42 protein-coding genes and 1 rRNA gene are annotated in these 49,047 nt (G+C 75.2%); 16 read left to right on the forward strand and 27 right to left on the reverse strand.

The features are described 5' to 3' along the window. The 4 genes from CLV72_RS30715 to CLV72_RS30730 form a co-directional block, all read left to right on the forward strand. A partial coding sequence (locus CLV72_RS30715) for an acyl-CoA carboxylase biotin carboxyl carrier protein subunit (protein WP_146159646.1) occupies positions 1-480 on the forward strand: 480 nt, incomplete at its 5' end. Positions 481-559: 79 nt separating this feature from the next. After that, positions 560-1,510, forward strand: coding sequence for a cyclase family protein (locus tag CLV72_RS30720; RefSeq protein WP_106253718.1), 951 nt, complete (start codon positions 560-562; stop codon positions 1,508-1,510). Positions 1,511-1,800: 290 nt separating this feature from the next. Next, positions 1,801-3,330: an acyl-CoA carboxylase subunit beta gene (locus tag CLV72_RS30725; protein ID WP_211303188.1), complete on the forward strand. Its 1,530-nt coding sequence runs from the start codon at positions 1,801-1,803 to the stop codon at positions 3,328-3,330. Positions 3,331-3,342: 12 nt separating this feature from the next. Continuing rightward, positions 3,343-3,561, forward strand: a complete 219-nt coding sequence (locus CLV72_RS30730; protein WP_106253720.1) for an acyl-CoA carboxylase epsilon subunit — start codon at positions 3,343-3,345, stop codon at positions 3,559-3,561. A 221-nt stretch (positions 3,562-3,782) separates the two neighbouring features. Here CLV72_RS30730 and CLV72_RS30735 read toward each other — a convergent pair whose 3' ends face one another. After that, a complete protein-coding gene (locus CLV72_RS30735; protein WP_106253721.1) occupies positions 3,783-5,357 on the reverse strand; it encodes an MFS transporter in 1,575 nt (524 codons plus the stop codon). Positions 5,358-5,804: 447 nt separating this feature from the next. Between CLV72_RS30735 and CLV72_RS30740 the strand changes: the two genes are divergently transcribed. The 4 genes from CLV72_RS30740 to CLV72_RS30755 all read left to right on the forward strand — a co-directional run bounded on the left by CLV72_RS30740 (position 5,805) and on the right by CLV72_RS30755 (position 9,783). After that, positions 5,805-7,436, forward strand: a complete 1,632-nt coding sequence (locus CLV72_RS30740) for an FAD-dependent monooxygenase (RefSeq protein WP_106253722.1) — start codon at positions 5,805-5,807, stop codon at positions 7,434-7,436. A gap of 29 nt (positions 7,437-7,465) precedes the next feature. After that, on the forward strand, positions 7,466-8,494 hold the full coding sequence (locus tag CLV72_RS30745) for an aldo/keto reductase (protein ID WP_106253723.1): 1,029 nt from the start codon (positions 7,466-7,468) through the stop codon (positions 8,492-8,494). A 123-nt stretch (positions 8,495-8,617) separates the two neighbouring features. After that, positions 8,618-9,253: a hypothetical protein gene (locus tag CLV72_RS30750; protein WP_106253724.1), complete on the forward strand. Its 636-nt coding sequence runs from the start codon at positions 8,618-8,620 to the stop codon at positions 9,251-9,253. A 32-nt stretch (positions 9,254-9,285) separates the two neighbouring features. Further along, on the forward strand, positions 9,286-9,783 hold the full coding sequence (locus CLV72_RS30755) for a GNAT family N-acetyltransferase (protein ID WP_106253751.1): 498 nt from the start codon (positions 9,286-9,288) through the stop codon (positions 9,781-9,783). A 13-nt stretch (positions 9,784-9,796) separates the two neighbouring features. On the opposite strand, the gene CLV72_RS30760 is transcribed toward CLV72_RS30755, so the two are convergent. The 5 genes from CLV72_RS30760 to uvrC all read right to left on the reverse strand — a co-directional run bounded on the left by CLV72_RS30760 (position 9,797) and on the right by uvrC (position 15,436). Next, positions 9,797-10,255 carry a hypothetical protein gene (locus tag CLV72_RS30760; RefSeq protein WP_106253725.1) on the reverse strand — a complete coding sequence of 153 codons (459 nt, stop codon included), beginning with the start codon at positions 10,253-10,255 and terminating at the stop codon, positions 9,797-9,799. An 82-nt stretch (positions 10,256-10,337) separates the two neighbouring features. After that, on the reverse strand, positions 10,338-11,318 hold the full coding sequence (gene whiA, locus CLV72_RS30765) for a DNA-binding protein WhiA (protein WP_106253726.1): 981 nt from the start codon (positions 11,316-11,318) through the stop codon (positions 10,338-10,340). 61 nt (positions 11,319-11,379) lie between these two features. Then, on the reverse strand, positions 11,380-12,324 hold the full coding sequence (locus CLV72_RS30770; RefSeq protein ID WP_106253752.1) for a gluconeogenesis factor YvcK family protein: 945 nt from the start codon (positions 12,322-12,324) through the stop codon (positions 11,380-11,382). A 110-nt stretch (positions 12,325-12,434) separates the two neighbouring features. Continuing rightward, positions 12,435-13,283, reverse strand: coding sequence for an RNase adapter RapZ (gene rapZ / locus CLV72_RS30775; protein ID WP_106253753.1), 849 nt, complete (start codon positions 13,281-13,283; stop codon positions 12,435-12,437). Between the two features lie 41 nt (positions 13,284-13,324). Then, the gene (gene uvrC / locus CLV72_RS30780; protein ID WP_106253727.1) at positions 13,325-15,436 is read right to left on the reverse strand and encodes an excinuclease ABC subunit UvrC; all 2,112 of its coding nucleotides are present in this window, start codon (positions 15,434-15,436) and stop codon (positions 13,325-13,327) included. Between the two features lie 166 nt (positions 15,437-15,602). Here uvrC and CLV72_RS30785 point away from each other — a divergent pair, with 166 nt between their 5' ends. Then, positions 15,603-16,700, forward strand: a complete 1,098-nt coding sequence (locus CLV72_RS30785; RefSeq protein WP_106253728.1) for a mechanosensitive ion channel family protein — start codon at positions 15,603-15,605, stop codon at positions 16,698-16,700. A 49-nt stretch (positions 16,701-16,749) separates the two neighbouring features. Here CLV72_RS30785 and CLV72_RS30790 read toward each other — a convergent pair whose 3' ends face one another. From CLV72_RS30790 to uvrA, 4 genes are all read right to left on the reverse strand, one after another. Next, positions 16,750-17,679 (reverse strand): RDD family protein, encoded by a 930-nt coding sequence (locus tag CLV72_RS30790; protein ID WP_106253729.1) that lies wholly within the window; start codon positions 17,677-17,679, stop codon positions 16,750-16,752. A 115-nt stretch (positions 17,680-17,794) separates the two neighbouring features. Next, positions 17,795-18,265: a Rieske (2Fe-2S) protein gene (locus CLV72_RS30795; RefSeq protein ID WP_106253754.1), complete on the reverse strand. Its 471-nt coding sequence runs from the start codon at positions 18,263-18,265 to the stop codon at positions 17,795-17,797. 166 nt (positions 18,266-18,431) lie between these two features. Beyond that, entirely contained in the window at positions 18,432-19,436 is a 1,005-nt protein-coding gene (locus tag CLV72_RS30800; protein WP_106253730.1) for an RDD family protein, read from the reverse strand. A gap of 167 nt (positions 19,437-19,603) precedes the next feature. Then, positions 19,604-22,441 carry an excinuclease ABC subunit UvrA gene (gene uvrA, locus CLV72_RS30805; protein WP_106253731.1) on the reverse strand — a complete coding sequence of 946 codons (2,838 nt, stop codon included), beginning with the start codon at positions 22,439-22,441 and terminating at the stop codon, positions 19,604-19,606. Positions 22,442-22,837: 396 nt separating this feature from the next. On the opposite strand from uvrA, the gene CLV72_RS30810 reads away from it, so the two are divergent. Genes CLV72_RS30810 through CLV72_RS30820 form a run of 3 tightly spaced genes read left to right on the forward strand, consistent with a single transcriptional unit; the run spans position 22,838 to position 24,603 of the window. Next, complete coding sequence (locus CLV72_RS30810) at positions 22,838-23,686, forward strand: MHYT domain-containing protein (protein ID WP_170141184.1); 849 nt, start codon at positions 22,838-22,840, stop codon at positions 23,684-23,686. A 55-nt stretch (positions 23,687-23,741) separates the two neighbouring features. Continuing rightward, positions 23,742-24,071, forward strand: a complete 330-nt coding sequence (locus CLV72_RS30815) for an ArsR/SmtB family transcription factor (RefSeq protein WP_106253733.1) — start codon at positions 23,742-23,744, stop codon at positions 24,069-24,071. Then, positions 24,061-24,603, forward strand: a complete 543-nt coding sequence (locus CLV72_RS30820) for an SRPBCC family protein (RefSeq protein ID WP_106253734.1) — start codon at positions 24,061-24,063, stop codon at positions 24,601-24,603. Before CLV72_RS30815 ends, CLV72_RS30820 begins: the two co-directional genes overlap by 11 nt. Before the next feature lie 92 nt (positions 24,604-24,695). Here the strand turns inward: CLV72_RS30820 and CLV72_RS30825 are convergent, their stop codons facing one another. From CLV72_RS30825 to CLV72_RS30875, 11 genes are all read right to left on the reverse strand, one after another. Continuing rightward, the gene (locus CLV72_RS30825; RefSeq protein WP_106253735.1) at positions 24,696-25,751 is read right to left on the reverse strand and encodes a TerC family protein; all 1,056 of its coding nucleotides are present in this window, start codon (positions 25,749-25,751) and stop codon (positions 24,696-24,698) included. A gap of 348 nt (positions 25,752-26,099) precedes the next feature. Next, positions 26,100-27,200 carry a glycosyltransferase family 4 protein gene (locus tag CLV72_RS30830; RefSeq protein WP_106253736.1) on the reverse strand — a complete coding sequence of 367 codons (1,101 nt, stop codon included), beginning with the start codon at positions 27,198-27,200 and terminating at the stop codon, positions 26,100-26,102. A gap of 10 nt (positions 27,201-27,210) precedes the next feature. Then, positions 27,211-28,836 carry a murein biosynthesis integral membrane protein MurJ gene (murJ, locus tag CLV72_RS33525; protein WP_245930540.1) on the reverse strand — a complete coding sequence of 542 codons (1,626 nt, stop codon included), beginning with the start codon at positions 28,834-28,836 and terminating at the stop codon, positions 27,211-27,213. Continuing rightward, a complete protein-coding gene (locus CLV72_RS30840) occupies positions 28,833-29,801 on the reverse strand; it encodes a hypothetical protein (protein ID WP_106253737.1) in 969 nt (322 codons plus the stop codon). Before CLV72_RS30840 ends, murJ begins: the two co-directional genes overlap by 4 nt. Next, entirely contained in the window at positions 29,798-30,793 is a 996-nt protein-coding gene (locus CLV72_RS30845; protein ID WP_170141186.1) for a copper transporter, read from the reverse strand. Before CLV72_RS30845 ends, CLV72_RS30840 begins: the two co-directional genes overlap by 4 nt. Then, complete coding sequence (gene steA, locus CLV72_RS30850) at positions 30,790-31,986, reverse strand: putative cytokinetic ring protein SteA (RefSeq protein WP_106253756.1); 1,197 nt, start codon at positions 31,984-31,986, stop codon at positions 30,790-30,792. Before steA ends, CLV72_RS30845 begins: the two co-directional genes overlap by 4 nt. A gap of 311 nt (positions 31,987-32,297) precedes the next feature. After that, positions 32,298-34,043, reverse strand: a complete 1,746-nt coding sequence (gene recN / locus CLV72_RS30855) for a DNA repair protein RecN (RefSeq protein ID WP_106253739.1) — start codon at positions 34,041-34,043, stop codon at positions 32,298-32,300. A 5-nt stretch (positions 34,044-34,048) separates the two neighbouring features. Beyond that, a complete protein-coding gene (locus tag CLV72_RS30860; protein WP_245930541.1) occupies positions 34,049-35,014 on the reverse strand; it encodes an NAD kinase in 966 nt (321 codons plus the stop codon). A gap of 127 nt (positions 35,015-35,141) precedes the next feature. Further along, complete coding sequence (locus CLV72_RS30865) at positions 35,142-35,954, reverse strand: TlyA family RNA methyltransferase (RefSeq protein ID WP_106253741.1); 813 nt, start codon at positions 35,952-35,954, stop codon at positions 35,142-35,144. Between the two features lie 5 nt (positions 35,955-35,959). Continuing rightward, positions 35,960-36,211: a hypothetical protein gene (locus tag CLV72_RS30870; protein ID WP_106253742.1), complete on the reverse strand. Its 252-nt coding sequence runs from the start codon at positions 36,209-36,211 to the stop codon at positions 35,960-35,962. Next, positions 36,208-36,783 carry a hypothetical protein gene (locus CLV72_RS30875; RefSeq protein ID WP_106253743.1) on the reverse strand — a complete coding sequence of 192 codons (576 nt, stop codon included), beginning with the start codon at positions 36,781-36,783 and terminating at the stop codon, positions 36,208-36,210. Before CLV72_RS30875 ends, CLV72_RS30870 begins: the two co-directional genes overlap by 4 nt. A 522-nt stretch (positions 36,784-37,305) precedes the next feature. On the opposite strand from CLV72_RS30875, the gene CLV72_RS30880 reads away from it, so the two are divergent. Beyond that, positions 37,306-37,659, forward strand: coding sequence for an SCP2 sterol-binding domain-containing protein (locus CLV72_RS30880; protein ID WP_106253744.1), 354 nt, complete (start codon positions 37,306-37,308; stop codon positions 37,657-37,659). 78 nt (positions 37,660-37,737) lie between these two features. Here the strand turns inward: CLV72_RS30880 and CLV72_RS30885 are convergent, their stop codons facing one another. Next, positions 37,738-39,921 (reverse strand): WD40 repeat domain-containing serine/threonine protein kinase, encoded by a 2,184-nt coding sequence (locus CLV72_RS30885; protein ID WP_281262454.1) that lies wholly within the window; start codon positions 39,919-39,921, stop codon positions 37,738-37,740. 191 nt (positions 39,922-40,112) lie between these two features. Further along, positions 40,113-41,150: an HAD-IIA family hydrolase gene (locus tag CLV72_RS30890; protein ID WP_211303187.1), complete on the reverse strand. Its 1,038-nt coding sequence runs from the start codon at positions 41,148-41,150 to the stop codon at positions 40,113-40,115. Between the two features lie 69 nt (positions 41,151-41,219). On the opposite strand from CLV72_RS30890, the gene CLV72_RS30895 reads away from it, so the two are divergent. After that, entirely contained in the window at positions 41,220-42,617 is a 1,398-nt protein-coding gene (locus tag CLV72_RS30895; protein ID WP_245930542.1) for a DUF1015 domain-containing protein, read from the forward strand. Positions 42,618-42,620: 3 nt separating this feature from the next. Here CLV72_RS30895 and CLV72_RS30900 read toward each other — a convergent pair whose 3' ends face one another. Further along, on the reverse strand, positions 42,621-43,121 hold the full coding sequence (locus CLV72_RS30900) for a single-stranded DNA-binding protein (protein ID WP_106253746.1): 501 nt from the start codon (positions 43,119-43,121) through the stop codon (positions 42,621-42,623). A 139-nt stretch (positions 43,122-43,260) separates the two neighbouring features. Here CLV72_RS30900 and CLV72_RS30905 point away from each other — a divergent pair, with 139 nt between their 5' ends. Beyond that, positions 43,261-44,244 carry an MBL fold metallo-hydrolase gene (locus tag CLV72_RS30905; RefSeq protein WP_245930543.1) on the forward strand — a complete coding sequence of 328 codons (984 nt, stop codon included), beginning with the start codon at positions 43,261-43,263 and terminating at the stop codon, positions 44,242-44,244. Positions 44,245-44,332: 88 nt separating this feature from the next. Further along, on the forward strand, positions 44,333-45,337 hold the full coding sequence (locus tag CLV72_RS30910; RefSeq protein WP_106253747.1) for an NAD-dependent epimerase/dehydratase family protein: 1,005 nt from the start codon (positions 44,333-44,335) through the stop codon (positions 45,335-45,337). 95 nt (positions 45,338-45,432) lie between these two features. Here the strand turns inward: CLV72_RS30910 and CLV72_RS30915 are convergent, their stop codons facing one another. From CLV72_RS30915 to rrf, 3 genes are all read right to left on the reverse strand, one after another. Next, positions 45,433-45,771: a nuclear transport factor 2 family protein gene (locus tag CLV72_RS30915; protein ID WP_106253748.1), complete on the reverse strand. Its 339-nt coding sequence runs from the start codon at positions 45,769-45,771 to the stop codon at positions 45,433-45,435. 1,041 nt (positions 45,772-46,812) lie between these two features. After that, the gene (locus tag CLV72_RS31960) at positions 46,813-47,631 is read right to left on the reverse strand and encodes a hypothetical protein (RefSeq protein WP_146159647.1); all 819 of its coding nucleotides are present in this window, start codon (positions 47,629-47,631) and stop codon (positions 46,813-46,815) included. 1,322 nt (positions 47,632-48,953) lie between these two features. After that, a 5S ribosomal RNA gene (rrf, locus tag CLV72_RS34050) occupies positions 48,954-49,047 on the reverse strand; the annotation flags it as partial.

Here is a 49,047-nt window from a genome sequence, read left to right on the forward strand (position 1 = left end):
ATCGTCAACCACCCCGCCTTCGCCCCCACCGACCACACCCCCTTCACCATCCACACCCGCTGGATCGAAACCGAATTCCACAACACCATCACCCCCCAAGCCGCGCCGGACGCCGCCCCGGCGGCGGGCGCCCCGACCCGCCGGGCGGTGACGGTCGAGGTCGACGGCCGGCGGGTCGAGGTGGTGCTGCCCGAGGGCTTCGCCGCCGATCCCGCGGCGCCCAGGCGCCCGGCGCGCCGGGCCGCCGCCGCGGCGGCCGCGGACGGCGACGCCCTGGTCAGCCCGATGCAGGGCACCGTCGTCAAGGTCGTCGCCGCGGACGGCGGCCGGGTGGCCGCCGGCGACACCGTCGTGGTCATCGAGGCGATGAAGATGGAGCAGCCGCTGACCGCGCACAAGGCCGGCACCGTCACCGGCCTGTCCCTGAACCCCGGCGACGCGGTCGGCGGCGGCGCCGTCGTCTGCACCATCGCCGGCTGAGGCACCCGCCTCGGCGACCGGTCCCCCCGGTCGGCCCGCACCGACGAAGCAGCAGTACCGACAGAGGAGTTATCCCGCGATGTGCAACCCGGCCCTGATGCAGCGGATCGACTACGGCGACGCCGGTGCCGCTCCGCCCGGCCAGAACCACCCGTACGTGCGGCGCACCGGCGAGAACGGCAGCGTCCAGGTCGCGGGCGAGCCCGCCGAGGCGCCCTCGGCGGCGTCGCGGGTGATGACCCGCCGCAACCTGATGCGGTTCACCGGGGTGGCGAGCGCCGCCGCGGCGCTGTCCATGCTGCCCGTCGGGGTGGCCGCCGCCTCCGACGTGCGGGGCCGGCTCGGCAGCCGGGTCGTTGACCTCACCCACACCCTCAGCTCGGACTTCCCGATCTTCTACCCGCTGTCGCCCCCTCCGGTCTACGAGCAGCACCGCTTCCTGGAGACCGACGGCTTCAACGCCAACACGATGACGCTGGACGAGCACAGCGGCACCCACATCGACGCGCCGGCCCACTTCGGCGGCGAGAACTACGTCGACGAGATCCCGGTGGAGAGCCTGGTCGCGCCGCTGTGCGTGGTCAGCATCGGCGACCGGGCCGAGCACGACCACACCGCCACCCTCGAAGTGGACGACATCCGCCGCTACGAGCGCCGGTACGGCCGCATCCCCCGCGGCGCGTTCGTCGCGATGGAGTCCGGTTGGAGCCGCCGCGTCCCGATCCCCGGCGCCTACCTCAACCAGGGCGAGGACGGCGTGTTCCGCTACCCGGGCATCGGCCCCGAGGCGGCCGCCTTCCTGGTGGAGGAGCGCTCCATCGTGGGCGCGGGCGTGGACAGCACCAGCATCGACCACGGCGGCTCGGAGGTGCCCGAGAGCCACCAGATCATGCTGCCCAACGGCCTGTACGGGATCGAGAACCTGAACAACCTGGCCGCGGCGCCGCGCCACGGCGGAACCGTGGTGGTCGGCGCCGCCAAGCACCGCGGCGGCTTCGGCGGTCCGGCGCGGGTGCTCGTCTTCCACTGATCCCGGTCCCGCGCGCCCGGCGGGCGCGCCCGTACCGTCCGGGGCGCCGGTCGCGCTGCGCCCCGGGCGGTACGGGCCGCCGCCGGGCGCGTGCGCCGCCGAGGCGCGAACGCGTCCCCGCCGGGACGGCCCCGCGCGTGCGGGCGGCCCGGCGGGGACGCAGCCGTTCACGGCCCGAGGCCCGAAGGAGGCCGACCATGACAGTGACCCCCGGTACGTACACGGACCCGCTCGCGATCGACGCGCCGCCGCCCGCCGTGCGGCGGGTGCCGTCGCTGGCGGAGCGGACGATGGAGCTGCGCGCGCTCAAGGAGGCCGTGGCCGAGGGCGCGGACCCGCTCGCCACCGAGCGGCACCGCGCCAAGGGCAAGCTGACCGCCCGCGAGCGCGTCGGGCTGCTGCTGGACGAGGGCTCCTTCACCGAGGTGGAGCCGCTGCGGCGGCACAGCGCCACCGGCTTCGGCCTGGAGCGGCGCCGCCCGCACACCGACGGTGTCGTCACCGGCTGGGGCACCGTGCACGGCCGCACCGTGTACGTCTACGCGCACGACTTCCGGGTCTTCGGCGGCGCGCTCGGCGAGGCGCACGCCGCCAAGATCCACAAGATCATGGACATGGCGGTGGCGGCCGGCGCCCCGCTGGTCAGCCTGAACGACGGCGCGGGCGCCCGGATCCAGGAGGGTGTGGCCGCGCTGGCCGGCTACGGCGGCATCTTCACCCGCAATGTGCGCGCCTCCGGGGTGATCCCGCAGATCAGCGTGATGCTCGGCCCGTGCGCCGGCGGCGCCGCCTACTCCCCCGCGCTCACCGACTTCGTCTTCATGGTCGACGGCATCGCGCAGATGTTCGTCACCGGGCCCGACGTGGTGCACGCGGTCACCGGCGAGCGGGTCGGCCAGGACGAGCTGGGCGGCGCCCGGGTGCACTCCGGCGTCAGCGGGGTGGCCGGCTTCTTCGCCGCCGACGAGCGCTCCTGCCTGGAGGACGTGCGCCACCTGCTGTCCTTCCTGCCGGCCAACAACCAGGAGGCGCCGCCCGAGGAGCCGACGGCCGACCCGGCCGACCGGCGCGCCGAGCGGCTGCTCGACCTGGTGCCCGCCGATCCGTCCCGCCCCTACGACGTGCGGGCCGTGATCGAGGAGATCGTGGACGACGGCGGCTACTTCGAGGTCGGCGCGGGCTGGGCCGGCAACCTGGTCTGCGCGCTCGCCCGGATCGACGGGCAGGCGGTCGGGATCCTGGCCAACCAGCCGATGGTGTCGGCGGGCGTGCTCGACATCCACGCCTCGCAGAAGGGCGCCCGCTTCGTCAGCACCTGCGACGCCTTCAACATCCCGCTGGTCACCCTGGTGGACGTGCCCGGCTTCCTGCCCGGCACCGGACAGGAGCACGGCGGGATCATCCGGCACGGCGCCAAGCTGCTGTACGCCTACTGCGCGGCCACCGTGCCGCGGGTGCAGGTCATCCTGCGCAAGGCCTACGGCGGCGCCTACATCGTGATGGACTCGCGCTCCATCGGGGCGGACCTGTCCTTCGCCTGGCCGGGCAACGAGATCGCGGTGATGGGCGCGGAGGGCGCCGCCAACGTCGTCTTCCGCAAGGAGATCGCGGCCGCCGCCGACCCGGCCGCGCGCCGCGCCGAACTGGTCGAGCAGTACCGGGCGGAGCTGATGCACCCCTACTACGCCGCCGAGCGCGGCCTGGTGGACGACGTGATCGACCCGGCCGAGACCCGCGCCGTGCTGGCCCGCTCGCTGGCGGCGCTGCGGCGCAAGCACGTGCCCGCGCCGTACCGCAAGCACGGCAACCCCCCGATGTGAGGCGGTGAACACATGCACGCGGCCCGGCAGGACACGGTGATCCGGGTGGTCAGGGGCCGCCTGGACGAGGCCGAGGCGGTCGCGCTCGCGCTGGTGCTGGCCCGACCGGCCGCCCCGGCGCCGCGGCGCGCGGCTGGGCTCGCGGCCGCGCCGCCCGCCTGGACGCGCCCGGACCGGTACCGCTCCCCCGCCTCGTGGCCGGGGCCCGGCGGCCCGGTGGGCCGCCGCTGAAGACGGGCGCGTCCCTTCGCGGGAGGGGACGTGCCTCCCCCGCCTCCCGCACCGCGACCCCGCCCGGTCCCCGTCCCCGGGCGGGGTCGCTCGTGTCCGTGCACACCGTGCGCCGCACGGGTCGGACGGCGCCTCCGTCGCCCTCCCCGCGCACAGACGGACGGCCCCCGGGGACGTGGAAGCACGTCCCCGGGGGCCGCCGTACGCCCCGGCCTTCGGGGTCAGTCCACGAGGGCGGGCTCGTCCCTGCCCCGCTCGGGCGCGGGACCGGCCTGCTCGGCCTGCTCGGCGGGCGGGGTTCCGCGCGAGAGCACGCCGACCGCCACCGCGCCCAGCAGCGACATGGCCGCCACCGCCCAGAGCGCGACGTGCATCGCGTCGGTGTAGGCGGCGGCCGCCAGCTCCGCGGCGCCCGCGGCCCCGGCGGCCGCCTCGACGGCCCCGGCCATGTCGCCCTGGAGCAGGTCGGCCGTCATGGCCGGGGCGGCGGCGGCGAACTCGCCGGCGGCCAGCCGCTGCTGGGTGACGGTGGCCAGGATCGCGCCGAGGACCGCGATCGAGACGGCCTCACCGGTCAGCCGCATGGTGTTGAACATGCCGGCCGCCATGCCCGCGCGGGCCGGCTCCACCGAGGAGACCGCGGCGCCGTCCAGGATGGCCAGCGAGACGCCGAAGCCGATGCCGATGGTCAGCAGCGGCCCGGCCAGCACGGCGACGCCCGCGCCCGGCCGGATCACGGTGAGCCAGGCGCAGCCGGCCGCGACCAGCACCATGATCACGACCAGCAGCACGCTCTGCGGCACCCGGCGCGCGATCATCCCGACCACGGTCGGCACCACCAGGGTGGGCCCGGTGAGCAGCACCAGCAGCAGGCCCGCGTCCTGCGCGGAGATCCCGTCGACCGACATGAAGTACGGCGGCAGCACGATCAGCAGCGCGACGAAGCCGAAGGCCAGCAGCACCGGCATCGCGCAGATCGCCACGAAGCGGGCCTGGCCGAAGAGCGAGATGTCGAACATCGGCCGCTCGGCCCGCCGCTCGACCAGCACGAACACCGCCATCAGCACCACGAACGCGGCCAGGGCGCCGATGACCAGCGGATGCGTCCAGCCCAGCTGGCCGCCCTGCACCAGGGCGAGCACGAACAGGAACAGGCCGCCGGTGAAGGTGATCGCGCCGGGCCAGTCCACCCCGGCGGCATGGGCGTCGCGCGACTCGGCCAGCAGCGGGCTCAGCGCCAGGACCGGGACCAGGACCAGCACCGCGACCAGGAAGAAGCCGCGCCAGCCGCCCAGCGAGGTGACCAGCACGCCCGCCACCAGCGGCCCGAAGGCCAGGCCGACGCCGATGGCGGTGCCGAACAGCGCGAAGGCCCGGGTGCGGGCGGCGCCGTCGAAGGTCTGCGCCAGGATCGCGCTGCCCCCCGTGGTGGCGGCCGCCGCGCCGATGCCGGCCAGCACCCGGCCGCCGACCAGCACGGCGATGTGGGTGGCGAGCGTCGCCACCAGCATGGCCGCGCAGAACAGCACCACGCCGCCGATGAACATCCGGCGCCGGCCGGTGAGGTCGGCCAGGGAGCCGGTGACCGCCATGAAGCTGGCGAAGGTGAGGAAGAAGGCGTTGACCACCCACTGGGAGGCGGCGAGCCCGGCGTCCAGGTCGACGCTGATGTCGGGGAGCGCGACGGAGGCTCCCGTGGCGGTGACCGGGACCAGGACGATCGCGGCGCACACCACCAGCAGGGTGAGTGTGGGGCGGGTGCGGCGCGAAGACGACTCCGCAGCGCTGGTCGTCATGTTCGGACCTTTCTTTCAGCACGGGCCGTTCAGGGAATCGTTTTCCGTGCTCGCCGCCCGAGGCGCGCGGAATGCCACGTGCGTGGCGGCCGGCGCGTTTTCCCGGTCCGGCGATCGGCGATGGGACACAGCGAGTGGCGCACGGCGGGAAAAGCGGGGCGTATGCGCCGCGCCCCGCTTTTCCCGTCATTCGTCCCGGCGTTCACCCCGGGAATGGGGGACGCGGACGGAAAACGATGCTATTCGGGCGCGGGGCGGGACGGTATTGCACCAGTCGGCCCCGCCACTACCCCTTTAGCTGTAGTGGCGTCCGTCTTCGGATGAGTAGGCGGCCGCCGCGGGCCCGCACGCGGTTAGCGTCATGGCGCGGCGGTGCCCGCTGCGGCGCCGCGGCCCTGTCCGCATCCGCTGACGACCCGCCGGACGCCGGCGGCTGAGAGGTGTGCCATGGCCGACTCGGTACTGATCGTGGGAGCGGGCCCCGTGGGCATGCTGCTCGCCTGCGAACTCCTCCAGCAGGGCGTGCCCGTGCGCATCGTGGACGGCGCTCGCGGGCACTCGGCGCACTCGCGGGCCACCATCATGTGGCCGCGCCTGCTGGAACTGCTGCACCGCACCGGGCTGACCGAGCGCATCGTGGCCGCGGGCCACCGGGTCGAGGGGGTGTCGTACTTCTCCGGCGGCCGCCCGCTGGGCACCGCCTGGCTGAGCCGGATGACCGACACCCCGTACCCCTTCGCGGTGGGCATCGCGCAGAGCGCCACCGAGGACATCATGGAGCAGCGGCTCACCGAACTCGGCGGCAAGATCGAGCGGGGCACCCGGCTCACCGCGCTGCGCGGCGTGGAGGGCGGCCGGCAGCTCGCGGTGCTGGAGAGCCCCGACGGCTCCGCCGAAGAGGTCTCCACCCCCTGGCTGGTCGGCGCGGACGGCGCGCACAGCACCGTCCGCAAACTGCTCGACATCCCCTTCGAGGGCGAGCAGCTGGACGTCAGCTTCGCCATCACCGACGCCGAGGTCCGCGGCGACATGCCGATGAACGTGGTGAGCTACTGCTACACCCCCGTCGGCAGCCTGGCCCTGGGCCCGCTCGGCCCGACCGTCTCCCGGGTGGCGGTGAGCGTGCCGCACCCCGAGGACGACACCCCGCCCACCCGCGAGTTCTTCCAGTCGATCGTCGACGAGCGCGCGCCGGGCCGCAACGTCCTCGGCGAACTGCGGTTCAGCACCGTTTTCCGGGTGAACGCCAGGATCGCGGCGCGCTTCCGCGGGCAGCGGGCGCTGCTGGTCGGCGACGCGGCGCACATCATGAGCCCGGCGGGCGCGCAGGGCATGAACACCGGCCTGCAGGACTCCGCCAACCTCGGCTGGCGGCTCGGCGGACTGATGCGCGGCGCCTTCACCGAGGACGTGCTGGCCGGCTACGAGCGCGAGCGGCGGCACGGCGCGCACGCGGTCTCCCGCTCCACGGCCCGCCAGACCCGCTGGGGCTTCTTCCGCAAGCCCGCGCAGATCGCCCTGCGCGACATCGTCTTCCGGACGGCCACCGCCACCGGCATGGTGCAGCGGGCCATCGTCCCGCTGATCGCCCAGACCGACGTGCGCTACCCGGTGGTGGACACCGAGGGCACTACGCGGAAGGGGCCGGTGCCGGGCGGGCGGCTGCCGGTGCTGCCGCAGCCCTCCGGAGCGCCGGTGCCGGCCCTCGCCCGCGAGGGCGAGTGGCCGCGGGTCTCCGGGGACGGCCTCACCGTGCTGCTGTGGCCGGGGCGCTCCCGGGACGCCGGCTGGTCCCGCACCGCCGCGGAGGTCCGCGCCTCGGTGCCCGAGGCCGCCGTGGTGGAGGTCCGGCCGGGGTACGCTCCCATCGCCGGCGTCCTCGGCGGCGCCGCGGCCCTCGCGGTCGTGCGCCCCGACGGCCACCTGCTCGCGACGCTGCCCGCGCCCGACCGCGCGTACCTGCCCCGGGTGCTGGCCGCGCTGCGGCTGCGGCCCGAGCCGGTCGCCGCGCCCCTAGAGGCGGCGACGCCGCCGCCGGCCGCCGAGGCGGAGGCCGGCGCCTCGGCACACCAGGGCTGAGCACGAGCCGATCAGAGAGCGAGCACACGATGAGACAGCGCACCTTCCGCCCCGCACGACGCGAGGTCGGCGCGGTCGGCCTGGGCTGCATGGGCATGAGCTGGGCCTACACCGAGTCCGAGCGCGACGACGCGCGCTCGGTCGAGCTGATCCGCGCCGCACTCGACCAGGGCGTGGACTTCCTGGACACCTCCGACGTCTACGGCGCCGGCCACAACGAGACCCTGGTGGGCCGGGCACTGGCCGGGCGCAGGGACGACGCCTTCCTGGCCACCAAGGTCGGGCTGGTCGTGGACGACCTGCGCACCAAGGCGATGCGGCGCGACGGCTCGCCCGCCCATGTGCGCGCCGCGATCGAGGCCAGCCTGCGCCGGCTGGGCACCGAGACCGTCGACCTGTACTACCTGCACCGCGTCGACCCGGCCGTCCCGCTGGAGGAGAGCTGGGGCGCCATGGCCGAGCTGGTGCGCGAGGGCAAGGTCCGCCACCTGGGCCTGTCGGAGGTCTCGGTGGGCGAGGCCGAGCGGGCGCACCGCGTCCACCCGGTGGCCGCGGTCCAGTCCGAGCTGTCGCTGTGGACCAGGGACGCCCTCGGCGCCTCCGGCGCGGCCGCCGACGCCAGGTTCGACAGCCCCGGTTCGGTCGGCGGCGGCCTGGAGCCCAGCGGCGACGTGGTCGGCTGGTGCGCCGCCAACGGCGCCGCCTTCGTGCCCTTCTCGCCGCTGGGGCGCGGCTTCCTGACCGGCGCGATCACCGCCTCGACGGAGTTCGAGAGCAGCGACTTCCGCTCGGCCAACCCGCGCTTCACCGCCGAGGCGCGCGCCGCCAACCAGCGGATCGTGGACGTGCTGCGGGCGGTGGCCGACAGCCACGCGGCCACCCCCGCCCAGGTCGCGCTGGCCTGGGTGCTCAGCCGGGGGGAGCACGTCATCCCGATCCCCGGCACCAAGCGCGAGCGCTACCTGCGCGAGAACGCGGCCGCTGCCGAGCTGGAGCTGACCAAGGAGGACCTGGCCCGGCTCGACGAGGCGCCCGCCGCCACCGGCACCCGCTACTGACCGACCGGCGGTCCGGGCGGCCGCGCCCGGACCGCCGCGCCCCGGTCGGAGCCGGAAACCGCCTTGCGGCCCCCTCCGGAGCCGACGACACTGGGCCGGACCGACCGACGGGAAGGACCGGCCATGGCCCAACGGAGCAGCCCCGCCGCGGTCGCGGAGCGGATCGCCGCCGTCGACTGGGCGGCGCCCTGGGAGCTGGCCGCCTCGCACGCCGGGTCGCGGCCCAGGCTGCTCATGGAGTACCAGCGGCGGATGGGCCTGTGGGCGCGGGCTCTCGGCCTGCGCTCCCCCGTCACCTTCTTCGACCTGCCGGAACGGGTCGCCCCCGGCGTGCGGGCCGACCCGGAGCTGGTGGCGCGGGTCGAGGCCGGATGGGCCGGCCACTACCTGTGGGAGCCGGTCAGGTCCTCGTGCCTGTGGGCGCTGCACTGGGCGGCCGTGCGCGAGGCCGGGCTCGGCGGCTTCCCCGGCGAGGGGCTCACCGGCGCCCGGCGGGCCGCGCTGGCCGAGCCCTTCGACCCGCTGCTGGCCGCCTACGAGCGCGGCGGCGGCTTCCACCGCGACTGCAGCGGCGCCTTCATCGACCTGGAGCTGTGCGCGGTGCCGTACCGGCCCTGGCGCGACCGGCTCCCTCCGGCCGACCCGATCACCACCACGGACCCGGCCGCCCTCGACGCGCTCGACGCCGCCGACACGGCCCGGCGAGCGGCCGAGGGGGCTCCCGGTGCCCGGTCGGCGGCGGACGGCCGGTCCGGTTGACCCGCGTCCGGCCGGCCGCCAGCATGCTGCCCATGGCGAAGCTGGACGCGGACCGTCCCGAGGTGCTGCTGCGGCCGCTGGACGAGCCGCGGCTGGCCGAGCTGCTGGACGCGGCGGTGGCCGGGGCCGAGCCCGACGAGGTGATGCCGCCGGTGCCCGGCCCGCCCGGGTGGACGGCCGAACGGCGCCGGGCCTTCCTGGACTTCCACCGCTCCCGCTCCATCGGCACCGAGCAGCCGGTGGAGGAGACCTTCGTCATCTACGCCGACGGCCGCGCGGCCGGAGCGGCCCGGCTCGAAGGCACCTGGGCGGGCGTCGAGGCGGGCCTGTGGGTGACGCGCGGGCAGCGCGGCCGAGGCGTCGGCGGCGCCGCCGTGCGCCGGCTGCGCGAGCTGGCCGCCGAGCGCGGCCACCAGCGGCTGATCGCCGCCACCACCCCCGGCAACACCGCCGCCCGGCGGCTGCTCGCCGCCGCCGGCGCCCACCTGGTCGCCACCGACACCAGCGTGCAGGCCGTCATCGAGCTGTGAGGCCGCGCCCGCGTCAGCACCTGCGGTACCACCACGGCCGGTCCGCCGGGACGCTCAGGTCCGGCAGCGTACGGGCCCGGAACCGGGCGTCCAGCGGCCGCAGCAGCGCCCGCAGCTCCCGGGCGACCGGCAGGGGCAGCGCCGCGCAGGCCGCCTCCAGCTCGGACCTGGCCCACTGCGGCGGATCGTGCCCGAACTCGCAGTAGCAGGGATCGTCGGGCTCGGAGAAGGAGTGCCGGATCCGGGGCCGGTTCACCAGCGTCCGCCAGGACGACAGCAGCTGCCCGAGGAAGTCGGCGCGGAACAGCGGCTCGCGCGGGTGGACGCGCTCCAGCTCCAGCAGTACGGCGTGCGCACGGGTGGACAGGCCGGGGACCGCGCGCCACTCGCGCGGATAGCGTCCGCCGCCGGGCGGCCCCTGAACGCGCCGCGCCCATCCGGGCACGGACGCCTCGCGCCGCCTACCCGGCATCGGACCTTTCGATCGGGTGGATTCGCATGCCCGGAACACTGCCGTACCGCACCCCCGCACCGCAAGTCCGGGCGGCGCGCGACTACGAGGCCAGCATGTCCGCGGTGAGGCTCGCCTCCGTGGACGGGATGCCGAGGTCGGCGGCGCGCTTGTCGGCCATGGCGAGCAGGCGGCGGATGCGGCCGGCGATGGCGTCCTTGGTCAGCGGGGGGTCGGCCAGCTGACCCAGCTCCTCCAGCGACGCCTGCTTGTGCTCCAGGCGCAGCCGCCCGGCCGCGACCAGGTGCTCGGGGGCGTCGTCGGCCAGGATCTCCAGCGCCCGCTGCACCCGCGCCCCGGCGGCGACGGCCGCCCGCGCCGAGCGGCGCAGATTGGCGTCGTCGAAGTTGGCGAGCCGGTTGGCGGTGGCGCGCACCTCGCGGCGCATCCGCCGCTCCTCCCAGGCCAGCAGGCTCTCGTGCGCGCCCAGCCGGGTGAGCAGCGCGCCGATGGCGTCGCCGTCGCGCACCACGACGCGGTCGATGCCGCGCACCTCGCGCGCCTTGGCGCTGATCTTCAGCCGGCGGGCCGCGCCCACCAGGGCGAGCGCCGCCTCGGGGCCGGGGCAGGTGACCTCCAGCGACATGGAGCGGCCCGGCTCGGTGAGCGAGCCGTGGGCGAGGAAGGCGCCCCGCCAGGCCGACTCGGCATCGCAGACGGCGCCGGAGACGACGTGCCTGGGCAGGCCGCGCACCGGCCGCCCGTTGTTGTCGATCAGCCCGGTCTGGCGGGCCAGGCTCTCGCCGTCCTTGATCACCCGCACGACGTAGCGGTTGCCCTTGCGCAGCCCGCTGGGCGCGAGCACGACCACGTCGGAGGCGTGCCCGAAGACCTCGGTGATGTCCTTGCGCAGCCGGCGGGCGGCGGAGCCGGTGTCGAGCTCGGCCTCGATGACGATGCGTCCGCTGACCAGGTGCAGCCCGCCCGCGAAGCGCAGGATGGTGGACACCTCCGCCTTGCGGCAGCACGGCTTGAGCACGTCCAGCCTGCTCAGCTCGTCCTTGACCACACCGGTCATCGCCATGCTTCCCACGCCCCCTGATCTCGCGCCCCGGCCATTATCGCGACCGGCCGACCCTCGCAGGTTAGCGCGACACGCCGGTTTCACCACGGAAGACGTCGGCGAAGGCGGCCGCGAGCCTGGCCGGGTCGTGCCGGGGCGAGCCGTCGTCCACCGCCACGCGGGCCAGCACGAGCCGGGCGCCGAGCTTGTCGGCGGCCCGCTCCAGCGCCGCCACGTCGTCCACGGAGGCGGCGTCGGCCAGCACCGCGTCGATGGTCAGCCGGGGGGCGTGCTCGACCAGCACCTCCAGGTAGGTGTGCGCGGCGAAGCCCTCGGTCTCGCCGCGCTGCGGCGAGAGGTTCAGCACGACGACCCGGCGCGCCGGGGTGGCGATCAGCCCGGCGGCCAGTTCCGGCACCTTCAGGTGCGGCAGCACGCTGGTGAACCACGAACCGGGCCCGAACACCACCCAGTCGGCCTCCGCCACCGCCTTGACCGCCTGCGGCGAGGCGGGCGGGTCGGGCGGGATCAGCGACACCGACCGGACCTGGCCGCGGGTGCCGGCGCAGGCCACCTGGCCGCGGACGGTGGTGATCTCGTCGGGGCGGTCGGGGTCGACCCCGGCCACCTCGGCCATGATGTCCAGCGGGATGGAGGACATCGGCAGCACCCTGCCGTGCGCGCCGAGCAGTCGCCCGACCCAGTCCAGCCCGGCGACGGAGTCGCCCAGCAGCTCCCACAGCGCCACGATCAGCAGATTGCCGACGGCGTGGCCGTGCAGCTCCCCCTCGCTGCGGAAGCGGTGCTGCACCACCTCGCTCCAGGTGTGGCCCCACTCGTCGTCTCCGCACAGCGCCGCCAGCGCCATCCGCAGGTCGCCCGGCGGCAGCACCCCCAGCTCGCGGCGGAGCCGCCCGCTGGAGCCGCCGTCGTCGGCGACGGTGACGACGGCGGTGAGGTTCTCGGTGACGCGCCGCAGCGCCGACAGCGAGGCGTGCAGGCCGTGGCCGCCGCCCAGCGCCACCACCCGGGGGTTGCGCCCGTCGCCGACGTCGGCAGCGGGCAGGAACGCTCCCCCGGGGTCGCGCATCGATCTCCACCTGCCTTCCGGCTCACGTCACCGCGCCGGCGCGGCCGTCACTCCCGGCCGAGGTCGCGGTGGACGACCTGCACCTCCAAGCCCTCGTCGCGCAGCCGGGAGCACAGCTGCTCCGCCATGGCCACGCTGCGGTGCTTTCCACCGGTACAGCCCACGGCGAGCGTGATGTAGTGCTTGCCCTCACGCTCATACCCGGCCACCAGCAGACGCAGCACCTCGGTGTACGCGTCGAGGAACTCCTTGGCGCCCTGCTGAGAGAGAACGTACTCCCGAACCGGGGCATCCTGCCCGGTCATTGGGCGCAGATCCGGCACCCAGTGCGGATTCGGCAGGAAGCGGCAGTCGACCACCAGGTCGGCGTCGACCGGCAGGCCGTACTTGTAGCCGAAGGAGACGATGTTGGCGCGCGGCTGCGCCTCGCCGTCGTCGCCGAAGTAGGCCACCATCTTCGCCCGCAGCTGGTGCACGTTCAGCTGCGAGGTGTCGATGACGAGGTCGGCGTCGCCGCGGATGGCGCGCAGCAGCGCGCGCTCGCGTGCGATGCCCTCGACCAGGCGGTCCTCGCCCTGCAGCGGGTGCGGGCGGCGCACCCCTTCGAAGCGGCGCACCAGCGCCTCGTCGCCGGCCTCCAGGAAGACCACCCGGCCGGACACGCCGCGCCGCTTGAGCGCGTCTATCTCCGACAGCAGGTCGGCGGTGAAGCCCCTGCTGCGCACATCGACCACGGCGGCCACCCGGGGCACCGCGCCCTGGCTCCGCCCGGCCAGGTCGATCATGGTGGGCAGCAGGCCGGGCGGCAGGTTGTCCACCACGAACCAGCCCAGGTCCTCCAGGGCACGGGCGGCGGTGCTGCGCCCGGCCCCCGACATGCCCGTGATCACCACCATCTCGGGTGCGGCCTCGCCGCTTGCTCCCGGTCCGATCACGCCTACTCCCCCTGTGCGTTCTCCTGCGCGCCGTGCGGCTCCCCACCGCCGGTCGCCCCGTTGGCCGGTGCCGGCGCCGGGTCGCCCCCGGCGAGCGCCGCCGCGACGGTCCCGGCGAGCCCAGGGCCGATGCCGTGGACCTCCGCGATCTCGTCGACCCCCGCCGCGCGCAGCCGGCGCACCGAGCCGAAGTGCTTGAGCAGCGCCGCCTTGCGGGCGGGCCCCAGGCCCGGTACATCGTCCAGCACGCTGGTCGTGGCTCGCTTGGACCGCTTGGCCCGGTGGTAGGAGATCGCGAACCGGTGCGCCTCGTCCCGCAGCCGCTGCAGCAGGTACAGGGCCTCGCTGGCGCGCGGCAGGATGACGGGGTCGTCCTCGCCGGGCAGCCAGACCTCCTCCAGGCGCTTGGCCAGGCCGCACACCGAGACGTCGGTGACGCCGAGCTCGTCCAGCGCCCGCTGCGCCGCCGCGACCTGAGGGGGGCCGCCGTCGACGACCACCAGGTTGGGCGGGTAGGCGAAGCGGCCTGGGGCGGCGGGCCGCTCTGGAGCGTCGGAGCCGCTCTCCGTTCCGGTCTCGGCTCGCACCGTGCTGCTGTCCGTGGTCGAGTCGCTGCCGCCCAGCGTAGCCAGTTCTCCGCTCGCCTGGCTCTCTTCCAGGTAACGCTTGAATCGACGTGAGATGACTTCGCGGATGGCGGCGACGTCGTCCTGACCCCGCACGGTCTTGATCGCGAAGCGGCGGTACTCGGACTTGCGGGCCAGGCCGTCCTCGAACACGACCATGGACGCGACCACGTCGGTGCCCTGGAGGTTGGACACGTCGTAGCACTCGATGCGCAGCGGCCCGGCGTCCAGGTCCAGCGCCTCGGCGATCTCCTGCAGCGCCCGCGAGCGGGTGGCGAGGTCGCCGGCCCGCTTGGTCTTGTGCTGCTTGAGCAGCTGCTCGGCATTGCGGGCGACCGTCTCCATCAGCGACTTCTTGTCGCCGCGGCGCGGCACCCGCACCTCGACGCGGCTGCCGCGCCCCCGGGACAGCAGCTCGGCCAGTGCCTCGTGGTCGGGCGGCAGCTCGGGCACCAGCACCTCGCGCGGGATCGCGGCGGTGCCCTCGGGCACCGGTCCGTCGGCCGGGTCGGCCGACCCGCCGGGCGCCTCGCCGGGCGCGGCGCCGTCGAACTGGGGCCCGTAGATCTGCGCGAGGAAGCGCTCAACCAGGTCCGCGGAGCCGACCTCCTCGACCCGGTCGACCACCCAGCCCCGCTGGCCGCGGATCCGCCCGCCGCGCACGTAGAAGACCTGCACGGCCGCCTCGAGGGGGTCCTCGGCGAGCGCGATCACATCGCAGTCGGTGCGCTCCCCCAGCACCACGGCCTGCTTCTCCAGCGCCCGCTGCAGGGCCTGGACGTCGTCGCGCAGCCGCGCGGCCCGCTCGTACTCCTGCTCGGCGGCGGCCGCGCGCATCCGCCGCTCCAGCTCCCTGATGTAGCGGCCGGTGTCGCCGGCCAGGAAGGAGCAGAAGTCCTCGGCGATGGCCCGGTGCTCGTCCTCGGTGACCCGGCCCACGCACGGCGCCGCGCATTTGCCGATGTCGCCGAGCAGGCACGGGCGGCCGGTGAGCTGGGCTCGGCGCAGCACCCCGGCCGAGCAGGTGCGCACCGGGAAGACGCGCAGCAGCAGGTCGACGGTCTCGCGGATCGCCCAGGCGTGGGAGTAGGGCCCGAAGTAGCGGGTGCCCTTCTGCTTGGCGCCGCGCATCACCTGCACGCGCGGGACGTCCTCGCCGAGGGTGACCGCCAGGTAGGGGTAGCTCTTGTCGTCGCGGTAGCGCACGTTGAAGCGGGGGTCGTACTGCTTGATCCAGGAGTACTCCAGCTGGAGCGCCTCCACCTCGGTGCCGACCACGGTCCACTCCACCGAGCAGGCGGTGGTGACCATCTGCTGGGTGCGCGGATGCAGCCCGGCGAAGTCGGCGAAGTACGACGACAGCCGCGACCGCAGGTTCTTCGCCTTGCCCACGTAGACGACGCGGCGCGCGGCGTCGCGGAAGCGGTAGACGCCGGGCGAGTCGGGGATCTCGCCCGGAGCCGGGCGGTAGCTCGCGGGATCTGCCATACCCTCCATTGTGCTGCGCCGCAGAGGGTGGCGGGCGCACGTCCGCCCCGCCCGCCCGCTCGGGCCCGGGCGCGACGGACCGGGCGGTCCCGCGGTCCCGGTACCTTGGGGCCGACCGAGGCACCCACGACGCCCGCGCCCGGGCGGAGAAGGAGTGATCCCGACCATGACGCTCGCGATCGGATGGCTGCTGCTCGGCCTCGGCATCGCCGTCGCGGTGGGCGCCGTCGCCCTGGTGCGCTGGCTGCTGACCCGGATGTGGAACCGCAGGTGGCCGATTGCCGGGCCGCTGGTGCAGCGGTGCACCATGCCCGCCTACGTCGCCGCGGTGATCTCGGTGTGCAATCTCGGCCTGCCGCCGCTGCTGCCCGAGGGACTGCACGGGATCGCGCAGCGGGTGCTGGCCATGGCGATGATCGGCGGCCTCACCTGGCTGCTGGTCGCGGTCGCCTACGCGCTCACCGACCAGCTGCTCCAGCACATCACCAACGGCGACGCGGCGGCCACCCGCCGGGCGCGGCGGCTGGAGACCCAGGTCAAGCTGCTGCGGCGGGTCACCACGGTCGGCATCGTGATCCTCGCGGTGGCGGCCATGCTGTTCACCTTCCCCAGCGTGCAGACCCTGGGCGCCGGGCTGCTGGCCTCGGCCGGCCTGATCGGCATCGTCGCGGGCGTGGCCGCCCAGTCCACCCTCGGCAACCTCTTCGCCGGCCTGCAACTCGCCTTCAGCGACGCGATGCGGCTGGGCGACACCGTGGTGGTCAACGGCGAGCTGGGCACGGTCGAGGAGCTGTCGCTCACCAATGTGGTGCTGCGGATCTGGGACGAGCGGCGGATGGTGCTGCCGGTCTCCTACTTCACCACCACCCCGTTCGAGAACTGGACCAAGCACGGCACCCAGCTCACCGGCACGGTCTTCCTGCGCGTCGACTGGGAGGCGCCGGTCCGCGAGATCCGCGGCGCCGTCGGCGAGTTCGTCGAGCAGCACCCGCTGTGGGACGGCCGCAACTGGTCGCTGGTCGTCACCGACGTGCTCGACAACGGCATGGTGGAGCTGCGGGTGCTGGTCACCGCCGCCGACTCCGACGCCGCCTGGGACCTGCGCTGCGCGGTGCGGGAGTTCCTCATCGACCACCTGCGCGAGCAGCACCCCGAGTCGCTGCCGCGCAACCGCACCGAGTTCGAGCTGACCAACCTGGAGCTGGAGCAGGGCGGCGCCGGCGAGGACGTGCGGCGCCCGGGCCACGACGCCGCACGCGGCTGAGCCCGGCCCCGCCGGCCGTACCGACCGGGGGCCGGGCCCGCTGGCGGTCCTAGTAGGGCCGGCCGGTGCCGTCGCCCGGGCCGGTGGGGTGGCCCTCGGGAAGCCGCACCACGATCGTGCGCACCGCCTTGTCGTGCAGGGTCTGCCGGTAGGGGGCGTCCCAGAGCGGGAACAGCCCGTCGAGGATCGCGAAGAGCCCGAACAACAGCCCGACGACCGGCACGGCCGGGCTGGCGTAGCCCACCGAGGAGATCGCGGCGCGCCGCAGCGCGGCGCCCTGCTCGATCCCGGTCGGTTCCAGCCGGCCGCCCAGCGCCACCACCCGCAGCCGCATCACGGTCTTGCCGACCGTCTGGCCGCTGCGGATCAGGAAGTAGTACTCGTAGCCGATCGCCACGCCCACCCACAGCGCCGCCGCCAGCAGCGAGGCCCACAGCGGGGTGCCGAAGCCGTAGTAGGCCGCGCCGATGCCGTACATCGGGGCGGTGGCGGCGGCGGTGATGATCGAGTAGAGGATCGCGCCGGGGATGCTCACGATCAGGCCGTCGAGCAGCCGCGCCACCAGCCGCTCCCACCACTCCGCCAGCGGCGCAGGGGCGCCGGGCGGCTGCGGCCGCTCCGGGCGGCCGGGGAAGGGCTGCCCGGGCGGCGGGCCCGGCGGGAAGCCCTGGTCGCCGGCGAGCGGCTGCTGCCGCCCCGGGTAGCCGGAGCGGCCGGCGGCCGCCTGGTCGTAGGCGGATCCGTACGGCGGCTGCTGCTGCCCGTGGCCGGGGACGTACCCGCCGCCCTGGCCCGCGGGTTCGTCGGGCCGGGGGCCGGCGTTGAACCATTCGGCCGGGGTCTCTCCGGGGCGCGGCGGCTGGCCGGTCCAGCGCGGCGCCAGGTGGGGGCCCTGCCAGGAGTCGGCGGCCCCGGGCGGGACGCCGGGTTCGCCGGGCTGCGGACGGCCAGGCTGCGCCGGCTCGGGCGGCGTGGTCATCGGGGGTGACACCTCACGGGGGGCGGCGGTCGGGAGCACCGGCCGCGCGGACGCACCGTCCGGCGGTACCGGCGCTTGCGAGCCTACCCCCCGCGGGTGCCGTCGCGGCGACTCCTCAGGTGAGGACCACGTTGCCTCCGGAGACCTCCACCGGGAACTCCTCCAGCGGCTGCTGCGCCGGGCCCGCGGTCGGCGAGCCGTCGGCCGCGCTGAACTCGCTGCCGTGGCAGGCGCAGACGATGGAGCCGCCGGCCACCTCGCTCACCGTGCACCCGGCGTGGGTGCACACGGCGGTGAAGGCGTGGAAGACGCCCTCCTCCGGCTGGGTGAGCACGATCCCCTGGTCGGCCAGGACCACACCGCCGCCCACGGGCACGTCGGCGGTGGCGGCCACCGGCTCCCCCGGCTGCGCGCTCGGCTGCCCGCTAGTGCTCTCGCCGCCGCCGTCGGCGCCGGTGGGCGGCGCCTCGCCCGGCTGCCCGGAGCAGGCGGCCAGGCCGAGGGCGAGGCCGCCGACGCCGAGCGCGCTCAGCGCGGTCCTCCGGCTCAGCCCGCAGGGGCAGCCGTCCTGGAGCGGTGCGGTCATGTCGTTCCTCTCGTTGCGCGGTCGGATCCGCCGGGGCAGGCGGTCCGCGGCGCCGCGCTGCTCCGACACCGCATGACTACGGTGGGCGCGCGCCGGCGGTTCAATCGCGGCGCGGCCCGGACGCCGGTGGCGTCCGGGCCGCTGCTCCTGCGCGCGGAGGGGCGGGTCAGGGATGGGGCCGCATCGGCGGCTCGGGCGGCTGCTCGCCGCCGGGCCGCTCCGGCGCGCCCGGGAAGTCCCGGTGCCCCGGGGCGCCCCGCTCGGGGCCGTCGGGGCCCCCGCCCGCCTCGGCGGCGGGCGGGCGGTCGACGGGACCGTGCGGTACGGGCTGGGCGCCGGACGGGCCCGGCGGCGGCGCGGCGTTGCCGCCCGCCCGCTCCGGCGGCGGCTGCCCGCCCTGCCGCGGCTCGCGGCCGGGGGCGTGCTCCCGGCGGGCCATCGGCACCGGCCCGGGCGCCGGGCCGGACGGCTCGACGATGACCGCGGTGCGGGCCGCCTTGTCGTTCAGCGACTGGCGGTTGGGCCGGTCCCACAGCGGCCACAGGCCGTTGACCAGCACGACGACCATGGTGATGAAGCGGCCGCCGACCGGGACCAGGTAGTTCAGCACGGCCGGGCCCCACCAGACCAGGGCGCGGACCACGGAGGCGCGGTTGGACAGGCCGGGCGGGCGCCCGGGCGCGTCCAGCTCCACCACCCGCAGCCGCAGGGCCATCTTGCCCAGCGTCTGCCCCCGGGTGCGGAGCATGACGTACTCGTAGCCGACCAGCGCGGCGACCCCGATGATCCCGGTGATCAGCGCGATCGCGTAGACGGCGCCGAAGGACGGCGGCTCCACCGTTCCCGCGCCGCCGCCGATCATGGCCGCCGCCATCAGGTTGGCCAGTCCGCCGACCACGAGGAAGACCAGCAGGGCGATCACGCCGTCGATGATCCTGGCGATCAGGCGCTGCCACCACTCGGCGAGCGCGCCCGCGTGCCGCCGCTCGTCGGGGACGGGCGGCTGGTACGGGCCCCAGGGGCCCGTGTCGTACGGCGCGCCGCCCTGTGCGCCGCCGCTCGGCCCGCTCGGGCCGGTGGGCCGCTGGTCAGGGGCGCGCTCCGGGTTGGGACGGTCTTCGCCGCCCGCCGACGCGCCGTGCGGCTGGTTCGGGTAGTTCGGCGTTCCCATCGGCTGCCTCTCGTCCGGGAGCGGGCGGGACGTCCGCCGCCGGCCGGCTCCGGCGTCCGCCGGGTCGGTCCGCGGCCACCGCGCTCGCGGTACGCCGGAGGTCCGCCGCACCGCGCGCTCCCCGCGCCGCTACCCCCGCCGTAACGGGAAACACGCAGGTGGGGACCTTAGCCGAGCACCTTGCTCAGGAACTGTCCGGTGTAGCTCTCGGGCACCTCGGCCAGCTCCTCCGGGGTGCCGGTGGCCACGACGGTGCCGCCGCGGGAGCCGCCCTCGGGCCCCATGTCGACCACCCAGTCGGCGGTCTTGATGACGTCGAGGTTGTGCTCGATGACGATCACGGAGTTGCCGCCGTCGACCAGCCGCTCCAGCACGCCGAGCAGCTTGCGGACGTCCTCGAAGTGCAGGCCGGTGGTCGGCTCGTCCAGCACGTAGACGGTGCGGCCGGTGGTGCGGCGCTGCAGTTCGGAGGCGAGCTTGACCCGCTGCGCCTCGCCGCCGGACAGGGTGGGGGCGGGCTGGCCCAGCCGCACGTAGCCCAGGCCGACGTCGTTGAGGGTCTGCATGTGGCGGCGGATGGCCGGGACCGCGTCGAAGAAGTCCAGCGCCTCCTCGATCGGCATGCCCAGCACGTCGGCGATCGACTTGCCCTTGTAGTGGACCTCCAGCGTCTCGCGGTTGTAGCGGGCGCCGTGGCAGACCTCGCAGGGCACGTAGACGTCCGGCAGGAACTGCATCTCGATCTTGATGGTGCCGTCGCCCGAGCAGGCCTCGCAGCGGCCGCCCTTGATGTTGAAGGAGAAGCGGCCGGGCTGGTAGCCGCGGACCTTCGCCTCGGTGGTCTGCGCGAACAGCTTGCGGATGTGGTCGAAGACGCCCGAATAGGTGGCCGGGTTGGAGCGGGGGGTGCGGCCGATCGGGCTCTGGTCGACGTGCACCACCTTGTCCAGGTGCTCCATGCCGGTGACCCGGGTGTGCTTGCCCGGCACGGTCTTGGCGCCGTTGAGCTCCTTGGCCAGCGCGTTGTACAGGATCTCGTTGACCAGGGTGGACTTGCCCGAGCCCGACACCCCGGTGACCGCGATGAACTGGCCGAGCGGGAAGCGCACGTCGACGTTGCGCAGGTTGTGCTCGCGGGCGCCCTTGACCACCAGCTCGCGGCCCTTCTCGCGCGGGCGGCGCCGCTGCGGGACCGGGATGGAGCTGCGGCCGGACAGGTAGGCGCCGGTGCTGGAGTCGGGCGACTCCAGCAGCGCGGCGACCGGTCCCGACACCACGATGTGGCCGCCGTGCTCGCCCGCGCCCGGGCCGATGTCGACGACCCAGTCGGCGGCGCGGATGGTGTCCTCGTCGTGCTCGACCACGATGAGGGTGTTGCCGATGTCGCGCAGCCGCTCCAGGGTCTCCAGCAGGCGGTGGTTGTCGCGCTGGTGGAGGCCGATGGACGGCTCGTCCAGGACGTAGAGTACGCCGACCAGGCCCGAGCCGATCTGGGTGGCCAGCCGGATGCGCTGCGCCTCGCCGCCGGACAGCGAGCCGGCGGTGCGGTCCAGGCTCAGGTAGTCCAGGCCGACGTCGAGCAGGAAGCCGAGACGGGCGTTGATCTCCTTGAGCACCTGGTCGGCGATGGCGCGGTCGCGGTCGTCCAGGTCGAGGTCGGCGGTGAAGCGGGCGCACTCGGCCAGCGGCATCGCGCTGATCTCGGCGATGCTGCGGCCGGCGACGGTGACGGCCAGCACGACCGGCTTGAGCCGGGCGCCCTGGCACGACGGGCACGGCACCACCCGCATGTAGCCCTCGAAGCGCTCCCTGGTGGTGTCGCTCTCCACCTCGGAGTGGCGCCGCTCCAGCCACGGGATGACGCCCTCGTAGGCGGTGTAGTAGGAGCGGGTGCGGCCGTAGCGGTTGCGGTAGCGGATGTGCACCTGGGTGTCGTGGCCGCGCAGCACCGCCTTGCGCGCCTTCGCGGGCAGCTTCTCCCACGGGGTGTCCAGGTCGAAGCCCATGGCGTCGGCCAGCCCCTGGAGCAGGCGCTCGAAGTACTCCCCGGCGTGGCCGCCCGACCACGGCGCCAGCGCGCCGTCGCGCAGGGTGCGGCCGGGGTCGGGCACCACCAGCTCGGGGTCGATCTCCAGCCGGGTGCCCAGGCCGGTGCAGTCGGGGCAGGCGCCGTAGGGGGAGTTGAACGAGAAGGAGCGCGGCTCCATCTCGTCGAAGGAGATGTCGTCGTAGGGGCAGTACAGGTGCTCGGAGACGACGCGCTCGCGCTCGGGGTCGTCGGCGGCGCGGTCGACGAAGTCCAGGATGATGGTGCCGTCTGCCAGCTGGAGCGCGGTCTCGACTGAGTCGGTGAGCCGCCGCCGCGAGCCGTCCTTGACGGTGAGGCGGTCGACGATCACCGCGATGTCGTGCTTCTCGTACTTCTTCAGCACCGGCGCCTCGTCGAGGCGGACCAGCTCGCCGTCGACCCGGGCGCGGGTGAAGCCCTTGGTCTGCATCTCCTTGAACAGCTCGACGTACTCGCCCTTGCGGCCGCGCACCACCGGCGCGAGCACCTGGAAGCGGGTGCCCTCGGGCAGTTCGAGCACGCGGTCCACGATCTGCTGCGGGGTCTGCCGGGCGATGGCCCGGCCGCAGATCGGGCAGTGCGGCTTGCCGATGCGCGCGTACAGCAGCCGGAGGTAGTCGTAGACCTCGGTGATGGTGCCGACGGTGGACCGCGGGTTGCGGTTGGTGGACTTCTGGTCGATCGAGACCGCCGGGGACAGGCCCTCGATGAAGTCGACGTTCGGCTTGTCCATCTGGCCGAGGAACTGCCGTGCGTAGGCGGACAGCGACTCCACGTAGCGGCGCTGGCCCTCGGCGAAGATCGTGTCGAAGGCCAGGCTCGACTTGCCCGAGCCGGACAGCCCGGTGAAGACGATCATGGCGTCGCGGGGAAGTTCGAGCGAGACGTCCTTGAGGTTGTGCTCGCGGGCGCCGCTGATGACGAGTCGATCGGCCACGGTGGTGATCCACAGCTTTCTCGCCGGGACCCGGGCGCCAGGGCCGCAGGTCAGGGGCGTGATGACGGGAGGTTGAACGCCGGCGCGCCACCGGGGATTCCCCCGGCCGACCGCCCGGCCGAACTCACGTTCGAAGCATATCGGTTCCGCCCGACCCGTCGAGGCGATCACGGCGATTACGGAACGTGGCCGGCCTGCCGCAGCCGGAGACGGCTTGCGCGCCGGTGGCGCACCCCGCGGCGGTCCGCCTCGGACGCGGGCGGTTCCGAGAGATCATACGTTCACGAATGGGTCACGTTCTCGCAGTTTGGACGGCCGAAGTCGGTCATGGGAGGGCTCCCGCGGACTTGTGCACTTGTGCCAGACTGGCGCCCCCATTCGGAGAAAGAGGTCCCGATGACCCTCGTGCAGCACTTCTCCCACGGCGCGCTGACGCCGGTTCTCGGCTATGCCGCCTCGTTCGTCGGCGCGTTCATCGGCCTCCAGGCCGCCATCCGGGCACGCTCCGTGACCGGCCTGCTCCGCGCGCGCTGGCTGCTGCTGGCCGCGGTCTCACTGGGAGGCACCGGGATCTGGGTGATGCACTTCACCGCGATGTTCGGCTTCTACGTCGGCGGCACCAATGTGCGCTACGACATCGCGCTGACGCTGGCCAGCCTCGCCCTCGCCGTGGCGGCGGTGGGCGCCGGGCTGTGGATCGGCTGCTCCCCCGCCCCCTCGCCGGCGCGCACGGCCGCGGCCGCGCTGGTCGCCGGGGCCGGACTGGCCGGCATGCACTACCTGGGCATGGCGGCGCTGCGCATGCACGCCGAGGTGGCCTACGATCCGCTGCTGGTCGGCGGCTCGGTCCTGCTCGCCCTGGCCGGCGGCGCCGCCGTGGTGTGGACGGCGTCCCGGGCCGAGCGGCCGGCCGCGGTCGCGGTCGGCGCGCTGGCGGCGGGCGCGCTGGTCGGCGCGATGCACTACACCGCCATGTTCGCGATGGACATCACCGCCACCACCATCACCGGGCACCTGCACGGCGCCTCGGTGATGGACTTCCTGCTGCCGATCGCGGTCGGCCTGGTGGTGCTGACCTTCGTCCCGCTGGCCGTCATCGTGCTCAGCCCCGACGACGAGGAACTGCGCACCGACGACGCCTTCCGGACCGAGCTGCGCCGGCTGCGCGCCGACGGCGTGCAGCCGGCGGCGGCCCGCCCCGCCGCGGCCGACCTCTCCCACCGCCGCCCGTCCAGGCTCCGCTGAGCGCCGACCCTTCTGTAACTTGACGGTTACGTAACCCATGGGTTACAAAGGGAGCATGGCCGCGTCCGTCTTCGAAGCACTCGCCGATCCCGTGCGCAGGCGCCTCCTCGAACTGGTGGCCGAGCGCGAGCGGACCGCGGGCGAGCTGGCCGCCGAGTTCGCGATCAGCCGCCCCGCGGTCTCGCGCCACCTGCGCGTGCTGGCCGAGGCCGGCCTGGTGGGCTGGCGCGGCGAGGCCCAGCGCCGGCTGTACCGGCTGGAGCCCGGACCGCTCGCGGAGGCCGGCGCGTGGATCGAGCGCACCCGCGACAGCTGGGCGGGCCGCCTCGACGCCATGGAGCGGCACCTGGACGACACCTGGAGGGAACAGCCCGATGACCGATGACACCGCGCGGCCCGACGGCCGCCCCGCCGACGACGGCGCACCCGATCCCCGCGAGCGGACGGGCACCCTCGGCGTCGGCTCCGACGGCCACTGGCAGATCCGCTTCGAGCGGCGGCTGCGCCACAGCGTCGAGCGCGTCTGGTCGGCGCTGTCCGACCCCGCCCAGCAGGCGCAGTGGGTGCCCGGCGTCACGATCCACGCCGTCGCGGGCGGCACCGTCGATTTCGACTTCGGCGACGAGGGGCGGGCACAGGGCGAGGTGCTGGCCGTCGACCCGCCGCACCGCATCGAGCACACCTGGACGTGGCCGGGCGAACCCGACTCGGTCGTGCGCTGGGAGCTGACGCCGGACGGCGACGGCAGCCTGATGGTGCTGCTGCACCGCCCGCTGCGCCGCGAGCCCGCCACCGACTACTGCACCGGCTGGCACGTCATGCTCGACTCGCTCGCCGACCACCTCGACGGCACCCGCCCGGAGGCCGAACCGGACTTCGCCGCCCTGTACACGCTTTACAGCGCCGCCGGCGGCTGACCGGGTCCGTCCGCACCCAGCACGCGCCTCGGGGAGGCGACCGCACGCGGTCGCCTCCCCGAGGTCTGTGGCCGGGCGCGCCCGGGCCGGGGTCAGGACTTGGCCGGCTGCTCCTCCGCGGCGGTCGCGCCGCCCTCGGAGTCGTCGCCGCCACCACCGGTGGTGATGCCTCGGCGCCGGTCACGCGAGGACTTCCACAGGCTGACCGCGGCCGTGACCGCCAGGGTGCCCACGATGATGCCGAGGGACAGCTCGGTGCCGATCTCGGGCACGTGCACACCGCTCACGTGCAGAGCGTGGAAGGTCAGCTTCACCGCGATGAAGGCCAGGATGAACGCGAGGCCGAAGTTCAGGTAGACCAGGCGCTCCATCAGCCCGCCGAGCAGGAAGTACAGCTGCCGGAGGCCCATCAGCGCGAAGGCGTTGGCGGTGAAGATGATGTAGGTGTTCTGGGTGAGCCCGAAGATCGCCGGGATCGAGTCCAGCGCGAACATCAGGTCGGTCAGCCCGATCGCGACGATCACGATGAACATCGGGGTGGCGAGCCGCTTGCCGTTCTCCCTGATGAACAGCCGGGCACCGTGGTAGTGCTCGGTGCTCGGCACGACCCGGCGGACGAAGCGGATGAACCGGTTGTTGGTGTACTTGCCGGCGTCCTCCTCCTCGTGCTTGAGCGCGTCGCGGAACACGCCGTACGCGGTGTACAGCAGGAAGGCGGCGAAGACGTAGAAGAGCCAGCTCCAGGCGTTCAGCGCCTGCGCGCCGATCGCGATGAAGGCACCGCGCATGATCAGCGCGATCACGATGCCGATCAGCAGCACCTCGTGCTGGTAGGCGCGCGGCACCGCGAAGCCGGTCATGATCAGGAAGAAGATGAAGAGGTTGTCGACGCTGAGGCTGTACTCCGTCACGTAGCCCGCGAAGAACTCCAGGCCGGCGTCGGAGCCGCCGAAGAACCACAGGCCGATGCCGAATATGACGGCGAGCGTCATGTAGAAGATCACCCAGCGGGTGGCCTGGCCGAGGCTGAACTCACGCGGCCCCGTGCGGTCCTTGCGCCAGGGCTGGTCGACGATGAGCAGGTCGAGCACGATGATCGCGATCAGGCCGCCGATCGTGGCGGCCCAGACCCAGAACGGAATGTCCAAAATAGGGGCTTCCCTCCGGCTGTGATGCCGTCCGGTCCGGCCGTGGCCATGCTGCGGACGGCATTGACAATGATTGGCCGGAGGTCTCTCCCGCACGCCCTGGCGGGCGGGCCGACGGTACCGGGTCTGACCAGACCGGCTTGACGATACCGCCGCACAGGGATACTCCCCTCCCGATATGCGGTTGTCGCGCGGCGGCCGGAACCCCGGCACGGGTCCGCACGTACTGCCGGACCCGCGGGTCCTTGAGCATCTTAAAACATGCCCCCATCTCCAACCGAAGCGCGGCCGGCACTGCGTTTATTCCCACACGCTCCGTGCACTCGGCCCCGCGGCCGCCCGGCCGTGCTAGACCGCCTGCGGCACCAGGCGGCGGTAGAGGCTGAGGACCTGCTCCACGGCGTCGGCCTCGGTGGGCAGGGCCGCGCTGACGATACGGGCCCGCTCGCGCAGCCGCGCCGCCAGCTCCGGCTCCGCCAGCACCCGCTCCACCGCCTCGGCCAGCGCGGCGGCGTCGCCGGAGGGCACCAGCACGGCGGCGTCGGAGACGAGGTCGGGGATGCCGCCGACGCGGGTGGCGACCACCGGCAGCCCGGCGCGCAGCGCTTCCTGCACCACCAGGGCCGGGCCCTCCCAGACACTGGTGAGGACGAAGGCGTCGGCCGCGCCGAGCAGGTCGGGCACGTCGGTGCGCCGGCCAAGCAGGCTGACCGGCAGCCCCTCCGCCCGGATCCTGGCGTTTAGCTCGCCCTCGAGCGGGCCGTCGCCGGCCACCACCACCCGCAGCTCGGGCCGCTGCACCGCCCACACCCGGCTGGCGTCCAGCAGAACCGGCAGGCCCTTCTGGTGCGACAGCCGCGCCACCATCACCAGCAGCGGCACGTCGTCGGGCACCTTCAGCTCGGCGCGGACCTCGGCGCGGTCGCGCTCGGCCGGGCCCATCGCAGGGGCGGGCACCAGGGCCAGCTCGACGGTGCGGGCGCCGCGCGCCCGCATCCGGGCCACCAGGTCGCTGGCGTTGGCCAGCACCAGGTCGGCACGGCGGGCGACGATGCGCTCCAGCATCGGGTAGACCGCGCTGAGCGGCCCGCTGACCAGCGGCGGCGCGTTGTGCAGGGTGACGGCGAGCGGGCAGGACGGCCGGGCCAGCGCGGCGAGCGCACCCGCGCGCAGGCCGTGGGCGTGCACGATCCCGCCGCCCTCGCCGGCGCCCTCAAGCAGCCGCCGCATCCGCGCCACCGCGGCGAGGTCGGCGCCCGGCCGGGGTCGGCCCGACACCTGCACCGGCAGGAAGCGGCCGCCGGCGGCGGTGAAGCCGAAGATCTCCTCGGTGGACGGCGGCCCGATGACGGTGACCTCGGCGCCGCGCGCGGAGAGCCCCGCGGTGAGGGACTTGACGTGGTTGCCCACTCCGCCGGTGCTCGTGGCGAGCACCAGTGTGATCCTCACGCGGTCTCCCTCATCGTTCGTCCTGGACGGCCCGGGCGCGGCGCCCGCGCAGGGCGGCGCGCAGCGCGCGGCCGTCGACGGCGGCGGCGACCGCGGCGAACACGACCAGCGCGAGCAGTCCGCTGCCGACCGCGAGCCCGGCGCTGACCCATTCGTGCGCCGAATCAAGAGTAATGGCCACCAGCCGCCCCGACGCATATCCCGCCGCGGCCCCCAGCACTCCCGCGACCAGCGTGCGGGCCAGGCCGGCCACGGCCGCCCGCCCCCGCGCCCGGACCAGCACCAGCATCAGCGCCACCGCGCCCAGGGTGAGGCCGATGGTGTTGCCGGCGCCCAGCGCGGGAACCGTCCAGCCCGGCGGCGCCGCCAGCACCAGCGCCACATCGGCGGCGATGACGGTCAGCCAGCCGGCGACCTGCCACACCGCCGAGGCGCGGCCGTGCCCGGAGGCGTACAGCGCCCGGCCGACCAGCGCGATCAGCCCGAAGCCGATCAGGCCGGGGGCGAAGGTGACCAGGGCGCGCGCCATCTCGGCCTGCGCCGCCTCCCCGGCGCCGAAGACCCGTCCCAGCGGCACCGCGGCCGCGGCCAGCGCCGCCGCCCCGCCCGCGCCGACCAGCACCACGGTGCGGACGCTCTGCGCCAGGGTGGTGTCGAAGCTGTCGTGCTCGCCGTTGCTGGCCCGAGCCGACAGCTCGGGGAAGGCGCTGGTGGCGATCGGCAGCGCCAGCACCGCGTAGGGCAGGTTGAACAGCCCCCAGGCGATGTTGTAGACGGGCAGCGCCCCTCCGCCGCCGACCCAGTTGGACAGCATGATCACCACCAGCAGGCTCAGCTGCTGGGCGACCAGCGGGAAGAGGCTGGCCAGCGCCAGCGCGCGGACCCTGCGGCCGGTGCCGGGCGGGAAGCGCAGGGTGGGGCGCCAGCTCAGCCCGAGCCGCAGGCTCGGCACCAGCGCGGTCACCAGCAGCGCGAACACCCCGATCGTGGTGCCCAGCGAGAGGGTCAGTTCGGCGGCCTTGGGCAGCCCGGAGACGTCGTGCTGGTAGCCGTCGCCCAGCGGCATGAAGGCGAAGTAGGCGCCGATCACGATCAGGCTGGACAGCAGCGGCGCGAGCGCCGGCGCGAAGAAGTGCCGGTGCGCCTGCAGCACCCCGTACAGCACGGCGGCGAAGCCGTAGATGAGCACCTGCGGCGCGAAAACCACCAGCATCCGGGCGGCCAGCGCGATCGTCGCCTCGGCGTCGCAGCCGGCGGTCGGGCCGATGAGCAGCGACATCAGCGGCCCGGCCGCGAGGGCGACCAGCAGGGTGAGCGGCACGGTGGCCAGCGCCACCCAGGTGAGCAGGGCGGCGGTGGTCTGCCTGACGTGCTCGCGGTCGCCGCGCTGCACCTCGGCAGCGAGCACCGGCACCACCATGCCGGCCAGCGCGCCGTTGACGACGATCTCGAAGACGATGTTGGGCACGCCGTTGGCGGTGAAGTAGGCGGTGCCCAGGCAGGTGGTGCCGACGGTCTGGGAGAAGGCGAAGGTGCGGCCGAAGCCGGCGACGCGGGCGACGAGGGTAATCACGCCGATGAGCACGGCGGCGCCCGCGACGCCCGCGAACAGGCGCCGCTGGTCGAGGCGGCTCACCGGCTGGAGGCGTCCACCGGCTTCGCGCCGTCGCCGTCGGCCCCGGCGGGGGCGGGCGGCGACGGAACCGGCTCGGCCGCGGCGGCGGCCTGGGGTGCGGGGGCGGGGCGGCGGCCGAGCTCGTCCAGCCAGCGCAGCGGCGGGGTGCGCGCGATGACCTTGGTGAAGCTGACGACCTCGCTGGCCGCGGTGAGGCCCACCACGCCGCCCAGCAGCGCCAGCCGCCCGGTGCGGGGCAGCGACGCGGCGGCGGCCACGCCCAGCAGCGCGCCGAGCGCGTTGGCGCCCGCGTCGCCCATCATGGAGCGCTCGCCGAGGTCGTCGGGGAGCAGCGCGGCGGTGGCGCCCAGGGCGGGCGCGGCCACCGCTCCCCCTTCGCCGGGGGCCAGCGCGGCCGGGGCGCCGGCGAGTAGGGCGACCTTGGCGGCCCGGCCGGGGCGCAGGTCGAAGAGGTTCATCAGGTTGGCGCAGCCGGCGATGAGCGGCCCGTTGATGGCGATGTCGATCGGGCGGCGGTTCACCAGCGCGGCGGCGGCCAGCCCGGTGGCGCCGATGCCCAGGATCTTGACCGCGCCGGTGGTGACCTCGCCGCGCGCCAGCGCGCCGAGGTGCCCCTTGAAGCCGCGCGACTTGCCGGAGCCCGCCAGGTCGTCGTAGCCGCCGAAGCCGCCGGCGCCCAGGCCCGCCACCAGGGCGGCGGCCCGCAGCCGGGCCGGCACCCGCGGGGAGAGCGCGGCGCCCGCGCTGGCGCCGATGGCGACTGCCGGGCCCTCCAGCAGGGTCAGCCGCTCGTCGCGGAAGTTGGTGCGCGACCACAGCTCGTCGCCGCCGGGCGGGCGGGAGCGCAGTGCGCCGAAGGCGAGGCGGGCGGCGAGGGCGCCGAGCCCGAAACCGGCGGCGCGGCGGACCGGGCCGCCGCGCCGGGTGGCCCGGACCGCGCCGGGCCTGTCAGCTGCCGTGGTCAATTGCCGTTCCCCTCGTCCGCCGATTCCTGCGCTTCCGGTTCGGCCGAGGGTACCGGTTCGGGAAGCGGGTCGGGGACGAATCCGTCGCTGTCGGGCCCGATGCCGTACTGGCCGTCGGTGCCGGAGGCGACGGTGGCCAGCGCGAGGATGGTGGCGACCTGCCCGGCCGGGCCGCGGGCGGCGTCGAAGGTGGAGACCTCCGCCCCCTCGGCCCGCACCGCGGCGACCAGGCTCTCGGGCAACGGGCCGCCCGGGCCGTCGACGACCAGCGCGCCCACCCCGGCCGCGTCGAGCTGCTGGGCCAGCGCCACGAAGGCGCCGGTGGCGGTCTCGGTGACGGGCTCGGCGAAGGGCTCCTCGGGGGCCAGCAGCACCGCGAGCTCCGCGCCCTGCACGGGGTCGCCGTCGAGCTGCACGAAGCCGGCGCTCTCCAGGCTGGCCAGCATGGACTGGGCGGTCTGCTGGTCGGACTCGGTGCGCTCGTCCTCGGCGTCGGGGGTCATCACCGCGTAGCCGACCTCGGCGCCCGCCCGCTCGTACACGCCGCCGTCGGGCAGGGTGAGCCCTTCGGGCACGATCTGGGTGACCAGCTCGTCCAGGACGGTGAACTCGTTCTCGTCGATGTAGCTCTCGGTGAAGGACACCCGGCCGGTGACGGTGCCGCCGGCCGCGCCGATGCGGGCGGCCAGCGCGTCGCGCAGCTCGGTGCTGACACCGGGCGCCTCGACCAGGACGACGCTGGAGCCGGAGAGCAGGTTCTCGGTGATCTCGGCGGCGTGCGCGTCGACCAGCTCGCCGGCGCCGACGTTGAGGTCCTCCTCCGTCTGGTAGGCGTCGCGCAGGTCCTCGCTCTCCTGGCGCAGGGCGGTGGTGTCGGCGTTCAGCTTGTCCAGCAGGGGGTCCTGGAGCAGGCTCGTGCCGACCACGATGCCGATCGTCAGGGCCAGGAAGACGGCCACGATGGAGACGAGGTGATAGCGGAAATCGATCACGGGAATAGTCCGGTCAGCCAATAGGTGAACGCGTCCCAGCGGGTCGCGAGGAAGTTCTGGTAGATCTGGCCGGTGGGCGAGCTGCCGATGGCCACGTAGATGGTGAGCAGCGCGGCCAGCACCAGCAGCAGCAGCGCCCAGGGCGAGATGCGGCTGCGGTACAGCCGGCTCACGCCCTTGGCGTCGACCAGCTTGCTGCCCAGGCGCAGGCGGGTCAGGAAGGTGCTGGCCATGCCGGAGCGGCCCTTGTCGAGGAACTCCACCAGGGTGGCGTGGGTTCCGACCGCGACGATCAGGCTGGCGCCGGCGTGGTCGGCCAGCAGCATCGCGACGTCCTCGCTGGTGCCGGTGGCCGGGAAGACGATGGCCTCGTGGCCGAGGTCGACCAGCCGCTGCAGTCCGGGCGCGCGGCCGTCGCGGTAGGCGTGCACCACCAGCTCGGCACCGCAGTTCAGCGCCTTGTCGGAGACGGAGTCGAAGTCGCCGACGATGATGTGGGGGGTGTAGCCGGCCTCCAGCAGCGCGTCTCCGCCGCCGTCGACCGCGATCATGACCGGCCGGTACTCCCTGATGTAGGGGCGCAGCGCAGCGATGTCCTCGCGGTAGTGGTAGCCGCGGACCACGACCAGGACGTGGCGGCCCTCCAGCCGGGTCTTGATGTCGGGCACGCCGATGCCGTCGATGAGCAGCTCGCGCTCGCGCTTGAGGTACTCCATCGTGTTCGCGGCGAAGGCCTCGAGCTGGACGGACAGGCCCGCCTTGGCCTCGGCCATGGCGGCGTCGACGGACTCGGCGTCCAGCGGGGTGCCCTTGGCGACGACGGAGTCGCCCGCGTAGACCATGCCGCCGTCGATGCGCAGGGTGTCGCCCTCGGCGACCTTGTCCCAGACGGCGGGGTCGACCTGGTCCAGCAGCGGGATGCCCGCCTCCACCAGTAGCTGCGGGCCGAGGTTGGGGTAGCGGCCGCTGATGCTGCTCGCGACGTTCAGCACCGCGCTGACGCCGCAGCCCACCAGGGCCTCGGCGCTGACCCGGTCGATGTCGACGTGGTCGATGACGGCGATCTCGCCCGGCCTGAGGCGCTTGGTGAGGTTCTTGGTCCTCCGGTCCAGGCGCGCGACCGCCGAGACCCCGGGCGCTTCCGCTGCCTTGGTCCGGCGGAGTTTCGGCACTTTGATCGAGGGAACCTTCATCAGTTGCATCTTGCCAGAGTCACCGCCTCTACGTTCGGGACACGCCAGGTCACGGCGTGTTGTGACGCTCGGCGGCGATCGAGGTACAGGGCATCTCGCATCCCCCGCCCCGAAGGCTCCGGAGCGCGGGCCGCGCCCCCAAGGTTAACGCTTCGGGTACAGGCCGGATCCTTTTCGGGCGGATCCGCCGATCTTGAGACCGTCCCGGCCGCGGCCTGCGCGGCGGTGTGACGGCTGCTGGGAGCCTACCCGCACCCGGCCGGACCCGGCGGCCGCCCGCGGCGGCGCGGCGGCCGGTTCCGGCCTCGCGGTCACCGTGCGGCGCGCCTGCCGCGGCGGGCCGCGCGGTCGGCGGCGGCGTTGGCGAGCAGTTCCTCGGCGTGGGCGCGGCCGTACTCGGAGTCCTCCAGACCGGCCAGCATCCGGGCCAGTTCGCGCTGGCGCCCGGCGTGGTCGAGCCGGGTCACCCCGCTGGCGGTGACTGTGCCGGCCTGCGACTTCTCCACCACCAGGTGCGCGTCGGCGAAGGCCGCCACCTGCGGCAGGTGGGTGACGACGATCACCTGCGCGGCGTCGGCCAGCCGGGCCAGCCGGCGGCCGATCTCCACCGCCGCCTTGCCGCCGACTCCGGCGTCGACCTCGTCGAAGACGAAGGTGGGCACCGGGTCGGCCCCGGCGAAGACCACCTCGATGGCCAGCATGACCCGCGACAGCTCGCCGCCGGAGGCGCCCTTGTGCAGCGGCAGCTCAGGCGCCCCGGGGTGCGCGGCGAGCAGCACTTCGACCTCGTCGCGGCCGTGCGGGCCGTAGCCGGCGGCGGGCTGCACCCGCACGGCGACCCGGGCGTGCGGCATGGCGAGGGCGGCCAGCTCGGCGGTGACCTCGGCGCCGAAGCGCTCGGCGGCGGCGGCGCGGATCGCGGTGAGGCGGTCGGCCAGCTCGGCGACGGAGCCCTCCAGCTCGGCGACCTCGGCGGTCAGCTCCTCGATCCGCTCGTCGTCGCCGTCGAGCTCGGCCAGCCGGGCCGCGCTCTCGCGCGCCCAGGCGAGGACGCCCTCCACCCCGCCCTCCCCCTCGGGGGTGGGCGCGGCGTACTTGCGGACGAGCTGGTTCAGCAGCGCCCGGCGCTCCTGCACGAGCGCGAGGCGGGCGGGGTCGGCCTCGATGCCCTCGGCGTAGGAGGCCAGTTCGGCGGCGACGTCGGCCACCAGGTAGCCGGCCTCGGCCAGCCGGTCGGCCTGCGCGGCCAGCGCGGGATCGTGCCCGCGCACCGCCTCCAGGGCGCCGCGGGCGGCGGCGAGCAGCCCGGCCACGTCGGCGACGACATCGCCCGCGGGGTCGCCGGCCAGCGCCTCGTGGGCGTTGCCGGCGGCCAGCCGCAGGTCCTCGGCATTGGCCAGGCGCTCGTCCTCCTCGGCCAGCGCCTGGTCCTCGCCCGGCTTGGGGTCGGCGCGCTCGATCTCCTCCAGGCCGAAGCGGAGCAGGTCGGCCTCCTGCGCGCGCTCGCGGGCGCGGGTGGTGATCTCCTCCAGCCGGGCGCGCGCCTCGGCGTGCCTGCGGTAGACCGTGCCGTAGCTGCCCAGCACGGCGGCCAGCTCGCCGCCCGCGTAGCGGTCCAGCGCCTCGCGCTGCCGGCCCAGCTGGAGGAAGCGCTGCTGGTCGGACTGGCCGTGCACGGCGACCAGCTCGTCGGCGAGGTAGGCCAGCAGCCCGACGGGGACCGAGCGGCCGCCGACGTGGGCGCGGGACCGGCCTTCGGCCGAGACGCTGCGGCTGACGATGAGGGTGGCGTCGTCGAGTTCGGCGCCGGCCTCCTCGATCCTGGCGGCGACCTTGCCGCTGGGGTCGACGGACAACCGGCCCTCGACGGTGGCGCGCTCGGCTCCGGGGCGCACGCGGGCGGGGTCGGCCCGGCCGCCGAACAGCAGGCCGAGTCCGGTGACGACCATCGTCTTTCCGGCCCCGGTCTCGCCGGTGACCACGGTGAACCCCGACGACAGTTCGAGCACGGCGTCGTCGATCACGCCGAGCCCCTGGATTCGGACTTCCTCAAGCACTGGATCTACAAGACCTCTCTGGCGTGCGTCGCGCCGTCGTCGCCCGGGCCTCGGCCGGACTCGTCATCCGCGTCGTCGTCGGGCCGCGCCCTTCCGCGCCAGCCCACGACGGGGAGTCCGAATTTAGCAACCAGTCGGTCGGAGAAGGGCGCTCGGTGCAGACGGGCCAAGCGGACGGGCACCGTGCCGCGGCGCACCTCGATGCGCGCGCCGGGCGGCAGTCCGACGGTACGCCGGCCGTCGCACCACAGCACACCGTCCTGGGTGTGCGCGAGGACCTCCACGGCCACCGCGGAGTCGGGCGAGGTGATCAGCGGGCGGGCGAACAGGGCGTGCGCGCTGAGCGGCACCACCAGCAGCGCCGCCACCTCGGGCCACACCACCGGGCCGCCGGCCGAGAAGGCGTAGGCGGTGGAGCCGGTGGGAGTGGCGCACACCACACCGTCACCGGCCCAGCGCGACACCGGGCGGCCGTCGATCTCCAGCACGACCTCCAGCATCCGCTCGCGGGCGGCCTTCTCCACCGACGCCTCGTTCAGCGCCCAGGTGCGGGCGACCACGCCGCCGTTGTGCCGCACGACCACGTCGAGGGTCATCCGCTCCTCGACCATGTACTTGCGGGCCACCACGGCGGCGACGGTGGCGGTGAGGTCCTCGCGCTCGGCCTCGGCCAGGAAGCCGACGTGCCCGAGGTTCACCCCGAGCAGCGGCGCCCCCACCGGGCGGGTCAGCTCGGCGGCCCGCAGCAGGGTGCCGTCGCCGCCGAGCACCATGGCCAGCTCGACCCCCTGGGCGGACTCCGGGACGTGCGGCACGATCTCCAGCCCGCCGAGGTCGACGCCGGCGGCCTTCAGCTCCTCGGCCTCCTCCTCGGGCAGCCGGACCGTCATCCCGGCCGCGGTGAGGTGGTCGATCACCAGCTGGGCGCTGCGCAGCGCGGCGCGGCGCCCGGTGTGGGAGATCAGCAGCACGGTCCGCGGTGTTCCGGGCGGGGGCGGCGGCGGGCACGGCACTGTCGTGGTCACGGTCTCGTCCGGCCTCGCTTCCTGCTCACTCGCCCCGCGGCCCGGCGGGCGGCGGGGGTCCGGCGGGGCGCGGTCACCGCGGCCCCTCCGCGATGGCGCGGTCCAGGCGCTCGGGGTCGAGCGGGCCGGCCTCGCGGGAGAACCAGACGAAGTACTCGACATTGCCCGAGGGGCCGGGCAGCGGGCTGGCGGTGATGTCGACCACGCCGGCGCCCAGCGCCAGGGCGGCGTCGGCGACCCGCCGCACCGCCAGCGCGCGGGCGGCGGGGTCGCGCACCACCCCGCCCGCGCCGACCAGCTCGCGGCCCACCTCGAACTGCGGTTTGACCATGAGCACGAAGTCGGCGCCGGGCGCCGCGCAGCGCAGCAGGGCCGGCAGGACGAGGGTCAGCGAGATGAAGGAGAGGTCGGCCACCACCAGGTCGGGCGGCGGGCCGTCGAGCTGCTCGGGCCGCAGCTCGCGCACGTTCACCCGTTCGAGCACCGCGACGCGCTCGTCGGTGCGCAGCCGCCAGGCGAGCTGGCCGTAGCCGACGTCGACCGCGACGACGCAGGCGGCGCCCGCGCGCAGCAGCACGTCGGTGAAGCCGCCGGTGGAGGCGCCCGCGTCCAGGCAGCGGCGGCCGGTGACGGCCAGGCCGCGGGGGGCGAAGGCCGTCAGCGCGCCGGCCAGTTTGCGGCCGCCGCGCGAGACGTAGTCGGGCTCGCCGCCGGCGTCGGCTGAGACCACGATGGGCTGGTCGGTGCCGACCTGGCTGGCGGCCTTGACCGCGCGGCTGCCGGCCACCAGCACCCGGCCGTCGCCGATCAGCTGCGCCGCCTGGGTGCGCGAGCGCGCCAGGCCGCGCCGCACCAGTTCCGCGTCGAGGCGGCTTCTGCGGGGCATCGGCCTCAGCCCGGCCGTCCGGCCGGGCGGCCGGGGTCCAGGCTCTCCAGCGCCGACGCCAGGGCGCGGTGGACGTGGTCGAAGACCTCGGTGTGCCGCTCGACGGGCAGGTCGTCCAGCTCGGCGAGGCGGTCGACGGCCTCGGCCACCAGCGCTTCGGCGCCGGCACCGGCGGCCTGCTCGGCGCCGGGCGCCGGCGGGCGCGGCGGTGCGGGCACCGCCCCGGCGGGGGATCCAGGGCGCGGCGGGATGCTCACTCGTCGTTCTCCGTGGCTTCGGTGCGCTTGGTGCGGGTGGACGGGGCGCGCTTGGCCTTGGCGGCGCCGGTGCCGGCGGAGGCCCGGCGGGTGCCGGTGGCGCGGCTGCGCCGCGCGGCGGGCTTGGCCGCGTCGGCGCCCTGCGCCGCGGCTCCCTCGTCGGCCGCCTCGGCCGTCCTGGCGGTCTTGCGGCGGGTGGTGGGCGCGGCGGCGGCCGCCTGGGCGGCCGCGGAGGGCTCCGGGACGACTTCGGCGGCCGTGGCCGCCTTGGCGGCGGCGGGCTCGGACTCGGCCAGGGCACGGGTGGCGGCCGCCTGGCTCGCCTGGCGGCGCTCCAGTTCGGCCACCCGGCGCACCAGGCGCTCGTAGTCCTCCCTGCGGACCAGGTCGAGCCGGTCGACCAGCCGCTCGAACTCGCCGGCCACCAGCTGCCGCAGCGGCTCGGTATTGGCCTTGCCCTGGGTGGCGACCTCGTCGGCCAGGGCGCTGATGCGCTCGCGCACCCGGCGGCGCGGCGCCTCGGTCATCTCCTGGACCGCCTCGGCATAGGTCCGGATCGCGTCGAACACCATGGGTGCCCCTCCTCTCGGCCGATGGTCGCCGGCCGGCGCCCCTTCGGCGGTCGTGCGGATCGAGCGGCCGGGCGCACAGGCCGCGGCGCCGCGGCCACCACGGCCCCGGCTCCGTACCAGAACGCTACCCGCTGCCCAGACGGCCCGGGCGAATCCCCCGCCCACACCCGCGCGTCCCGCGCCCGCCCTCGCCCCCTCACCCGCCCGCCCGTCGGCCGACGACCACCGCGCCACCCGCAGCATGCGCCCCCGGACACCCCCCGCCCGCCCAGGGGGGCGACCCCAATACCCATTCTTCCGGGATCGGCCGGGCCGGCACGAGGGTTACCGGCCGGTTGTGGATGGCGCTCTGCCGGGGGCGAAGCTGTGGACGGCGGATTTGACGCGCCCGCCGGGATCCGCCGGGCCCGGGCCCGACGAGCGGCCCCCCCTCGATGTGCGGGCCACCCGGCGCGACCCGCGATGATGGAGGCGGCCGGTCCGACGGCCGTGCCGTGACGTACCGACGAGGAGGACGGGTCCGTGGCCACCATCGAGGAGTGCCGCACAGCGCTGGAGACCGTCGCTGCCAAGATCAGCGACCTGGACGCCGACTCGCGCAGGCGGCACCTGGTCGACCGGTCCGTCAGCGTCCGGGTCCCCGATCTCGACACGGTCTTCCTGGCGCGGCTGAGCCCCGAGGGGCTGGGCGGCGTCAGCGCGCTGCCGCCCGGCACCGACGGCGGCCGGTCCGCCCAGGTGCGCATCACGGTGAGCAGCGACGACCTGGTCGCCCTCGCCGCCGACCGGCTCGACTTCGCCGGAGCGTGGATGAAGGGCCGCATCAAGCTGGAGGCGAGCTTCGGCGACCTGATGCGGCTGCGCAAAATCCTGTGACCGGCCCGGCCGCCCCCGCGCGGGCCGCCCGGGGCCCGGGCGGCCCGGCCCTCGGGGCCGGGCCGGTGCGGCCCGCCGCTACTGCACGTCCCATCTCCGCACGGTGTTGTCGTCTCCGCCGCTGAGCAGCGTGCCGCCGTCGGGCGAGAAGACCACCGTGTTGGCGGCACCGCTGTAGTTGTCCTGCTGCGTGCCGCTCTCGGCGTCGTAGGTGGTGACCCCGGCGTCGTCGGCGACCGCGACGGTCGAGCCGTCGGCGGAGATGGCGACCCCCTCGATGAGGTTGCCCTGGTAGGAGATCTCGCTGACCTGCTCCTCGGCCGCCACGTCCCACACGAACAGGTCGCCGTACTCGGCGGCGCTGACCACCCGGCTGCCGTCGGCGGAGATGTCCACCGAGTACAGCCACGCGGAGGTGTCGGCGTCGAGGGTCGCGATGCGGTCGCCGGTCTCCGGGTCCCACACCCCGGCGGTGGTGTCGTCGCTGATGGTCGCGATGGCATTGCCCTCGGCGGAGAAGTCGAGTTCGCGCACCCAGTCGCTGTGCCCGCGCAGGGTCGCCACCTGCCGGCCGCTCTCGACGTCCCACACCGGCACGTCGGTCTCCAGCCCGTTGCCGGTGCCGGTGCCGCCGGCCGCGAGCATCGTGCCGTCCGGCGACAGCGCGACGGTGTGCACCGTGGACCCCGGGTAGGTGAAGCTGTCGATCTGCTCGCCGCTCTCGACGTCCCAGACCCCGACCTCGCTGGCGCCGTTGCCCACCGCGATCACGCCGCCGCCGTCGGAGATGGAGACCGAGTAGTAGCTCCCGGTGCCGACGCTGAACGAGGTGATCTGCTCGCCGGTGGCGGCGTCCCACACGATCGCGGTGGCGTCGTCGCCGATGCTGGCGGCGGTGCCGCCGTCGGGCGAGACGGCGATGTCCTGCACGGGACCGCCGTGCCCGGCGAAGGGCTGGCCGCCGCCGGCTCCGCCTCCGCTGCCCCCGCCGCCGGTCCAGCCCGAACCGCCTGAGCCGCCCGAGCCGCTCTCGCGGTCGCTGCTCAGCGCGACGACGGTGACGGCGCCGATGAACAGCACCAGGACGACCCCGATCACACCGAGCGTGAGCACGGCCGCGTTCGACACGCCCGCCCGCTGCCGCTGCGGCGGATACCCGGAGTAGCCGCCCGCCGGCGCCGGAGCGTAGGGGCCCTGCGGCGAGGTGGGCAGCGCCATGGCGCGCTGCGGTACGCCGCCGGGGCGCGGCGGAGGCGTCGGCCCGGGCGGGCCGGTGGGCGTGCCCTTCGCGTGCGGCCCGGTCTGGACGGGCGGGGTGTGGGGTCCCGAGGTGCCGGGACCGCCGCCCGACTCGGCCGCCGCGGCGGCGGGCGCCGCGCCGTCGCCGCTGACCTCGCCGGCCTTCTGCTCGAACTGGGTGATCATCGTGCGGACCGGTTCGGGCAGCCACGGCCCGTTGCCGGGCCCGGAGTCGCCGGCCTCGCGAAGGATGTCGTCGGGCCCGGGCCGGCGGTCGGGTTCCTTCTCCATGCAGGCCAGCAGCAGCGCCCGCAGTTCGAGCGGCACCCCGTACAGACGCGGCTGCTCGCGCAGCACGCGCATCAGCACCGCCGTCGGCGCGTCGTCGCCGAACGGGGGCTCGCCGGTGCTGGCGTAGGAGAGCACGGCGCCCAGCGCGAACACGTCGGACTTCGCGGTGGCCTGCTGGCCGTCGATCTGCTCGGGCGCCATGTAGCCGGGGGTGCCGGTGATGCCGGTGCGGGTGGCGGCCGAGGTGTCGGCGGCGTGCGCGATGCCGAAGTCGATCACGCGCGGGCCGTCGGGGGCCAGCAGCACGTTCGCGGGCTTGAGGTCGCGGTGGATCACACCGGCGCGGTGGATCGAGCCGAGCGCCTCGGCGAGCGCGACCGCCAGCACCCACACCGACGGCGCGGGGAACGGGCCGTGCCGCTCGACGGCCGCCTGCAGCGACGGGCCCGCGACATAGGTGGTCACCAGCCACGGCAGCGCGTCGTCGGGGCCGGCGTCGATGACCGGGGCGGTGAAGGCACCGCTGACCGACTGGGCGGAGGCGACCTCGCGGCCGAAGCGCCGCCGGAACTCCGGATCGTCGGCGTACTCCGACCGGATCACCTTGACCGCGACCAGCCGGCGCCCGGGCGACCGCCCCAGGTACACCCGGCCCATCCCACCGGATCCGATCCGGCTGATCAGGCGGTAGCGACCGACGTACTCTGGGTCCCCTGTCGAAAGCGGCTCCACTGCCCATCCCCTCAGGGCGGCCGGGGGCGCGCTCGCATGGCGCCGAAGACCGCCTGTCCGCAACGGATCTCCGACGATAGCGGGTAGTCGCAGCGTAACGTGCAGAACGTCCTATACCGGCCGGTCATCGGCCGGGTCGCCGGCGGTGGGGGCCGGTCCGCGCACGCGCGGACCGCACCGGCAAGACGAGGCTACGGCAGTGCGAGCGCGCCCACCACCCGGGCCGCGGCGGTGGGGTCGACCTCCGTCCCGGACTCCCACACCGCCGCGCACAGCGCGCGCAAACCGTCGAGGGGGTCGCCGGCGCCGCGCAGCGCGGGTGCCGCGCCGTCGACCGTCGCCGTCCAGCCGCCGCAGACGCGGCCGCCCGCGACCGGCTCGGGCACCGGATGCGGTTCGTTGAGCGCGCCGAGGTCGCGGCCGAGGTAGGTGGGGCGGCGGTTGGGGGGCGCCAGCACCGCCTGGAGCGGGGTGGCGACCCCCGACAGCACCAGGAGGCTGTCGGCGGAGCCGTTGTGCGCCCCCTCGATGTCGGTGTCGAGGCGGTCGCCGACGACCAGCGGGCGGCTGGCCCGGGTGCGCAGCATGCCCTCGCGGTGCAGCGGCCGCTGCGGCTTGCCCGCGACCACGGGTTGCCGGCCCGTCGCCTCGGTGATCAGCCGGCACAGTGCGCCGTTGCCCGGCATCAGGCCGCGCGGGCTGGGCGCGGTGAGGTCGGTGTTGGTGGCCACGAACAGCGCGCCGGTGTGCACCGCGGCGACGGCCTCGCTGATCACCTGGTAGGTGGTGCGGGGCGAGTAGCCCTGCACCACGGCGACCGGGCGGTCCGCCGCCGCCGTGACGGGTCTGAGCCGGTGCGCGCGCAGGGCGAGGCGCAGCCCCATGTCGCCCACCACCAGCACCGGGGAGCCGGGCGGGAAGCGCTCGGCGATCAGGCGCGCCGCCGCCTGGGCCGAGGTGACCACGTCGGACGCCTGGGCGGGCACCCCCAGCGCGGTGAGGTGCTCGGCGACCGTGGCGGGCGGCCGGGACGCGTTGTTGGTGACGAAGGCCACACGCATGCCGGCCTCCCGGGCCCGGGAGATGGCCGGCGGGGCGGCCGGGACCGCGTGCGGGCCGATGTACACGACACCGTCGAGGTCCAGGAGCGCAGCGTCATAGCGGCCGGTCAGCGCCTGGTCGGCGCCGCCGGGAACCGGTCGGGCGGTGGCGGTCGCGTGTTCGGTCACCCTCTGATTCAACCGCCTCGGCGGACGGGACGCGCGCCGGTGACCTTCGGCGCGCCGCCGTGCCGTACCGTGAACGGGGCCGCGGCGGCCCGCGACGACGAGGGCGGGATGGGCGCACAGGTGCACGACGGCGGAGCTGAGGACGGGCGGCTCACCCTCGCCCCCTTCCGGGGCCTGCGCTACGCCGCCGAGCACGTGAGCGACCTCGGCGCGGTCACCACCCCGCCCTACGACCTGGTGGACGACCCGGCCCAACTGCGCGAACGCGATCCGTACAACGCGGTGCGGCTCATCCTGCCGCGCGCCTCCGATCCCGCCCAGCGCTACGCCGCCGCGATGCGGCTGCTGCGGCGCTGGACCGGCGACGCGGTGCTGGTACGCGACGACGAGCCGGCGCTCTACGTCTACGAGCAGGTGCTGCCCGGGCCGCACGGCGGGCTGCGGCAGCGCGGGCTGATCGGCGCGCTGGGCATCGGCGACCGCGACGGCCCCGCGGTGCTGCCGCACGAGGAGGTGTCGCCGGAGCCGGTGGCCGACCGCGCCCGGCTGATCGCGGCGACCGGCAGCAACCTCGAACCCATCTACCTGCTGTACGACGGCGGCAGCGGCGGGCGGCGCGGGGCCGCCAGCCGGCTGACCGACGAGACGGCCGACACGCTGCCGCCGCTGCTGCGCGCCGACACCCCGGACGGGGCCGTGCACCGGATCTGGCGGCTCACCGAGCCCGCCCGGCTGGCGGCGGTCGCCGAGGACCTGGCCCGGCGGCGCGCCCTGCTCGCCGACGGCCACCACCGCTACGCCGCCTACCGGATCGTGCGCCGCGCCCACCGCGCCGCGGGCCACGGGCCCGGCCCGTGGGACCGGGGGCTGGCGCTGCTGGTGGACTCCACCGCCCACCCGCCGCTGCTCGGCGCGATCCACCGGGTGCTGCCCGGCCTGCCGCCCGACCGCGCCGCCGCCGAGGCGGCGCGGGTGTGCCAGGTGAAGCGGATCGGCGCCGATCCCGAGCGGGCGCTGGCCGCCCTGGCGGCCGCCGCCGGGCAGGGCCCGGCCTTCCTGCTCGCCGACGGCGCCGCCGCCTACCTGGCGACCGGCCCCGACCCGCTCGTGCTGCGCGCCGCGTACGAGGCCGACGGGGTGGCCGGCCGGTCGGCGCGCTGGCGCCGGCTGGAGACCGCCGTACTGGACCATCTGCTGCTCCCTCGGGTCTGGCATCTGGCGGAGGCGCCGGGCGGCGACTCCGGGCGGGCGGTGCCCGGCGCCGACCGGGCGGTGCGCCTGGTGCACGACGACGCGTCAACGGCGCTGCGCACCGCGCGGCGGCTGGGCGGCACCGCGGTGGTGCTGCCCGCCCTCACGGTGGCGGCCGTGCGGGAGGTGGCCGCCGCCGGGGAGCGCACGCCGCGCAAGTCGACGTCGTTCGGGCCCAAGCCCCGGTCCGGACTGGTGATCCGGCTGATCGACTAGCCGCTAGGCCGCACGCCGCGCCGCCCTCGGGACCGGCGCGGCGCGCAGCCGCTCGACACCGGCGACCTCGACCTCGTGCACGCTGACGCGTGCGCTCACGCTCCGCCAGAACCTGCGGCGCAGCGCGCCCTCGACCCGCACCTCGTCGCCCATCCGCCACTCGCACACCTTGGCGCCGAGCACGGGGTCGAAGGTGACGCAGGTGACGGAGTCGTAGCGGTTGGGGCGGCCGGGGGCGCCCGACGCCCGCCGGACCGACAGGCGCCAGGTGGTGAGCTGGTCGCCGCTGGGCAGCTCGCGCCGGCCGGGGTCGGTGGTGAGCCGTCCGACGAGCACGAGTTCGTTGCGGTGCGCGATCGGCTCCTCCCCGTTGGCCGCCGCCCGGGCGGCGGAGCCCGGGCCGGGGCGCGGCGCGGAGGGTGGCGGCGGGGCGGGCACGGAGGGCCGCGGCGCCTCGGCGCGGTCGCGGGCGGCGGACGGCGTGGCGGGTGGCTGCCGGGTCATGGCGTGTTCCCTTCTGACCTGGTGGACGCGGCGGACGGCGAGTCCGGCGTGCTGACGTGTCCACGATGGACTGCGGCGGCCACGTTGTGGCAGCCTCGAACCGCGTTCTGTGGATAACCGAGCCCCGGAGGCGCCACCTGTGGACAACTACTCGCCCGCCGGCCTGCCCGACACCGTCACGCCGCTGGGCGGCGAGGTCTACGAGATCGACACCCGCCTGGCCGGGTACGACGGCATCACCGCCGGCTACCTGATCAGGTCCGACCGCCCCTGCCTGGTGGAGACGGGCACCTCGACCTCGGCGCCGGTGGTGCGCGACTCCCTGCACGCGCTCGGCATCGGCCCGGGCGACCTCGCCACCATCGTGGTCACCCACATCCACCTCGACCACGCCGGCGGCGTCGGCGACCTGGCCGCGATGTTCCCGTCCGCCGAGATCGTGGTGCACCAGAAGGGCGCCCGGCACCTCGCCGACCCCTCGCGGCTGATGCGCAGCGCGCGCACGGTCTGGGGCGACCGGATGGAGCTGCTGTTCGGCGAGATGCTGCCCACCGAGGCCGCCAGGATCAGGGCCGTGGACGAGACCGGCGAGGTCGACCTCGGCGGCGGCCGCTCCCTGTCCAGCCACTACTCTCCGGGCCACGCCAAGCACCACGTCGGCCTGATCGACTCCCACACCGGCGACCTCTACGTCGGCGACGCCGTGGGCGTATACCTGCCCGCCACCGGCGAGGTCCGCCCGGCCACCCCACCGCCCGACTTCGACCTGGACGCCTCGCTGGCCTCGCTGCGGCTCTTCCACGCGCTCGCCCCGCAGCGGCTGCTGTTCGCCCACTACGGGCCGGTGGACGCCGTCCCCGACACGCTGGACCGCTCGGCCGAGGAGCTGAGGGTCTGGGTCGACCTGGTGCGCGAGGCGCGCGGGCAGCGCGCCGGCGACCTCGACCACGCGGTCGCGATGGTCAGGGAGAAGGTCGACGAGCGCTACCGGCCGCTGCCCGACACCGGCGACGACGTCACCATCGACACCCTCGCGGGCGTCGAGGGCAATGTGACCGGCATCATGCACTGGCTGGACCGGCTGGAGCAGGAGCGCGGGCAGGACCGCACCCCGCCCGCCTAGCGGCGCGGCCGCGCCGATCTGCTCACAGCAGACACTCCCACAGCGAACAGCCGCCCGCCGGGCCATGGCGGGGTGCACAGTGGCCCGCATGAGAACTCTGGTACTCGGCGGCGGCAGGTTCGCCGGCCGCGCCCTGGTGCGGGCGGCGCGCGCCCGCGGCTGGCCGGTCACCGTCTTCAACCGCGGCCGCACCCATCTGCCCGGCACGGACGACGACCCCGAGGTCGAGCGGCTGCGCGGCGACCGCATGTCCGATCTCGGCGCGCTCGCCGGACGCGAGTGGGACCTGGTGGCCGACACCTGGTCGGGCGCGCCCGCCGCCGTGCGCGACAGCGCCCGCGCCCTGGCCGGCCGGGCGGGCCGCTACGTGTACGTGTCCAGCTGCTCGGTCTACGCGCAGCCGCTGGCGGGCTGGGTGCCCGAGACCGCGCCCACCGTGCCCGCCTCCCCCGACGACGGCCCCGACGTGCCCTACGCGCAGGCCAAGGCGGGTGCCGAGGCCGCCGTGCTGCGCGAGTTCGGCGCCGAGCGCGTACTGATCGCCCGCTCGGGGCTGCTGGTCGGCCCCTGGGAGGACGTCTGGCGGCTGCCGTGGTGGCTGCAGCGGATCGCACGCGGCGGCGACGTGCCCGCGCCCGGCCCCGCTGGACTCCCGCTCCAGTTCATCGACGTGCGCGACCTCGCGGAGTGGCTGCTCGACGCGGCCGAGCGCGGCCTGGCGGGCACCTACAACGCCGTGGGCCCCGCCGGAATCGCCACCATGGGCGAGGTGCTGGACGCGTGCGTCGAGGCCACCGGCTCCGGCGCCCGGCTGCGCTGGGTCCCGGCCGAGGCGGTGCTGGCCGCCGGGGTCGAGCCGTGGACCGACCTCCCGCTGTGGGTCCCTGAGGACCACGAGTACCGCTTCCTGCACCGCAACGACGTCGGCCGCGCCCTCGCCGCGGGCCTGCGCTGCCGCCCCGTCTCCCGTACCGTCGCCGACACCTGGGCCTGGCTGCGCGCCATCGGCGACCGCCCGGTCCCGGCCGCCGTCCGCGGCACCGCGTGCCTCTCCCCCGACCAGGAGGCGGCACTGCTGGCCGCCGCCTCCTGAGCGGAGCCGGACGGCGCCGCCCGCACCCGCTCACCGCGTCCGGAGCCGTGCGGGGGCCGGCTGGTATGCCCGGGCCCCCGCACGCTACCGGCGCCTCACACCGGTCCGCCGAAGTAGACCCGCACCTCGCGGATGAGCCCGTCGCGGACGGTGATCGCCTCGACATTGCGGTAGCGGCCGCCCGTGGCGAGTTCGTACTCGTAGTAGGCGAAGACCAGACCGCCGTCCGCGGGCGTGATGCGCAGCATGCGCTGCTCCGTGAAGCGGTCGGCGGTGGGGAAGCACCGCTCGAAGAAGGCGTCCCTGTCGATATGGTCGTCCCGCGGACTGGTGAACGAGAAGTCGTCGGCGTAGAGCGGCAGTGCCGCGTCGCGGTCCTGCGACCTGTAGTACCGGAACGCCGCCTCGACGACCTCCACCGGCTCACCGGACATCACGGGATCCCTTCGTCGGACGGTGGCGTACGCCGCCACGCTACCGCCGGGCCCCGACGATCCAGCGGGACCGCGCACCGCACCAAGGGGCGCCTCCCTCCGCTCCCTAGACCTCAGGCCAAAGCCAGGAGGGGAACCGGCCGCAGCCTTAAGGCCGTGCTCCACTCCGCCATCACCGCCGCCAAGAGCACCCGGCCAGCTTCATCCGCCCCGCGCCCCGCCACCGCCCCAGCCCCGACCCGTCCCCGGCTCCGTCCCTGTCCCGCCCCAACCTCGGCTCCGGCTCCGGCTCCGGCTCCGGCTCCGGCTCCGGCTCCGGCTCCGGCTCCGGCTCCGGCTCCGGCTCCGGCTCCGAACAAGACAAGCCCACCCTGCCTGTGGACGAACACATCCTGATCCACTCCGTCGTCCACAACCGCCGCCGCACACCGCCGCACAAGCGTCCGACCTGGAAGAATGGAAATCGGGGGGTTTCCCCGCCCGACGGCCGCCGACGAACCGGGGCGGCGAAGCCGCCTGGCCTGTTCGGATGAACCTTGCGGAACTCGGGCAAGGTCTACGGGGGCATCACGGAGTTCCGGCCGTGGTCGGGCCGGCCGACGGATCCGGCTGATGGCAGCCGCCCCCGCGAGGGCTGAGCCTTCCGCCGGATACGCAAGGCAGAGGCGAAGCACCTGGTTCTCGGTATCCAGCTCTATCCTACGGACCGCGGTCAACGGCCCCCGTCCGCGAGCTTGGCGCGGGAGCGGCACTGTCGGCGGTGTGGGGCGGAGCCGGGCGGCCCATACCGACCGGCCCCTGGGGGCTGCGGGTCGGCGCGGTGCCTTGACGGGAGCGATGCCTGGAAAGGACCTGAGACGCCGAACTCCGCGCCGACGAAAGGGAGTGCTCGGTGCGTTCCGTGTCTCGGAAGCGGCCGGGCCGACGCCTCCGAGGGCCGTTCGCCCTGCCGCCAGGCGACGGGGAGCCCGGTGCGCGCACCCCGGGAACGGCGAAGCCGGGGCGGGCGGTGTTCCGCTCGCCCCGGCTCGGACCGGCCGCTCAGTCGCGGGCAGGGCCGCCGGGGCCGGGCGCCTCGCCCGGCTCCCGCTCCTCGGCGTCGCTCCAGACCACGTCCTCGTCGACGTCGACCAGCTCCAGGCCCTCCAGTTCGGCCAGGCGCTCATCGGCGTCGGTCTCGCCCTCCTCGTCGGCGGCCGAGGAGCGCGCGAACCAGTCGCGCGCCTCATCCTCGCGGCCCGCCGCCAGCAGGGCGTCGGCGTAGGCGTAGAACAGCCGCGCCGACCACGGCTTGTCGGCTCGGCCGCGCACCTCGTCCTGCAGTTCGAGGACGGCCGCGTCGAACTCGCCGAGGTCGCGGCGCGCGCCCGAGGCGACGATCCGCAGCTCGATCTGCTCGGCCCGGTCCAGCCGCTCGCCCTCGGACGAGCGGACCAGCTCCAGCGCCCGCTCCGGCCGACCCAGGCCACGCTCGCAGTCGGCCATCACGGCCAGGTAGCCGTCGTCGCCGGTGATCCTGCGGGCCGCCCGCAGCTCGGCCAGCGCCTCGGACCACTTGCCGATCCGGTAGGCCGCCACCCCGGCGGCCTCACGCACCGCGCCCACGCGCGACGCCTTCTTCTGCGCGTACCGCGCGTGCAGGTAGGCGCGCTCGGGGTCCTCCTCGAACAGCCGGTCGGTCATGACGAGGTGCCGCGCGATCACGTCCGCCAGCGACCTCGGCAGCGACATCAGCTGCTCCCGCGCGGCCGGGTCGAGCTGGCCGGGCGTCACGTCGTCGGGCAGCTCCGGCGCCGGCACGTCGGCCGAGCGGGCGCCGCGCTGGGTGCGGCCCTCGCTGTAGCGGCCGCGCTGGTGCACACTGTTGCCGCCCCGCGCGGGACGGTCCTCGCGGCCGCGCCGCTCGCCGCGCTGCGGCGCGCCGCCGGAGCGGTCCCGGGGCGCGGCGTCGTCGCGCGCCGGACGCTCACCGTACGGACGGCGCTCGCGCCCGCCGTCACGGCCGCCATCGCGGTCGGGCCGCCGGTCCGGACGGCCCTGGCCGCCGCGGTCCGAGGGGCCGCGCTCCGGCCGCGAGAAGCGCTCGCCGCCGTCGCGGGGGCCGCGGTCCTGCCGGCCACCGCCGAATCCCTCGTCGCGCCGGTAGCGGTCGTCGCCGCCCTGGCGGTCCTGCCGGAATCCCCGGCCGCCGTCCTGGCGCGGGCGGGGGTTCGAACGGTCGGCCGACGGCCTGAAGCCGCGCGGGCGGTCATTGTCACGGCCGCTCCCGGAGTACGGGCGGTCCGAGCGCGCCGGGCCCCGGTCGTCCCGCTGCCACCGGTCGCCGCGCTCACCACGGTCCGCGACGTCTTCCCTGCGCGGTCCGCGGCGGTCGTCGCGTCCCTGGAAACCGCGTCGGTCGTCCTGGCGGTACCCGCCCCGGCCGCCGTCCCGGTCCGGCCGCTCGCCCGGGCGTCCACGGCCCGCGCCGGCCGAGTAAGGGCGGTCGGAAGCGGGGCGGTCGCCACGGGACCGGTCAGAGCTCCAGCGCTCCCGGTTTCCGGCCGGGCGGCCGCGCTCCTCGCGGTCGCGGTCGGTCCAGCGCGGACGGTCCGTGCGGTCCTTGCGGGCCGCACCGAAACGGCCGCCGCCACGGCTGTCGTCACGTCCCCGGTCGTCGCGCCGGTAGCCGGAGCCGGAGGATCCTGGGGCGGATGAGGACGAGCCCGGACGGCCGCCACGGCGGTCGTCGCCACCCGGCTTGAAGCGGTCGGAGCGGCCTTCGGAACCGCGGGCGCCGCCGCGCCGGTCGTCGGAGTTGTAGGGCCGGCGCTCGCCGTCGCCCCGTCGCGGCCCACCGGAACTCGGCCGACCGCCCGAGCGGCCGAAACCACCGCGGCCGCCGCCCTGGCCGGACCGGCGTGCGTCACCGCCGCCGCGGGGACCGGAGAAGCCCCGGCCGCCACCGCCGCGCGAACCAGACCTGTTGTCTTCACTCATCGTCTATCCCACCGTCCAACCAGGTCCGATCGCAGGCTCATCGCACCCGAACGGTGCGGAGCGCGGCGGGCTCTCGCCCCACCGGATCGGCCGCTATTGAGAAGTACCTACATGATCGTCAACACACGTCTTGGGCCATTCCATTCCCGGCCGCACCGTTTCCGGTAGAGCCAGGAATGAAATGGCCCAGACATATTAAGAATGTTCGGCGGTGTCCTGCTCTCCCACCCCCCTTCGGGGGCAGTACCATCGGCGCTGGCAGGCTTAACTGACCGGGATCGGAACGTGACCGGGTGT

The sequence above is a fragment of the Allonocardiopsis opalescens genome (genome assembly GCF_003002095.1).
In the GTDB taxonomy this organism is placed as follows: Bacteria; Actinomycetota; Actinomycetes; order Streptosporangiales; family Streptosporangiaceae; genus Allonocardiopsis; species Allonocardiopsis opalescens.

Coding starts and splice junctions, on each gene's coding strand:
- CLV72_RS30720 (WP_106253718.1), top strand. CDS start 560: ATGTGCAACCCGGCCCTGATGCAGCGGATCGACTACGGCGACGCCGGT.
- CLV72_RS30725 (WP_211303188.1), top strand. CDS start 1,801: ATGGAGCTGCGCGCGCTCAAGGAGGCCGTGGCCGAGGGCGCGGACCCG.
- CLV72_RS30730 (WP_106253720.1), top strand. CDS start 3,343: ATGCACGCGGCCCGGCAGGACACGGTGATCCGGGTGGTCAGGGGCCGC.
- CLV72_RS30735 (WP_106253721.1), bottom strand. CDS start 5,357: ATGACGACCAGCGCTGCGGAGTCGTCTTCGCGCCGCACCCGCCCCACA.
- CLV72_RS30740 (WP_106253722.1), top strand. CDS start 5,805: ATGGCCGACTCGGTACTGATCGTGGGAGCGGGCCCCGTGGGCATGCTG.
- CLV72_RS30745 (WP_106253723.1), top strand. CDS start 7,466: ATGAGACAGCGCACCTTCCGCCCCGCACGACGCGAGGTCGGCGCGGTC.
- CLV72_RS30750 (WP_106253724.1), top strand. CDS start 8,618: ATGGCCCAACGGAGCAGCCCCGCCGCGGTCGCGGAGCGGATCGCCGCC.
- CLV72_RS30755 (WP_106253751.1), top strand. CDS start 9,286: ATGGCGAAGCTGGACGCGGACCGTCCCGAGGTGCTGCTGCGGCCGCTG.
- CLV72_RS30760 (WP_106253725.1), bottom strand. CDS start 10,255: ATGCCGGGTAGGCGGCGCGAGGCGTCCGTGCCCGGATGGGCGCGGCGC.
- whiA (WP_106253726.1), bottom strand. CDS start 11,318: ATGGCGATGACCGGTGTGGTCAAGGACGAGCTGAGCAGGCTGGACGTG.
- rapZ (WP_106253753.1), bottom strand. CDS start 13,283: ATGGTGGTGATCACGGGCATGTCGGGGGCCGGGCGCAGCACCGCCGCC.
- uvrC (WP_106253727.1), bottom strand. CDS start 15,436: ATGGCAGATCCCGCGAGCTACCGCCCGGCTCCGGGCGAGATCCCCGAC.
- CLV72_RS30785 (WP_106253728.1), top strand. CDS start 15,603: ATGACGCTCGCGATCGGATGGCTGCTGCTCGGCCTCGGCATCGCCGTC.
- CLV72_RS30790 (WP_106253729.1), bottom strand. CDS start 17,679: ATGACCACGCCGCCCGAGCCGGCGCAGCCTGGCCGTCCGCAGCCCGGC.
- CLV72_RS30795 (WP_106253754.1), bottom strand. CDS start 18,265: ATGACCGCACCGCTCCAGGACGGCTGCCCCTGCGGGCTGAGCCGGAGG.
- CLV72_RS30800 (WP_106253730.1), bottom strand. CDS start 19,436: ATGGGAACGCCGAACTACCCGAACCAGCCGCACGGCGCGTCGGCGGGC.
- CLV72_RS30810 (WP_170141184.1), top strand. CDS start 22,838: ATGACCCTCGTGCAGCACTTCTCCCACGGCGCGCTGACGCCGGTTCTC.
- CLV72_RS30815 (WP_106253733.1), top strand. CDS start 23,742: ATGGCCGCGTCCGTCTTCGAAGCACTCGCCGATCCCGTGCGCAGGCGC.
- CLV72_RS30820 (WP_106253734.1), top strand. CDS start 24,061: ATGACCGATGACACCGCGCGGCCCGACGGCCGCCCCGCCGACGACGGC.
- steA (WP_106253756.1), bottom strand. CDS start 31,986: ATGAAGGTTCCCTCGATCAAAGTGCCGAAACTCCGCCGGACCAAGGCA.
- CLV72_RS30865 (WP_106253741.1), bottom strand. CDS start 35,954: ATGCCCCGCAGAAGCCGCCTCGACGCGGAACTGGTGCGGCGCGGCCTG.
- CLV72_RS30875 (WP_106253743.1), bottom strand. CDS start 36,783: ATGGTGTTCGACGCGATCCGGACCTATGCCGAGGCGGTCCAGGAGATG.
- CLV72_RS30900 (WP_106253746.1), bottom strand. CDS start 43,121: ATGACCCGGCAGCCACCCGCCACGCCGTCCGCCGCCCGCGACCGCGCC.
- CLV72_RS30910 (WP_106253747.1), top strand. CDS start 44,333: ATGAGAACTCTGGTACTCGGCGGCGGCAGGTTCGCCGGCCGCGCCCTG.
- CLV72_RS30915 (WP_106253748.1), bottom strand. CDS start 45,771: ATGTCCGGTGAGCCGGTGGAGGTCGTCGAGGCGGCGTTCCGGTACTAC.